Source organism: Halomonas salipaludis, from assembly GCF_002286975.1.
GTDB classification, from domain to species: domain Bacteria; phylum Pseudomonadota; class Gammaproteobacteria; order Pseudomonadales; family Halomonadaceae; genus Franzmannia; species Franzmannia salipaludis.
In genome coordinates this window covers 1-54,207 of the sequence record NZ_NSKB01000014.1, presented here as the reverse complement: position 1 = coordinate 54,207, position 54,207 = coordinate 1, and the positions used below count along the sequence as shown (strand labels likewise).

The 54,207-nt window shown below is 63.1% G+C and carries 63 protein-coding genes, 3 tRNA genes and 1 pseudogene (1 of these 67 only partly in view); 53 read left to right on the top strand and 14 right to left on the bottom strand.

Annotation, left to right across the window (positions count from 1 at the left end; genetic code table 11):
- Positions 1-13, top strand: the final stretch of a protein-coding gene (gene selD / locus CK498_RS24180; protein ID WP_095623404.1) for a selenide, water dikinase SelD. 1,025 nt of this gene lie to the left of the window's left edge; 13 of the gene's 1,038 nt are visible here — the last part of the coding sequence; its start codon lies beyond the left edge, outside the window; it ends in the stop codon at positions 11-13.
- Complete coding sequence (gene mnmH / locus CK498_RS24175; RefSeq protein WP_095623403.1) at positions 10-1,131, top strand: tRNA 2-selenouridine(34) synthase MnmH; 1,122 nt, start codon at positions 10-12, stop codon at positions 1,129-1,131. The genes selD and mnmH overlap by 4 nt, the downstream gene beginning before the upstream one ends.
- Here the strand turns inward: mnmH and CK498_RS24170 are convergent.
- A complete protein-coding gene (locus CK498_RS24170; protein ID WP_095623402.1) occupies positions 1,084-1,776 on the bottom strand; it encodes a type 1 glutamine amidotransferase in 693 nt (230 codons plus the stop codon). The genes mnmH and CK498_RS24170 overlap by 48 nt on opposite strands.
- 65 nt (positions 1,777-1,841) lie before the next feature.
- On the opposite strand from CK498_RS24170, the gene CK498_RS24165 reads away from it, so the two are divergent.
- Positions 1,842-2,138 (top strand): MGMT family protein, encoded by a 297-nt coding sequence (locus CK498_RS24165; protein ID WP_095623401.1) that lies wholly within the window; start codon positions 1,842-1,844, stop codon positions 2,136-2,138.
- Positions 2,139-2,187: 49 nt separating this feature from the next.
- Positions 2,188-2,781: a YjaG family protein gene (locus tag CK498_RS24160; protein ID WP_095623400.1), complete on the top strand. Its 594-nt coding sequence runs from the start codon at positions 2,188-2,190 to the stop codon at positions 2,779-2,781.
- Positions 2,782-2,789: 8 nt separating this feature from the next.
- Here CK498_RS24160 and CK498_RS24155 read toward each other — a convergent pair whose 3' ends face one another.
- The 5 genes from CK498_RS24155 to hisB form a co-directional block, all read right to left on the bottom strand.
- Entirely contained in the window at positions 2,790-3,278 is a 489-nt protein-coding gene (locus CK498_RS24155) for a hypothetical protein (protein WP_229359205.1), read from the bottom strand.
- 46 nt (positions 3,279-3,324) lie between these two features.
- Entirely contained in the window at positions 3,325-4,098 is a 774-nt protein-coding gene (gene hisF / locus CK498_RS24150) for an imidazole glycerol phosphate synthase subunit HisF (protein WP_095623399.1), read from the bottom strand.
- A gap of 3 nt (positions 4,099-4,101) precedes the next feature.
- A complete protein-coding gene (gene hisA, locus CK498_RS24145; protein ID WP_095623398.1) occupies positions 4,102-4,860 on the bottom strand; it encodes a 1-(5-phosphoribosyl)-5-[(5-phosphoribosylamino)methylideneamino]imidazole-4-carboxamide isomerase in 759 nt (252 codons plus the stop codon).
- A gap of 76 nt (positions 4,861-4,936) precedes the next feature.
- Complete coding sequence (gene hisH / locus CK498_RS24140; protein WP_095623397.1) at positions 4,937-5,578, bottom strand: imidazole glycerol phosphate synthase subunit HisH; 642 nt, start codon at positions 5,576-5,578, stop codon at positions 4,937-4,939.
- 49 nt (positions 5,579-5,627) lie between these two features.
- The gene (gene hisB, locus CK498_RS24135; RefSeq protein WP_095623396.1) at positions 5,628-6,221 is read right to left on the bottom strand and encodes an imidazoleglycerol-phosphate dehydratase HisB; all 594 of its coding nucleotides are present in this window, start codon (positions 6,219-6,221) and stop codon (positions 5,628-5,630) included.
- A 167-nt stretch (positions 6,222-6,388) separates the two neighbouring features.
- Here hisB and CK498_RS24130 point away from each other — a divergent pair, with 167 nt between their 5' ends.
- The 43 genes from CK498_RS24130 to CK498_RS23930 all read left to right on the top strand — a co-directional run bounded on the left by CK498_RS24130 (position 6,389) and on the right by CK498_RS23930 (position 44,758).
- The gene (locus tag CK498_RS24130; RefSeq protein ID WP_095623395.1) at positions 6,389-6,844 is read left to right on the top strand and encodes an acetyl-CoA sensor PanZ family protein; all 456 of its coding nucleotides are present in this window, start codon (positions 6,389-6,391) and stop codon (positions 6,842-6,844) included.
- Complete coding sequence (locus CK498_RS24125; protein WP_095623394.1) at positions 6,841-9,177, top strand: AsmA family protein; 2,337 nt, start codon at positions 6,841-6,843, stop codon at positions 9,175-9,177. Before CK498_RS24130 ends, CK498_RS24125 begins: the two co-directional genes overlap by 4 nt.
- 78 nt (positions 9,178-9,255) lie before the next feature.
- Complete coding sequence (gene mutY / locus CK498_RS24120) at positions 9,256-10,338, top strand: A/G-specific adenine glycosylase (RefSeq protein ID WP_095623393.1); 1,083 nt, start codon at positions 9,256-9,258, stop codon at positions 10,336-10,338.
- Between the two features lie 23 nt (positions 10,339-10,361).
- Positions 10,362-10,634 (top strand): oxidative damage protection protein, encoded by a 273-nt coding sequence (locus tag CK498_RS24115; protein WP_095623392.1) that lies wholly within the window; start codon positions 10,362-10,364, stop codon positions 10,632-10,634.
- Between the two features lie 83 nt (positions 10,635-10,717).
- Positions 10,718-10,793: transfer RNA gene (locus CK498_RS24110), tRNA-Phe, on the top strand.
- Positions 10,794-10,799: 6 nt separating this feature from the next.
- Positions 10,800-10,874: transfer RNA gene (locus CK498_RS24105), tRNA-Gln, on the top strand.
- Between the two features lie 57 nt (positions 10,875-10,931).
- Positions 10,932-11,007: transfer RNA gene (locus CK498_RS24100), tRNA-Thr, on the top strand.
- A 140-nt stretch (positions 11,008-11,147) separates the two neighbouring features.
- On the top strand, positions 11,148-12,014 hold the full coding sequence (locus CK498_RS24095; RefSeq protein WP_095623391.1) for a ParA family protein: 867 nt from the start codon (positions 11,148-11,150) through the stop codon (positions 12,012-12,014).
- The gene (gene dnaB, locus CK498_RS24090; protein ID WP_095623390.1) at positions 12,001-13,404 is read left to right on the top strand and encodes a replicative DNA helicase; all 1,404 of its coding nucleotides are present in this window, start codon (positions 12,001-12,003) and stop codon (positions 13,402-13,404) included. Before CK498_RS24095 ends, dnaB begins: the two co-directional genes overlap by 14 nt.
- On the top strand, positions 13,401-13,781 hold the full coding sequence (locus CK498_RS24085; protein ID WP_095623389.1) for a DUF7673 family protein: 381 nt from the start codon (positions 13,401-13,403) through the stop codon (positions 13,779-13,781). Before dnaB ends, CK498_RS24085 begins: the two co-directional genes overlap by 4 nt.
- A complete protein-coding gene (locus CK498_RS24080; RefSeq protein ID WP_095623388.1) occupies positions 13,774-14,010 on the top strand; it encodes a hypothetical protein in 237 nt (78 codons plus the stop codon). The genes CK498_RS24085 and CK498_RS24080 overlap by 8 nt, the downstream gene beginning before the upstream one ends.
- A 48-nt stretch (positions 14,011-14,058) precedes the next feature.
- Positions 14,059-15,948: a ParB family protein gene (locus CK498_RS24075; protein ID WP_095623387.1), complete on the top strand. Its 1,890-nt coding sequence runs from the start codon at positions 14,059-14,061 to the stop codon at positions 15,946-15,948.
- Complete coding sequence (locus CK498_RS24070; protein WP_095623386.1) at positions 15,945-16,547, top strand: DUF2857 domain-containing protein; 603 nt, start codon at positions 15,945-15,947, stop codon at positions 16,545-16,547. Before CK498_RS24075 ends, CK498_RS24070 begins: the two co-directional genes overlap by 4 nt.
- Positions 16,547-17,908, top strand: coding sequence for an STY4528 family pathogenicity island replication protein (locus CK498_RS24065; RefSeq protein ID WP_095623385.1), 1,362 nt, complete (start codon positions 16,547-16,549; stop codon positions 17,906-17,908). Before CK498_RS24070 ends, CK498_RS24065 begins: the two co-directional genes overlap by 1 nt.
- An 82-nt stretch (positions 17,909-17,990) precedes the next feature.
- A complete protein-coding gene (locus tag CK498_RS24060; protein WP_095623384.1) occupies positions 17,991-18,719 on the top strand; it encodes a PFL_4669 family integrating conjugative element protein in 729 nt (242 codons plus the stop codon).
- A 269-nt stretch (positions 18,720-18,988) separates the two neighbouring features.
- The gene (locus CK498_RS24055; RefSeq protein ID WP_095623383.1) at positions 18,989-19,444 is read left to right on the top strand and encodes a DUF3158 family protein; all 456 of its coding nucleotides are present in this window, start codon (positions 18,989-18,991) and stop codon (positions 19,442-19,444) included.
- Between the two features lie 18 nt (positions 19,445-19,462).
- Positions 19,463-19,897, top strand: coding sequence for a single-stranded DNA-binding protein (locus tag CK498_RS24050; RefSeq protein ID WP_095623382.1), 435 nt, complete (start codon positions 19,463-19,465; stop codon positions 19,895-19,897).
- Between the two features lie 37 nt (positions 19,898-19,934).
- Positions 19,935-20,522 (top strand): hypothetical protein, encoded by a 588-nt coding sequence (locus tag CK498_RS24045; protein ID WP_095623381.1) that lies wholly within the window; start codon positions 19,935-19,937, stop codon positions 20,520-20,522.
- Between the two features lie 348 nt (positions 20,523-20,870).
- Positions 20,871-22,766: a DNA topoisomerase III gene (locus CK498_RS24035; RefSeq protein WP_095623379.1), complete on the top strand. Its 1,896-nt coding sequence runs from the start codon at positions 20,871-20,873 to the stop codon at positions 22,764-22,766.
- A gap of 815 nt (positions 22,767-23,581) precedes the next feature.
- Positions 23,582-23,857: a hypothetical protein gene (locus CK498_RS24030; RefSeq protein ID WP_095623378.1), complete on the top strand. Its 276-nt coding sequence runs from the start codon at positions 23,582-23,584 to the stop codon at positions 23,855-23,857.
- A gap of 101 nt (positions 23,858-23,958) precedes the next feature.
- Positions 23,959-24,492, top strand: coding sequence for an STY4534 family ICE replication protein (locus tag CK498_RS24025; RefSeq protein WP_095623377.1), 534 nt, complete (start codon positions 23,959-23,961; stop codon positions 24,490-24,492).
- Positions 24,493-24,700: 208 nt separating this feature from the next.
- The gene (gene pilL2, locus CK498_RS24020; RefSeq protein WP_095623376.1) at positions 24,701-25,345 is read left to right on the top strand and encodes a PFGI-1 class ICE element type IV pilus protein PilL2; all 645 of its coding nucleotides are present in this window, start codon (positions 24,701-24,703) and stop codon (positions 25,343-25,345) included.
- On the top strand, positions 25,338-26,108 hold the full coding sequence (locus CK498_RS26280) for a type II toxin-antitoxin system HicA family toxin (RefSeq protein WP_176475897.1): 771 nt from the start codon (positions 25,338-25,340) through the stop codon (positions 26,106-26,108). Before pilL2 ends, CK498_RS26280 begins: the two co-directional genes overlap by 8 nt.
- A 19-nt stretch (positions 26,109-26,127) precedes the next feature.
- Entirely contained in the window at positions 26,128-26,871 is a 744-nt protein-coding gene (locus tag CK498_RS24015; RefSeq protein ID WP_176475896.1) for a TIGR03759 family integrating conjugative element protein, read from the top strand.
- Positions 26,868-27,467 carry a transglycosylase SLT domain-containing protein gene (locus CK498_RS24010; RefSeq protein ID WP_217987851.1) on the top strand — a complete coding sequence of 200 codons (600 nt, stop codon included), beginning with the start codon at positions 26,868-26,870 and terminating at the stop codon, positions 27,465-27,467. The genes CK498_RS24015 and CK498_RS24010 overlap by 4 nt, the downstream gene beginning before the upstream one ends.
- A gap of 14 nt (positions 27,468-27,481) precedes the next feature.
- Positions 27,482-27,652, top strand: coding sequence for a hypothetical protein (locus CK498_RS26275; protein ID WP_176475895.1), 171 nt, complete (start codon positions 27,482-27,484; stop codon positions 27,650-27,652).
- Positions 27,645-28,214 (top strand): integrating conjugative element protein, encoded by a 570-nt coding sequence (locus CK498_RS24005; RefSeq protein WP_095623374.1) that lies wholly within the window; start codon positions 27,645-27,647, stop codon positions 28,212-28,214. The genes CK498_RS26275 and CK498_RS24005 overlap by 8 nt, the downstream gene beginning before the upstream one ends.
- 9 nt (positions 28,215-28,223) lie before the next feature.
- Positions 28,224-30,515: a type IV conjugative transfer system coupling protein TraD gene (traD, locus tag CK498_RS24000; protein ID WP_095623373.1), complete on the top strand. Its 2,292-nt coding sequence runs from the start codon at positions 28,224-28,226 to the stop codon at positions 30,513-30,515.
- Entirely contained in the window at positions 30,484-30,774 is a 291-nt protein-coding gene (locus tag CK498_RS23995) for a hypothetical protein (RefSeq protein ID WP_141247006.1), read from the top strand. Before traD ends, CK498_RS23995 begins: the two co-directional genes overlap by 32 nt.
- Position 30,775: 1 nt before the next feature.
- Positions 30,776-31,468: a TIGR03747 family integrating conjugative element membrane protein gene (locus tag CK498_RS23990; protein ID WP_095623371.1), complete on the top strand. Its 693-nt coding sequence runs from the start codon at positions 30,776-30,778 to the stop codon at positions 31,466-31,468.
- 194 nt (positions 31,469-31,662) lie between these two features.
- The gene (locus CK498_RS23985; protein ID WP_095623370.1) at positions 31,663-32,025 is read left to right on the top strand and encodes an integrative conjugative element protein, RAQPRD family; all 363 of its coding nucleotides are present in this window, start codon (positions 31,663-31,665) and stop codon (positions 32,023-32,025) included.
- Positions 32,025-32,240, top strand: a complete 216-nt coding sequence (locus CK498_RS23980) for a TIGR03758 family integrating conjugative element protein (protein ID WP_095623369.1) — start codon at positions 32,025-32,027, stop codon at positions 32,238-32,240. Before CK498_RS23985 ends, CK498_RS23980 begins: the two co-directional genes overlap by 1 nt.
- A 59-nt stretch (positions 32,241-32,299) precedes the next feature.
- A complete protein-coding gene (locus CK498_RS23975) occupies positions 32,300-32,662 on the top strand; it encodes a TIGR03745 family integrating conjugative element membrane protein (RefSeq protein WP_095623368.1) in 363 nt (120 codons plus the stop codon).
- Positions 32,662-33,045, top strand: a complete 384-nt coding sequence (locus CK498_RS23970) for a TIGR03750 family conjugal transfer protein (RefSeq protein ID WP_095623367.1) — start codon at positions 32,662-32,664, stop codon at positions 33,043-33,045. The genes CK498_RS23975 and CK498_RS23970 overlap by 1 nt, the downstream gene beginning before the upstream one ends.
- Complete coding sequence (locus tag CK498_RS23965) at positions 33,042-33,689, top strand: PFL_4703 family integrating conjugative element protein (RefSeq protein WP_095623366.1); 648 nt, start codon at positions 33,042-33,044, stop codon at positions 33,687-33,689. Before CK498_RS23970 ends, CK498_RS23965 begins: the two co-directional genes overlap by 4 nt.
- The gene (locus tag CK498_RS23960) at positions 33,686-34,558 is read left to right on the top strand and encodes a TIGR03749 family integrating conjugative element protein (protein WP_095623365.1); all 873 of its coding nucleotides are present in this window, start codon (positions 33,686-33,688) and stop codon (positions 34,556-34,558) included. The genes CK498_RS23965 and CK498_RS23960 overlap by 4 nt, the downstream gene beginning before the upstream one ends.
- Positions 34,555-35,997 carry a TIGR03752 family integrating conjugative element protein gene (locus CK498_RS23955; protein ID WP_095623364.1) on the top strand — a complete coding sequence of 481 codons (1,443 nt, stop codon included), beginning with the start codon at positions 34,555-34,557 and terminating at the stop codon, positions 35,995-35,997. Before CK498_RS23960 ends, CK498_RS23955 begins: the two co-directional genes overlap by 4 nt.
- Complete coding sequence (locus CK498_RS23950; RefSeq protein ID WP_456064532.1) at positions 35,960-36,427, top strand: TIGR03751 family conjugal transfer lipoprotein; 468 nt, start codon at positions 35,960-35,962, stop codon at positions 36,425-36,427. Before CK498_RS23955 ends, CK498_RS23950 begins: the two co-directional genes overlap by 38 nt.
- Positions 36,427-39,354 carry a conjugative transfer ATPase gene (locus CK498_RS23945; protein WP_095623363.1) on the top strand — a complete coding sequence of 976 codons (2,928 nt, stop codon included), beginning with the start codon at positions 36,427-36,429 and terminating at the stop codon, positions 39,352-39,354. The genes CK498_RS23950 and CK498_RS23945 overlap by 1 nt, the downstream gene beginning before the upstream one ends.
- Positions 39,355-39,469: 115 nt before the next feature.
- Complete coding sequence (locus CK498_RS23940) at positions 39,470-40,249, top strand: type IV toxin-antitoxin system AbiEi family antitoxin domain-containing protein (protein WP_095623413.1); 780 nt, start codon at positions 39,470-39,472, stop codon at positions 40,247-40,249.
- Positions 40,239-41,159 carry a nucleotidyl transferase AbiEii/AbiGii toxin family protein gene (locus tag CK498_RS23935; protein ID WP_095623362.1) on the top strand — a complete coding sequence of 307 codons (921 nt, stop codon included), beginning with the start codon at positions 40,239-40,241 and terminating at the stop codon, positions 41,157-41,159. The genes CK498_RS23940 and CK498_RS23935 overlap by 11 nt, the downstream gene beginning before the upstream one ends.
- 143 nt (positions 41,160-41,302) lie before the next feature.
- Positions 41,303-42,034, top strand: a complete 732-nt coding sequence (locus CK498_RS25985) for a DUF2971 domain-containing protein (protein ID WP_141247005.1) — start codon at positions 41,303-41,305, stop codon at positions 42,032-42,034.
- A 138-nt stretch (positions 42,035-42,172) separates the two neighbouring features.
- Positions 42,173-44,758: an AAA family ATPase gene (locus CK498_RS23930; protein WP_095623361.1), complete on the top strand. Its 2,586-nt coding sequence runs from the start codon at positions 42,173-42,175 to the stop codon at positions 44,756-44,758.
- A 142-nt stretch (positions 44,759-44,900) separates the two neighbouring features.
- Here CK498_RS23930 and CK498_RS23925 read toward each other — a convergent pair whose 3' ends face one another.
- Entirely contained in the window at positions 44,901-45,275 is a 375-nt protein-coding gene (locus CK498_RS23925) for a histone-like nucleoid-structuring protein, MvaT/MvaU family (protein ID WP_095623360.1), read from the bottom strand.
- A gap of 234 nt (positions 45,276-45,509) precedes the next feature.
- Between CK498_RS23925 and CK498_RS23920 the strand changes: the two genes are divergently transcribed.
- From CK498_RS23920 to CK498_RS23900, 5 genes are read left to right on the top strand one after another with little or no spacing between them, the layout of a single operon-like run.
- The gene (locus CK498_RS23920; protein WP_095623359.1) at positions 45,510-45,944 is read left to right on the top strand and encodes a TIGR03757 family integrating conjugative element protein; all 435 of its coding nucleotides are present in this window, start codon (positions 45,510-45,512) and stop codon (positions 45,942-45,944) included.
- Entirely contained in the window at positions 45,941-46,891 is a 951-nt protein-coding gene (locus CK498_RS23915; protein WP_425485963.1) for a TIGR03756 family integrating conjugative element protein, read from the top strand. Before CK498_RS23920 ends, CK498_RS23915 begins: the two co-directional genes overlap by 4 nt.
- Positions 46,892-46,904: 13 nt before the next feature.
- Positions 46,905-48,392, top strand: coding sequence for an integrating conjugative element protein (locus tag CK498_RS23910; protein ID WP_095623358.1), 1,488 nt, complete (start codon positions 46,905-46,907; stop codon positions 48,390-48,392).
- Positions 48,389-48,766, top strand: a complete 378-nt coding sequence (locus CK498_RS23905; protein ID WP_141247004.1) for a hypothetical protein — start codon at positions 48,389-48,391, stop codon at positions 48,764-48,766. Before CK498_RS23910 ends, CK498_RS23905 begins: the two co-directional genes overlap by 4 nt.
- Entirely contained in the window at positions 48,766-50,313 is a 1,548-nt protein-coding gene (locus CK498_RS23900; RefSeq protein WP_095623356.1) for a conjugal transfer protein TraG N-terminal domain-containing protein, read from the top strand. The genes CK498_RS23905 and CK498_RS23900 overlap by 1 nt, the downstream gene beginning before the upstream one ends.
- A 17-nt stretch (positions 50,314-50,330) precedes the next feature.
- Here the strand turns inward: CK498_RS23900 and CK498_RS23895 are convergent, their stop codons facing one another.
- The 7 genes from CK498_RS23895 to CK498_RS23880 all read right to left on the bottom strand — a co-directional run bounded on the left by CK498_RS23895 (position 50,331) and on the right by CK498_RS23880 (position 53,892).
- A complete protein-coding gene (locus tag CK498_RS23895) occupies positions 50,331-50,750 on the bottom strand; it encodes a PIN-like domain-containing protein (protein ID WP_089686901.1) in 420 nt (139 codons plus the stop codon).
- Positions 50,734-51,414 carry a hypothetical protein gene (locus CK498_RS23890; protein ID WP_095623355.1) on the bottom strand — a complete coding sequence of 227 codons (681 nt, stop codon included), beginning with the start codon at positions 51,412-51,414 and terminating at the stop codon, positions 50,734-50,736. Before CK498_RS23890 ends, CK498_RS23895 begins: the two co-directional genes overlap by 17 nt.
- A 317-nt stretch (positions 51,415-51,731) precedes the next feature.
- Positions 51,732-51,878 (bottom strand): phage virion morphogenesis protein, encoded by a 147-nt coding sequence (locus CK498_RS26930; RefSeq protein WP_176475894.1) that lies wholly within the window; start codon positions 51,876-51,878, stop codon positions 51,732-51,734.
- 31 nt (positions 51,879-51,909) lie between these two features.
- Positions 51,910-52,074, bottom strand: coding sequence for a phage virion morphogenesis protein (locus CK498_RS26925; protein WP_407645906.1), 165 nt, complete (start codon positions 52,072-52,074; stop codon positions 51,910-51,912).
- 16 nt (positions 52,075-52,090) lie between these two features.
- Entirely contained in the window at positions 52,091-52,849 is a 759-nt protein-coding gene (locus CK498_RS23885; RefSeq protein ID WP_089686904.1) for a hypothetical protein, read from the bottom strand.
- Between the two features lie 242 nt (positions 52,850-53,091).
- The gene (locus tag CK498_RS25975; RefSeq protein WP_141247003.1) at positions 53,092-53,511 is read right to left on the bottom strand and encodes a hypothetical protein; all 420 of its coding nucleotides are present in this window, start codon (positions 53,509-53,511) and stop codon (positions 53,092-53,094) included.
- A 66-nt stretch (positions 53,512-53,577) separates the two neighbouring features.
- Complete coding sequence (locus CK498_RS23880; RefSeq protein ID WP_176475893.1) at positions 53,578-53,892, bottom strand: helix-turn-helix domain-containing protein; 315 nt, start codon at positions 53,890-53,892, stop codon at positions 53,578-53,580.
- Positions 53,893-54,026: 134 nt separating this feature from the next.
- On the opposite strand from CK498_RS23880, the pseudogene CK498_RS23875 reads away from it, so the two are divergent.
- Positions 54,027-54,207, top strand: a pseudogene (locus CK498_RS23875) (hypothetical protein); the annotation flags it as partial.

Sequence of the window (54,207 nt, the reverse complement as noted above, 5' to 3'; positions counted from 1 at the left end):
GGTGAGTGGATGAGCGAGCTACCGCAGGTCGCCCCCGATCTGGCCCTGCTGAGCGAGGGCCGTACGCTGATCGACGTGCGCGCCCCGGTAGAGTTTGCCCAGGGCGCCCTGCCCGGTGCCGTCAACCTGCCGCTGATGGACGACGAGGAGCGCCACCGGGTGGGTATCGCCTACAAGCAGCGGGGGCAGGCAAGCGCCATCGCGCTGGGCCAGCAGCTGGTCAGCGGCAGCCTCAAGACTAGCCGCGTCGAGGCCTGGCAGCGGCTGCTGGCCAGGCACCCGGACGCCATCGTCTACTGCTTCCGCGGTGGGCTGCGTTCCCAGGTCGCCCAGCAGTGGCTGGCCGAGGCCGGCCTGCAGCGGCCGCGTATACGCGGCGGCTGGAAGGCCATGCGCCAGGCGCTGTGCGCACGCATCGATGCCGCCGCCGAGCAGCCGCTGCTGGTCGTGGGTGGCCTGACCGGCTGTGCCAAGACGGCGCTGATTCAGCGCCTGCCCGGCGGCCTGGACCTGGAAGCGTGCGCGCGCCACAAGGGCTCGGCGTTCGGACGCCATCCGCTGCAGTCGCCCTCGCAGATCGACTTCGAACACGACATGGGTCGCCGGCTGCTGTCACTGCCGGGGCCGCTGGTGGTAGAAGACGAGTCGCGCCATATCGGTGCGGTCAATGTGCCGCTGGCGTTCTGGCATGCCATGCAGCAGGCGCCGCGGGTTCGCGTCGAGATGCCGCTGGACTGGCGGCTGGCGCAGATTCGCAAGGATTACATCGATGACCTGTGGGAGGTATATCGCTCGCAGTTCGGCGAGTGGCTGGGCTGGGCGCTGATGCGCAAGCAGCTGACCTCGTCGCTGGCACGACTCGCCAGGCGGCTCGGTAGCGCCCGGCTGGCGCGTCTACAACGCCTGCAGCAGTTGGCCTTCCGCGAACATGCCCGCGGCGACCGCCAGGCCCACGAGGCGTGGCTGGCGCCGCTGCTCACCGAGTACTATGACCCCATGTACCGCCATCAGCTGGAGAAGGGCGAACGGGCGTTTCTCCATGTCGGCGACTGGGACAGCTGCCTGGCCGCGGCCCGCGACTGGTCAGCCAGGCACGCTGCGCAGCCAGTCGAGCAGCACGCGGTCGAGTAGTGAGGCGAGCTGGTCGAAGCGCCGCGGTTCGGCGAGGATCTCGTCGCGGGGCTGGACGAAACGCTGATTGGCGACGGTTGCCATCCCGGACTGTGCGTCGAGATGTGCACGCACGCTGGGCTCGGTGGCTTCGAGGTGGCACTGCAGCGCCACCACCCGGCCGCCGTCCCAGCTGAAGCCTTGCACCGGGCTGGCGGTGCTGGCGCCGAGCGGTAGCGCGCCTTCAGGGAGGCCAAAGATGTCGCGGTGGCACATGAAGGCCTCGAACTGCTCGGGCAGGTCGAACGGGCTGTCCTCGGCCAGGGTGACGCGGTGAAAGCCGAGCTCCGGGTAGGTGCCCGGCGAGACGATGGCCCCCAGGCCCTCGGCGATCAGCCCGGCGCCGAAGCCGACGCCGAGCAGTGGCTTGCCGCTCTTCAGCGCACGCTGGATCAGCTTGCGCTCGCGGCTCAGCCAGTCGGCGTGGGGCGGGGCGAGGTCGAGTGGTGCATCGAGCACGATCAGTGCATCGCAGTCCTCGAGCCGCGGTGGCGCCTCGCCGCGGTGCAGCAGGCAGCCGTTGTAGCTGTGACCCATGCCGGTCAGCCAGTCGGCGAACCGTGCGGGACCCAGGTGGTCGGCGTGGTGCAGAAAGTAGATGTGCATATCGATCCATGATGAACACGCCGACGCGTAGCTGTCCAGCGGCGGCGAGATGATGGAGGTGGCTAGTGGCCAATGCTGCGTTGCTTGAACAGATCTACACCATCGTCGCGCAGATTCCTGCCGGCCGTGTGACCACCTACGGGCGGGTCGCCAAGATGACCGAGGGTGCCACGCCGCGCATGGTCGGCTCGGCGATGCGCCATCTGCCCGATGGCCACGGCCTGCCCTGGCATCGCGTGATCAACGCCACGCGCCGCGTAACCGATCACGGCGGGGCCCAGCGCCAGCGCGACAAGCTGCGCGCCGAAGGCGTGGTGTTCGACGCCAGCGGCCGCGTACCCACCACGCTGCTGTGGCCTTGAGCCCGCTTTTCGTACACGGTGGCCGAGATTGCTACCCCAAGGAGATACCATGAGCGCCCCCGGCTTCAATCAGCGCCTGCGCCAGCTCGGCCCGCGCCAACGTCAGGCCTTCATGGCCGCGCTCTGCGAACGACTGCTGCCCAACTATGCCCTGTATGCCGAGAACAGCGGCCACGGCGACGTGCGCGGCCTGCGGGTGATTCTCGACCTGGTGTGGGAGTCGCTTGCGGTGCGCGAGGCGAAGATCGACTTCGAGCGCCAGGCTGACAAGCTCGCCGAGCTCGAACCGCCGGCCGATGATGACAGCTTCGGTGCGCGGCGGGCGCTGGAAGCGGTGGTGGCGCTGTCGGCGCTGCTCGATACTCTGCGCGGCGATGCCGAGGAAGCGGTGTTCGAGGTCAGCCTCAGCTCGCGCGGCGGCGTACGCGCCTTCATCGAGCTGAGCGAAGGCGAAGAGGACGAGGCGCGGCTGGCCGAGCTGGTGCGCAGCCACCCGCTGATGGAGGATGAGCAGGCCTTCCAGGGCGAAGTGCTGGACAGCGTCGAGCGCCACCCGCTCGACCGCGACACGCTCAAGGCGCTGCGCCAACTGGGGCGCAACGACGGGATCAGCAACCTTGGGCTGTCACTCGACGACGCTTGAGATCACGACTAGAAGCGGATGCCGCCGGTGACCATCATGCCGGCGGTGCCGAATACGATCACGTCGCTCTCGAAACGACCCCACTGCACGCCGAGGCTGGGCAGGACGGCCGGGGCAATGCCGTAGTGGTTGAAGGGAATATTGTCCTGGCGCTCATCCTTGTAGCCGCGCAGCAGGCCTGCGGTGAGCTTGGCGCGCACGGTGAGGTTGTCGCTGGGGCGCCATAGCGGGAATTCGCGTCCGGCATAGAAGTACCAAGTAGGCTGGTCGAAGGAGTTCTTGAACCAGGCGGTGCCCGCCAGCCAGCGGTGTGGGTTGTGCAGCTCGACGCTGATCAGGTTTTGCTGGTTGGTATGGTCCGGCTGAGGGTTGAAGTGGCGGGTATAGAGGCTGGTCTGCACCAGCACGTGGTTGAGCTCGAGCGTCGGTGGCCAGTCGAACCGTGACGACTCGGCGGTTGCTGCTGAACTGATTGACACTGCCACGCCTACCAGCATCGCGAGTATGGCCTTCCGTGGTGTCATGTCCATGTCTGCCCTCAGGTTATAGACGCATCTCGATGCCGCGATCGGCCATATAGCGCTTGGCGTCGGGGATGCTGTACTCACCGAAATGGAAGATGCTGGCGGCGAGCACCGCATCGGCGCCGCCGTCGATGACGCCGGCGACCAGATGGTCGAGAGTGCCGACCCCGCCCGAGGCGATCACCGGCACACTGACCGCGTCGCTGATCGCGCGGGTCACACCGAGATCGAAGCCGGCCTTGGTGCCGTCGCGATCCATGCTGGTCAGCAGCAGCTCGCCGGCGCCGAAATCGACCATCTTGCGTGCCCACTCAACGGCATCCAGGCCGGTGGGCTTGCGCCCGCCATGGGTGAAGATCTCCCAGCGCGGCGGCTCGCCCTCGGCGGAGACTCGCTTGGCGTCGATGGCGACCACGATGCACTGGCTGCCGAAACGCTCGGTGGCCTCGCGCACGAATTCCGGGTTGGTCACCGCCGCAGTATTGATCGAGACCTTGTCGGCACCGGCGTTGAGCATGGTGCGAATATCCTCGCAGCTGCGGATGCCGCCGCCCACCGTCAGCGGGATGAAGACTTCCCCGGCGATGCGCTCGACCATCTCCACGGTGGTGCCGCGATTCTCGTGGCTGGCGGTGATGTCGAGGAAGGTGATTTCGTCGGCGCCCTGCTGGTTGTAGCGCTTGGCGATCTCCACCGGATCACCGGCGTCGCGAATACCGACGAAGTTGACGCCCTTGACCACTCGGCCGGCGTCGACGTCGAGGCAGGGGATGATGCGCTTGGCGAGTCCCATGGATCAGCTCCCGGCCTGGGTGAATTGGTCGCCCAGCTCGTCACACAAACGCTGGGCTTCGGCAACGTCGAGGCTGCCCTCGTAGATGGCGCGCCCGGTGATGGCGCCGAGGATGCCGTCGCCGGCCACCGCGCTCAGCGCGCGAATATCGCCGAGGTTGGTGACGCCGCCCGAGGCGATTACCGGCAGGCCGCCGACCCGGGCCAGCTCGGCGGTGGCCTCGACGTTGACGCCGCCCATCATGCCGTCACGGGCGATATCGGTGTAGACGATGCTGGATACGCCGTCGCCGGCGAAGCGCCTGGCAAGCTCGGTGGCCTTGAGCGAGGAGACCTCGGCCCAACCGTCGGTGGCCACATAGCCGTCGCGGGCATCGAGGCCGACGATCACATGGCCGGGGAAGGCACGGCACATCTCGCTGACGAAGGCCGGCTCCTTGACCGCCTGGGTGCCGATGATCACATAGGTGACACCGGCCGCCAGGTAGTGCTCGATGGTCGCCGGGGTGCGGATACCGCCGCCGATCTGGATCGGCAGGTCGGGATAGGCGCGGGCGATGGCGGTGACCGCGTCACCGTTGACCGGCTTGCCTTCGAAGGCGCCGTTGAGGTCGACCAGATGCAGACGCCGCGCGCCGGCCTCGACCCAGCGAGCGGCCATTGCCACAGGGTCGTCGCCGTAGCTGGTGGCGTCGTCCATGCGGCCCTGTTTGAGGCGGACGCATTGGCCGTCTTTGAGATCGATGGCGGGAATTACCAGCATGTCGTGTCCTCTTCGGCGCCCGGGCAGGCGGCCATATCCAGAATGAGTCGTCGTGGCGGCGGCAGTGGCGCTCGGCTCACGGCGTCCAGTTGACGAAGTTCTCCAGCAGGCGCAGGCCCGCCGCCGAGCTCTTCTCGGGATGGAACTGGGTAGCGAACACCGGGCCGCGGCCGATCGCCACGTGGGCCTGGGTAGTACCGTAGTCGGTGGTGCCGAACAGCGTGGCGTCGTCGCTGACATCGACATAGTAACTGTGCACGAAATAGAACCGCTCGCCGTCGTCGATGCCCTCCCACAGCGCATGGGGCTGGTGCTGGCCCACCTGGTTCCAGCCCATGTGCGGCACCTTGAGGCGGTTACCGTGGGCATCGTGCATATCCACCGGGAAGCGCCGCACGCGCCCAGGCATGAAGCCCAGGCAGGCCACGCCGCCGTTCTCTTCGCTGTCGTCGAGCAGCATCTGCTGGCCGACGCAGATACCCAGCAGTGGCTTCTCGGCCTTGCTCAGCAGCTCGAGTACCAGCCCCTTGACCTCGCTGCGTTCGAGCTCGCCCATGCAGTCGCGAATCGCCCCCTGGCCGGGCAGCACCAGCCGCGTGGCCCCGTGGATGCGGCGCGGGTCGCGGGTGACGACGACGTTCTCGTGGGTGACATGCTCCAGCGCCTTGGCGACAGAGTGCAGGTTGCCCATTCCGTAGTCGATCACGGCGATGGTCATGAGGCGCTCCTTACGAGGGGACGGTGGTGAGGGCTGTGGGCATCGCTGCTCACAGGCAGCCCTTGGTCGACGGCATCTGGCCGGCCATGCGTGGGTCTTCGGCAACCGCCATGCGCAGGGCACGGCCGAAGGCCTTGAAGATGGTCTCGGCCTGGTGGTGGGCGTTGAAGCCCTTTAGGTTGTCGATATGCAGGGTCACCTGGGCATGGTTGACGAAGCCCTGAAAGAACTCCCAGAACAGCTGGGTATCGAGGCGGCCGATAGCGGCGCGGGTGAACTCGACGTCCATGAACAGCCCGGCGCGTCCAGAGAAGTCTACCACCACCCGCGACAGCGCTTCGTCGAGCGGCACATAGGCGTGGCCGTAGCGGTAGATGCCGCGCTTGTCACCGATCGCCTGGGCAAAGGCCTGGCCAAGGGTGATGCCGAGATCCTCGACGGTATGGTGGTCGTCGATGTGCAGGTCGCCCTGGGCCTGGATATCGAGGTCGATCAGGCCGTGGCGTGCCACCTGGTCGAGCATATGGTCGAGGAAGGGCACGCCGCTCTCGCCGCTGAGCTGGCCCTGGCCGTCGAGATTCACGCTCACCGTGATCTGCGTTTCCTTGGTGTCGCGAGAAACCGTGGCGGTACGCTCGGTCATGGGGCTGAGTCTCCTGCGCTGGGCGCATTGGCTGGATTCGGGACGCTTCGCATGGCGACGGCGCGGCGGTCGAGCCATCCATTATAGAGAATCGGTCGCCCCATCCGCTACAATGCGGGTCATTGACGGACGATCCGATGTGCCGTCCCGGCCAGGGGAGATCAAACATGCCGGTTACGCTTCACAGGGTCGATCACCGCGACTGGTCAACGGATGACCAGACCGCCCTCGACCTCTCTCGTATCTATGCCGATGCACCTGCCGAGCGCTTGCCTGCGCCCGCCGACGATTTCATTCGCGATCACCTCGAGGGTGGAGGACTGTTCTGCTGTGCCTGCTTCAATGGCCGCCTGCTGGGCGCGGTAGCGGTGATTATCGATGCCGAGGCCTGGTGGTTAGCCTACACCTGTGTACGCAAGACCACCCGCCGACGCGGCGTCGGTTCACGTCTGCTGGCGCTGGTCGGCGAGGCGGCGGCCGCCGAACGGCGCATGCTGCGGGTGGCCAGCGCAACCCTGCAGATGGGCGACCAGCTACTACTGACTCGGCTTGGCTATCGCGCCTCGCCCGAGGGCGACTATTTCGAACTTAATCCGCGCAGTTCCCGGGGAGGACATCAATGAGAGCGCTACTGCGAACCCTGCTGGCGGTCATCGGGGTACTGGGTCTGGTGGTGGTCGGTGCCGTGGTCTATGTTACCACCTTCTTCGACCCCAACGACCTCAAGCCGCGACTGATCGACGTGGTTCGCGAACAGACCGGCCTCGAGCTGACCCTCGACGGTCCGCTGTCGTGGTCGTTCTACCCGCGGTTGGGGGTTAGCGTGGTCGACGCCGAGGCCTGGCTACCGGATCAGGCCGGCGACGAAGAGGCCTTCGTTGCCCTCGACAAGGCCGAAGTCAGCCTGGCCTTTGCCCCACTGCTCACCGGTGAAATCGCCATCGAGGGCCTGACGCTCGACGGCATGCGCCTCAACCTCGATCGCGACGCCGAGGGCCAGGGCAACTGGGAAGTGCTGCTCGAACGTCTCGACGAGCGCAGCGAAGAGGCCGCCGAAGCGCTGGCACCGGCCTCCGCCGGGCCGGCTGCGGGCGAGGATGCCGGGATGCGTGTGGCGCTCAATGTCGCCAGCGTCACTCTGCGTGGCAGCGAGGTGCGCTATCGCGACTGGCAACGCGACCTGCAGCTGCGCGTCACCGGCCTCGACATCAGTGGCAGCAACGTCAATCCGCAGCGCGCCTTCCCGCTCAAGAGCGCTTTCCGGCTCTCGGCCTACCCCGATGCCGCCTGGCAGGAGAGCGACGAGGTCGAGCCCGAGTGGGTCAGCAGCGTACGCGGCGAAAGCCGGGTGCGGCTGGGCCTGCGCGACGGCCGCTACGAGCTCGAGAACCTCAGCCTCGAAACCAGCACCACCCTGGCAGCGTTGGGGGACCGCAAGCAGCAGGCCAACCTGGAACTACGCCAGCTGGTGGCCAATAGCGAGACTCGGCAGTTGGAGATTGACGGCGGCCGCCTCGACAGTAGCCTGGTGCATCCCGCCGCCGGTGACCGCGCGCTGTCACTGAGCCTGGGCTTCATCGCCGATCTCGACTTCGACGAGCAGCACCTGCACCTGCGCAGCCTGGAACTGAGCGGGCCCGATGACCTCGATCTCAGCGGCAGCGTGACGGTCACCGAGCTATTCGATGCGCCGCGCTATACCGGCCTGGTGAGCCTGGCGCCGCTGTCGCTGCGGCCATGGCTGGCGCGCTTCGACGCCCTGCCTGAGACCACAAGCGACGCGGCGCTCGGCGATGTGGCGCTGACCAGCCCGCTGCAGGGCGACCTGGAGCGGTTCAGTTTCACCAATCTGACCATGGTCGTCGATGACAGCACCTTTACCGGACGCCTGGGGGCAGGGCTCGACGGCCGTTCGCTGACGTTCGACCTGCAGGGCGACCGCCTGGACCTCGACGCCTATCTGCCGCCCACCGAACCGGCCGCCGAAAGCGCCATGCTGCGCCAGCTACTGGGCCGCATGGCCTATGCCGATGACGACGAGGCCGCGTTGCCGGTCGCCTGGCTGGCGCCGCTGAGTCTCGACGGCGAGTTGAGCCTCGAGCGGCTCACGGCGTTGGGGTTGGTGATCCGCAATGCCGAGCTGGCCGTCGAGGGCAGCGAGGGCGTACATCGCTTGTCGCGCTTCGAGGGCCAGCTGTTCGACGGCAGCCTGGCCGCCAGCGGCGAACTCGACCAGCGCGAAGAAACACCGCGTTGGGACTTTGCGCCGCGTCTCGAACGTGTCCAGGTGGTGCCGCTCTACGCCGCGCTGGCCGACCAGGAGTCGCCGCTGCGCGGACGCCTGAGCCTCGACGGCGATCTCACCACCCGCGGCGACAACCGCGGCCTGATGACCCGTAACCTGCACGGCACCCTGGCGCTGCGCATCGACGACGGCGCGCTCTTCGACGTCAATGTCTCCCAGGAACTGTGTGGCGTGGTGGCGGCGCTGGACGGCGAAGAGATGAGCCGCGACTGGAGCAGTGATACCCGCTTCGAGCGTGCCGAGGCGAGCTTCACCGTGCGCGACGGCGTGGCCCACAACGATGACCTGGAGATCAGCATCCCCGGGATCCGCCTCGACGGCGACGGCGAGATCAATTTGGCAACCCAGGTATTTGACTACCGCGCGGCGGCGCGCCTGGTCGACTCGGCGGATGCCGCCTGCCGCGTCAATCCGCGCCTCGAACGCGTGCCGCTACCGGTGCGCTGCGAGGGCCAGTTGAGCGAGGAGAGCAGCGAGTGGTGCCGTTTCGACCGCTCTGCCTTCCAGAGCGCGCTGGGCGAGATTCTGCGCGACGAAGCCTCCTCGCGGGCGGTGGAAGAGATCGAAGAGCGCCTCGGTGGTGCCCTGGAAGGGCTCGATGAGGGCGCCGGGCGGGAACTTCGCGAGGGATTGCGCGGTCTGTTCAACTGAAGCTAGCAAGTCAGTCACCTGCGCCGACATACCCGTCGGCGCTTTTTTTTATTTCACCCGTCGAGGGATGAGTCTCCAATGACCGATATGCCATCCCCGGTGCTCGCTCCGGATGCCTTTCAGCAGCGCCTGCTGGCCTGGTTCGATGAATATGGCCGTAAGTCGTTGCCCTGGCAGCATGACAAGACCCCTTATCGCGTATGGGTCTCGGAGATCATGCTGCAGCAGACTCAGGTCGCCACGGTGATTCCCTACTACGAGCGCTTTATGGCGCGTTTCCCCACCGTCGAGCACCTGGCCGCGGCAGAGCAGGACGAAGTGCTGCACCTGTGGACCGGGCTCGGCTACTACGCGCGGGGCCGTAACCTTCACAAGGCCGCGCGCCGGGTAGTCGAGCAGCATGACGGTGAGTTCCCGGTGCACAGCCTCGAGGCCATGGCCGCGCTGCCCGGCATCGGTCGCTCCACCGCCGGTGCCATCATCAGCATCAGCACCGGGCATCGTGCGGTGATTCTCGACGGCAATGTCAAGCGGGTGCTGACCCGCCTGCATGCCGAGCCCGGCTGGCCCGGGCGCCCGGCGGTAGAGCGCCGGCTGTGGGCATTGGCTGAGCACTACACGCCGGCAGCGCGCCTGCCTGACTACAGCCAGGCAATGATGGACCTCGGCGCCACCCTGTGCCGCCGGGGTACGCCCAGCTGCCTGCTGTGTCCTTTCGAGGACGTCTGCGTGGCGCATGCCCGCGGTGAAGAGAAGCGCTTCCCCGAGTCCAAACCCAGGAAAGCGCTGCCCGAGCGCAGCACCATCATGCTGCTGCTGCACGATGGAGAGGGCCGAGTGCTGCTCGAACAGCGTCCCGGCGCCGGGCTGTGGGGCGGCTTGTGGTGCTTTCCGCAGTTCGACGACCCTGACGCCCTGCAGGCATGGCTCGACGTGCATGCCCCGGAGGCCAGCCGGGAACCGGCCTGGCGGGCGTTTCGCCACACCTTCAGCCATTTCCACCTGCAGATCACGCCGCAGCCGGTCGCCTGCCGTCCAGCGCAGATGGTCAACACCCCGGGGCGGCTGTGGTATCACCTCGCCGAGCCTGTCACCATTGGCCTGGCGGCGCCGGTCAAGACGCTGCTGGGCAGCCTCGCCCAACATCTCGACGACGCCTGAACGCCTATCGCAAGGAGTGACCCATGAGCCAGACCGTGTTCTGTCGCAAGTACCAACAGGAACTCGAGGCGCTGCCGCAGCCGCCGCTCCCCGGCAAGAAGGGCCAGGAGATCCAGGCCAGTGTCTCCAAGCAAGCCTGGGACGAGTGGCAGGCGCTGCAGACCCGTTTGATCAACGAAAAGCACCTCAACCTGCTCGATCCCGAGGCGCGCGAGTACCTGATGGAACAGCTCGAGCGCTTCCTCGACAACCGTGAAACCGACCAGGCCGAGGGCTATGTTCCCCCCAGCCAGTGACCCGGACAGGCGTGGCATCCGGTTGATCTAAAAAGGCTTGACGGGGTGAAGGGATTCTAGTTAAATACGTCCCCGTTGGCAGGGGCCAGATAGCTCAGTTGGTAGAGCAGGGGATTGAAAATCCCCGTGTCGGCGGTTCGATTCCGTCTCTGGCCACCACGCTGCTGGGGTATAGCCAAGTGGTAAGGCACCGGTTTTTGGTATCGGCATTCCCAGGTTCGAATCCTGGTACCCCAGCCATCGCCAACCCAGTTTCCGAAGCATCGAGTGGATGCAAGTAGTTGAAGGGTTGCCCGCGCCGGCATAGCTCAGTTGGTAGAGCAACTGACTTGTAATCAGTAGGTCCCGGGTTCGACTCCTGGTGCCGGCACCACTTCAAACTCTTCAAAATCAGCACCTTGCGAGAGAGAAGTGGAAGCCCTCCTTAATTGTGGTGTGGCTCAAGCCGTCTTCGTGAAATAGCTACAGATCATCAGCCTCACACTTGATTCCATCTGGAACCGAGGTGAGGTTATGCGTGTTGTTTCCGTTGTTTCGACCAAGGGCGGCGTCGGTAAGACCACCGTCACTGCCAATCTGGGTGGCCTGTTGGCCGATGCGGGCCTCAAGGTCCTGTTCATCGACTTGGACAGCCAGCCGACTCTCTCCAGCTACTACCCCCTCCGCACCGAAGCCCCCGGCGGCACCTACGAGCTGATCGCGCTCAGCGATACCGCTCCTGCCCATGTCATATCGCATACCGCCCATCCCAACCTGGATGTGGTGATCTCCAACGATCACGCCGGCCAGCTCCCTCAGCTGCTGCTCAACGCGCCGGATGGCCGCTTCCGTCTCGCCCAGCTGCTCTCCAGGCTGTCGGGCTATGACCTGATCCTGATTGATACCCAGGGCGCACGCTCCATCACCCTGGAGATGGCCGTCCTGGCCTCCGATCATGCCCTCTCACCCATCACCCCCGAGCTGCTCTCCGCCCGCGAGTTCGTGCGAGGCACCGTCGGCCTGCTGCGCGATCTCGAAGCGCTTAGCCAGTTCACCCACCTCTCCGTTCCCCCCGTTTCCGTCCTGGTTAACCGTCTGGATGAGACCGCCGATGCGCGGGGCATCCACCAGACGCTGGCGGAGATGTTCGCCGCCGGCGAGCAGGGCGTCAGCGTGATGCAAAGCACCATCCGTGCCGGTGTGGCCTTCCGACAGGCCGCCAGCGCGGGCCTTCCCGCGCATCAGTTCGAACCGCGACGGCCCGCCGGCCGCAAGTCGCCCGCCGCCGCCGACCAGGTCAAGGCGATGGCCTGTGAGCTCAACCCCGAGTGGCTGCCGTTGATCGACGCCATGGTCTGCACCACCGCCATGCAGGGGGGCTGCCACGATGAGTGCCATTGAGAACCTGGCCGAACTTCGGGTGGCCGAGGAGCGTCCGGAGGCCGGCTACCTGCCGCCGCATAGTCTGGAGGCGGAGCAGTCGGTGCTGGGCGGTCTGCTGCTGGATAACGCCATGTGGGATGAGGTTGCCGACCGCCTGGCACCGGCGATGTTCTACCAGCAGGCCCATCGCCTGGTGTTTCAGGCGATTCAAGGGCTGGCGGAGCGCGACCAGCCAATGGATGTCGTGACGGTGTCCGAGGCGCTGGAAGAAGCGCGTCAGCTTGAACAGGTGGGAGGTCTCGCCTTCCTGGCGGAGCTGGCACGCAATACGCCCAGTGCGGCCAATGTCGAGGCCTATGCTGAGATCGTGCGGGACCGCCATGCCCTGCGGCAGCTGATCCATACCTGCTTCACCCTGAACCAGCAGGCCCTGATGGCTCAGGGCCGTTCGGCCACCGAGCTGATCGAGGAGGCCGAGCAGAAGCTCTTTGCCCTGACGGAAGAGAGGAATGAGCAGCTGAGCTCCATGAAGGAGATGCTCGGTGAGGCCATCAACGTCATCGACCGGGCCTTCAATGCACAGGGTGGGGTGACGGGCATCCCGAGCGGCCTAAGCGAGCTGGACGCCATGACTGCGGGCTGGCAGCCAGGGGATCTGATCATCCTGGCCGGTCGCCCCTCCATGGGCAAGACCGCCATGGGGCTCGGTTTCGCGGAGCATGCCCTGACGGCAGAGGACGTTGCCGGCCCGGTCTTTATTTTCTCCCTGGAGATGCCGGAAGCGCAGCTGATGCTCCGGCTGATCGCTAGCCTCGGCAATGTCTCCCTGCAGAAGCTGCGCACCGGGAAGATGGAAGACGAGGATTGGCCGAAGGTGACCGCCGCGGTCAATCGGCTCACCCAGCTGGAAGGGAAGCTGCTGATCGATGATGTCTCCGGCATCACCGCCTCCAGCCTGAAGGCACGCGCACGCCGCATGACGCGGCGCTTCGGTCGCCCCTCCATGATCCTGGTGGACTACCTGCAGCTGCTTCAGGAGCCGGGCAGCGAGAATCGCACCCTCGAGGTGGGCAAGGTCAGCCGGATTCTCAAGGAGACCGCCAAGGAGCTGCGTGCCCCGGTCATTGCCCTGTCGCAGCTCAATCGCTCCCTGGAGACCCGCCCCAACAAGCGACCCTGCATGGCCGATCTGCGTGACAGCGGTGCCCTGGAGCAGGACGCCGACGTGATCGCCTTCATCTACCGCGATGAGGTCTACCACCCCGACAACGAAGACAGCCACGGCCTGGCTGAGCTGATCCTCGGCAAGCAGCGCAACGGGCCCACCGGCACCGTGCACCTGGCGTTCCAGGGGGAGTCGGCGCGCTTCAAGCCGTTGGCGTGGCAGCGCCAGGAGGTGACCCCATGAGCCAGCACCGCGTACGCACACCGGAGCCCCGTTCCCGGCTCTCCCAAGCCCTGGCCGAGGTGATGCACGAGACTCGCCAGCGGCAGCTCGAGGCTGAACAGCAGGGCCTTGCCGCTCTGGAGCACCTGGTCCGTGTGGCCCAGGGGCATAGCGGTCAGTCCCACCATCTTCGTCGCCTCCTGCTCGGGCTCTACAACGGCTACCGCTGGCCTTTCGAGATGCAGCGGCTGCGAGGGCTCGATGCAGACCTTCAGGCAGACGCCCTCGCGGTTATTCGGATGGCCACCTACAGCGGCCATGAGATCCACACCTTCATCGAAGGCGGTGACACCTTGCTGAAACGCTTCTGGGAGATCGAGGAGGCCGCAGATGAGTAAGTCGCTTTCCGTAGCGCGGGGGTGCAAGGGGATGCAGCGCCTGATTCGCTATGCCGCGACCCAGGGCTGGGAAGTGCAGCGTACCAGCGGTGGTCACCTGCGATTCAGCAAGCCAGGCTGTGCGCCGGTCTTCACCTCCTTCACCACCAAGGACCGCCGCGCCGAGCTCAATGCGCGCTCCCAGTTGCGCCGTGCGGAGTGGGAGAGGCGGTACCGCCATGAAGAGTGATTCCACTGTCATCACCTCCGTCGTGTCTATCGTAGAGGGAGCCCTCCTATGAAGCGTCCTACCGATCAACAGCTGCGGGACCGACTGACGCAGCCGGGACCCAGGCGCCAGGGGCAGCCGGTCGACGCCGTCACGCCGCCAGACCAGGAGATGGCGGTCTGGGTGACCCTGGACATGCTCAAGCCCTATGAGCACAACCCACGGCAGGTCCAGAACTCCAAGTATGAGGATATCAAGGCCTCGATCCGTGCCGCGGGTCTCAAGCACAAGCCCCCGGTGACCCAGCGGCCGGGCGAGAAGCACTACACCATCTGCGACGGCGGCAATACCCGCCTGCAGATCCTACGCGAGCTCTTTGAGGAGACCGGTGAGTCGCGTTTCCATGCCTTCTATGCCCTATACCGACCCTGGCAGTCGGAAGTGAAGATGCTGACGGGTCACCTCAGCGAGAACGACAACCGTGGCCAGCTGCTTTGGATCGAGCGAGCCAAGGGGGTGATGGATGCCAAGGCGATGTACGAGGAGGAGAGCGGTGAATCGCTATCGCAGCGCGAGTTGGTCAAGCGCCTGTCGGAGGACGGCTACCAGGTGGCCCAGAGCCATATCAGCAAGATGCTCTATACCGTCGAGCATCTGCTGCCCACGCTGCCCAACACCCTCTACAGCGGCCTGGGGAGGCCGCAGGTCGAGAAGCTTATCAGCTACCGGGAAGCCTGCCGGCTGATCTGGGAGCGCTGCACCCAGGAGGTCGAGCCCCAGGGCTTTGCCGAAGCCTGGCACCAGACCATGGCCTGGTTCGATGACGAGGGTCAGACCGAGATGAACTGGGGCATCGTGGTGGATCGGCTGTGCGGCATGCTGGCCGACAACACGGGCGTGCACTTCAACGTCTGCGAGCTGACCCTCGATAATATCGTCACCTATCGCAAGCGGCGTTGGGACCTGGAAGAGCATCAGGCCTTCGAGGCCCTGGACGTTGAGCTGCAGCAGATGCGCGATCCCGATGCCCAGCCGCCCTCGCTCTATCCACCGCTGCCTGATAGCTCTTCTGATACGGCAGCAGGTGGTGCCCCGAAGGAAAAAGCGCCCACGCCTGACCCTGAACTGCAAACCGAGCAGCTGCCATCGCCGCGCACCCTTAGCGGAAGAAACGTGAACCCCGACGAGGGGCGGACGGAGAGCGCTGAGCTGCTCCGGCTCCGCCAGCAGGTCGCCGCGCTGGAGCGTGAAAAGGAGCAGCTGAGCGAGTCGCAGTCTCCCGTGGTGTCTGGGCTCGGAGAACCGACGTCGGTACCTGGCCCTGCGCCCATGGCCGCGCTCTCTGAGGAGGAAATCGACTGGCCCGAGGGCGCCGCTCGGACGGAGGCCGAACAGGCCGCCCGCCTCGAAGGGCTGACCCAGTCAAGCTGGGAAGAGAGCCCGGGAAAGCGCGGCTATCGCCACCACCTGGCCAGTGAGCTCGGCGTGCCCAGCTTCGACTTCGAGCAGCTGGCTCCACTGGCGGCACCGGTGCTCTCCGGCGAGATCACCCCGCCCATTGCCGACGTCTGGTTCATCGAAGGGGTAGAGGATGAGCCCCGCTCGCTGCGCATCCGCATACGTGAGCTGGTCCAGGTCATTGCCCGCTGGGGCGGCTTCGGCGGCAGCGATGTGGTCATCGCCGATGACGACGGCATCGGCTTCGACCTCAACCCGCTGCCGGACGCCGCCGACCGCCGAGCGCTTTTCGCCTGGCAAGCGCTGTCCAGCCTGCGCGGCGAGCTCAATCCCGAGTACCCCTCTGACGCCACCCTGTGGGGAGCACTGTTCGGCACTCACTATGAAGAGGGGAAAGAGAGCGCCTGGGACGATGCGGTGCTGCTTCGCTTCTTCCGTCTGGTGCGGCTGATCCGCCGCCTTCGTGAACACCTGCAGGTACAACAGGAGGCCCAGTCATGAGCTCTTCATCCGCCAACCTGAATCAGGCGCTGCTCAGCCAGGTCATGGGATTTCTTCGGGAGGGCAACATGCGCCGAGCGCTGGCCCTCGGCTTCAGCGAGGAGGAGCTGCGCACCCTTCGCCGCCTGAGAGCGAGTGACATCGACTCGCTGGCCTGCGCGGGACCTGTGGTGGCGCGCTTTTCAGTGGATCATGCCGCGCTACGTGGGGTTCTGGCGCGCATCGATCGCGACCAGGATCGTGAAACCCTGATCGACCGCTGCCTGAGACTGGGGGCCAGCGTCAGCATGATGGGGGCCTTCTTCGGCCTGACCGGTAACGACTGCTCGACGCGGCGTCAGCTGCTGGGTATTGCGCCGCGGCAGGGGCGTTTGGCGATGCCATCGGAGCAGGCCGAGCACGATGCTTGGGAGCGCTGGCAGCATATTGCGCTGAACCCCAGGTCGACCGATGACCTACAGGGCATGGTCACCCTCGCCGATGAGACCGACATTCCGCTGGCGGTGGTGTGGCACCTCATCAAGCAGTGGGGTGATCCCGGCCAGCCGCGCACGGCACCTCCAACCGAAGAGTGGATGGCACCTGAAGGAGAGCGGTGATGGTGCAGCTGCACGATGCCACTCGACAAGGGCTGGATCGCCTGATCGGCCAAGCGGCTTCTGAGATGACCCAGCGCCGGGGAGAGCCCCCGGCGTCTGCCGTTCCGGACGGCGAGACGGACCGTCCAGGGGAGGCTGCTTCAGGCCTCGATGGGCTGCTGTTTTTCGGAAATCCCCATGAGACCGTGCCGCGAGCGCTGCTGCTCGATCCGCGTCTTGGGCACGTCGACAAGCTCGGCTGGCAGATGATGCGGATGCTGGTGAATCCGGACCGAACCACCGCGGTGCCGACCTACGACGAGCTGCAGCCCTTGCTGCGGGGGGCTCCGGGGCAGAAGGCCTCGCGCGCCACGGTCGCCCGCGTCATCGCCGTTCTCCGGCTGACCCGCTGGGTGAGCCTCGGGCATCGGGCGCGTAACGCGCAGAATGGCCGCATCATCGGCAACGTCTACATCCTGCACGATGAGCCGCTCTCTCCCGCCGAGGCCTCGGTGCTGGATGCCGATTACGTCGAGTATGTGTGCCGCTGTCTGAATCACCAGAACAAGGTGGTCAAGGCGGTGGCCGCCATCGTCTTCGAGGAGCTCCAGGAGGCCGGGGCACTCCATGAGCTACCGACGCGTCTCGATACTCTGGCGTCTCGCTCCAGCAAGGTTCGGCCTCCCTCGCCGGCTAAGCGTCAGGCCACTCAGTTCTCCACCACGACTCAGCAGAAGAACCAGGGGGAAGCGCCGAGTTCTCAGCGAGAACCCGGCAGGGTGAGCCACAAGAACTCCCCCGGTTTTCATCGAGAACCAAGTCTGGAATCAAGAGCTTATGAGGCTATCGATGCCGTTCTCCATGAAAACTCGGGCAGTTCTCCACGTACAGTACGTACTTCACACTGTGTAAAACCTACAGGTACGTCAGCCGTGAACCTGCACTGGCCGGCGTGTCTCTCGCTGGATGATAGCGAGCGTCAGGCGACTCAGCTGCTGATGTCGGGGCTATCAGGCGACACCCAGCAAGCCATTCTCGATGAGGCGGCGGGCCGCGTGAGCAGCGGTTCGGTGAGAAACCCCAAAGGCTTCCTGCGGGGGCTGATCAAGCGCGCTATCGGCGGCGAGTTCGTCGCGACCGGCTACGCCAAGACCCAGGCCGAACGCCGAACGGGCAGTGTGAGTCAGAGCACTCCACCCGCCATGCAGCGGTCTGCACCTCGTGCCGCGACTCAGCCACTCAGGCAGCCTGCGGCACCCACGGCATCGAGCACTCCGTCCAGCACCACGTCTCCCGAGGAGGCCCAGGCGGCCCGAGAGCAGTGCCTGCGCAAGCTGGGGCTATGGCCGGCTGGCGGGAAAAACTCACTCAGCAGCCATTAACGATTCCGCTGTCTCCCACTTACCAACTGATTGACAGTGCCTGCCATACCGCGGACACACATCAGCATGAGGACGACGCGACATGGCCGTTGATCGCCTGGGAGCACTGCGCAGCAAGATCGAGCTGACGCTCCATACCCACCACGCCGCACGGATCTGGAAGGGCCGTGGGGTCGAGACGGGGCGCCCACAGATAATCGGCATGCGGCAGTTCCTGCTGATCTGCGGTGCGATCAAGCAGAATGCAGCCAAGGATGACCCCTATGCGGACTACTGGCTCCTGCAGCTGGATGCCAAGCTTGCCGAGACTCGCGCTCAGCTGGACCAGCGCCTCCAGGAGCTGGATAGCCTGATGGCACAGCTGCCGCCAGAGCTGGATGTCGAGGAAAACCTCAACCAGCAGCCGCTCAAGATCCCCGTCTATACCGGCGGCCAGCATGGATGGCTCGCCCTGCGCCTGCTGATCGACTTCGACCGCTTCGTCAGGCGCGTCATGCTTGCCCACCACATTGCCCTGATCGGTCGGCGCCAGATGGAGGAGTACGTCCGGGTTGGCGGACACCTCCTGCGCAGCCTGTGTGCGAGTACCCAGAAGTACCCGGGCTTCAGCGGTGCCACCCGCGACGACTTCGCTGCCAACAACGCCAAGGCCCGAAATGCCATCGAGAAGTTCGGTGAGCTGCCCGACGATGTGCTCTCCGGGAAGCACCGCAGCGAGTTTGCGCCGCCGATTACCAGGCCGGCGGAGGCCAAGGCGGCCAGTGGCGCAGGCGCGGTGGAAAGTGACCCACCGCCCTCGGCGGAGGAGTAGTGGCCGGAGTGCCGGGAGCGTGATTCCACTGTCATCAAGTTTACTTAGGTCTTGGGCGTGGCCAGAGGGTCGGCAGGGTGATTCCACTGGAATCACCTAGGCGGTGGTGCCGGAGGAGGTCTCTGGGGTGATTCCACTGGAATCACCTGGGCGACGGCGCCGGAGGGCAGGTCTTGGGGTGATTCCAGTGGAATCACTTCGCCGGTGGAGCCGGAGGGCGGGTCTTGGGTGATTCCAGTGGAATCACTGAGAGTGAGTGAGGGGGCAGCTTGAATACCGCATCGAACAGCTATGGCAATGACGCATTCAACAGCTACGCAAAGGGTTTTTTAAAACCCTTTAAGGGTAAGGGAGAGCTGATTCGTCTACGTGATGAGCTGGAAGATTCGGCAAGAGTGGCTCGTCAGGAGGCGATCGATATGGCGTCTCAGGCGAATGGCGGTCTGCTGAAATCGACCGATCTCTGGCTGACCCCTTGGGGTAAATCAGGCATTCCGGCCAGAACGCTTCAGTGGCGTGATAATAAGCAGAGAAGCATGGGGCTTTGGCTGCTGGAGACGTTCTTGTCACGTGCTGACATATCCGAGGCGATGCGGCAATCCGTCATCGACCTAGAAGTCCAGCGCTGCGTGTTCAATGCCAAGGCGGCCACGATCAACTGGTCGATCAAGCGAATTGGTAAGGCGCTAGCGGATATCGAACATGCGGTCTCTTTTCAGCGATAACGACCAAGGAGGATACCCATGGGCACACGCTTCTACGGTGAGGGAAATATCGGCAGTGACCCCGAGGTCAGGACCTTCCCCGTGCGTGACAATCAGCCGCCCCGCACGCTGCTCAGGCTCAACGTGCGGTTCGATAACCTGGTCCCCAAGGATGGGGAAGTGGTGGATCGCGGTGGTTTCTGGGCAGACGTGGAGTGGTGGCACCGGGAAGCAGAGCGGTGGTCGCGGTTGTATCAGCGAGGGATGCGGGTCGTGGTGGTGGGCAAGATGGTTCAGGACAGCTGGGAGCAGAACGGCGAGACGCGCACGGCCTTCAAGGTACAGGCAGACCGGGTGGCCATCTTGCCTCATCGGGTGGCTCAGGTAATCATGGATACCCCCCATAGCCACCAGCAGCCGGCGGAGCAATATGCCAGCGGCCCGGGAGCGAGCCAGGAAGGCTACGGGGAATAACCGCTGCGTGATCATGGATGAATCAAGGAGGAGAGCGATGAAGGGGGCGAAGAGAGTCCTGTGTTGGGTTGGGCTTGGCGCTATTGTGACTGTGGCAGCGGGCTGTACCACTCAGGACCACCTCTACTCTCAAGGGCGCTGCCTGACCTGCATCAATAACCCGGTGACGGGGCAGCCTATCAATTACGATCCCGAGCAGCAGCCTGCTATCGAAGAAGACGCTGTGGCAGCTGGCCGGGACCAGGGAACAGCTGCAGGCAATCGGCATGGGCGGTTCAGCATGGCGTCGCCGTTGGACGTGGATACGGCCTATGCGAGGGTGCGCTCCGAGTTCGGATTCCGCTCGGAGGTGGACTTCAACCCGAACAGTAACTCTGACCAGTGGGCGATGATGGATAATGCATGGCACTTTGATGCCACGCCCGGCGCCTTTTATCAGATGAGCGACTACGCCAGACAGACCGTCAACGGCACCGAGCACTCTCTCGTGCTGAAGGCTCAGATTCAGCGCGACGGTAGCAGCTCTCGCATCAACGTGGAGTACCTGCCGACTGCCAATGCCAGGTACGATGGAGATGCCATGGGCGAGGTGCTCGAGCAGCGCTTCCGCACGGCGCTTCGTTAACGCAGGGAGGAGGGCACTTGGTGACATCACGGGAGCTGAGAAACGAGCGGATCGGCATTGGCCATGCGGCTCAGCTGCTCGGCGTCCGTGTCACCGAGCTCAAGCATGCCCTTCGGCATGGCCGCGACCTTCGCGGCCATGCGCCACCCCGGCCTATCGTTAGGGGCGCCGGCTCGTCTGGCACCCAGATGCTGTTTCTCCTGGGTGACGTCATGGACGCTGCTGAGCTGATGGCGAAAGCCTGATGCCTGGTGGTACAAAGCCGCGTCGCTGACGTTTCCTTTCTTGCTTCGCTCGCCTCTATGGACTTGCCATGCTGCCCTCGACGTTCATGAGGGAGATGAGCCAATGCGTGTATTCCTGTGCGAGAAGCCCTCGCAGGCCCGTGATATTGCCCGTGTGATAGGTGCTGGCCAGCGTAGCGAGGGCTACCTGCACGGCGGCGGGAACGTGGTGACCTGGGGGTTCGGTCACCTACTCGAGCAGGCGCCGCCAGAGGAGTACGACCCGGCGCTCAAGCGCTGGTCCCTGGAGGCGCTGCCGATTCTCCCCTCGACCTGGAAGATGGAGGTCAAGAAGAGTGGCCGCAAGCAGTTCGGTGTCGTGAAGAAGCTGCTGGGCCAGGCGACCGAAGTGGTAGTGGCCACCGACGCCGACCGGGAAGGGGAGACCATCGCCCGCGAGCTACTGGATTACTGTGGCTACCGGGGGAGGGTGACCCGCCTGTGGCTTTCGGCCCTGGACGATGCCTCGATCCGGAAGGCGTTGGCCAGCATCAGGTCTGGGGAGGCGACCTATCCGCTCTATCTGGCCGGGCTGGGGCGTAGTCGGGCCGACTGGCTGGTCGGGATGAACCTGACCCGGGCCTATACGGTGCTGGCCCAGCGGCAGGGGCACCAGAGCGTGCTTTCGGTGGGGCGCGTGCAGACGCCCGCGCTGCGGCTGGTGGTGGATCGCGACCGGGAGATTACGAACTTCGTGCCCCAACCCTTCTGGGAAGTCGTGGCTCAGTTCCAGACGGCGGGCGGTACCTTCCAGGCGAAGTGGCAGCCACGCGACGCCTCGATCCTGGATGCCGCCGGGCGCTGCGTCAGCGAGGTTGCGGCCCAGTCACTGGTCCAGCGAGTCGCCGGGCAGCAGGGACACATCAGCCACCTCGAGACGACCCACAAGAAAGAGTCGCCCCCGCTGCTGATGGACCTGTCATCGCTTCAGCAGGAGGCCTCTCGCCGCTTTGGCTACGGTGCCCAGCAGGTGCTGGACACCGCCCAGGCACTCTACGAAACCCACAAGGCCACGACCTACCCCCGGACCGACTGCCGGTATCTGCCGGAGTCGCAGCTCGGGGATGCCGAGCGCATCGTGACGATGCTGCTGCACTCGGATGAGACGCTGTCGCGGCTTCGCCAGCGCCTGGACACGAGCCGCACGAGCCGTGTCTGGAACGACAGCAAGGTCACCGCGCACCACGGCATCATCCCAACGGCGGTGCCGTGTGACTTGGCCAAGCTGAGTGACGCCGAGCGCAACGTCTATGACCTGATTCGTCGCCACTACCTGGCTCAGTTCCTGCCGGCTCACGAGTATGATCAGACCGAGGTGCGGGTGGACCTGGAGGGTGAGGTATTCCTGGCCTCGGGACGGCAGGTGAAGGTGGAGGGATGGCGCCTGCTCTTCCCTCGAGCGGCGTCGGACGAGGGCAGCGGGGAAGACCGGGAGACGCCCCCACTGCCGGCCCTGAGCGAGGGAGAGTCCTGCAAGGCGCAGCACCTCGAGATGTTGGCCAAGCAGACGACGCCGCCCAAGCCGTTTACCGAGGGCACCCTGATCGCCGCCATGAAGCATGCCGCCCGGTTCGTGACAGACGAGCGCCTGAAGGCCCGCCTCAAGGAGACCGCCGGGATCGGCACCGAGGCAACGCGGGCCGGCATCATCGAGACGTTGCTGAAGCGGGGCTTCATCAAGCGGCAGAAGCGCGCACTGGTCTCCACCCCGACCGGCCAGCAGCTCATTGATGCACTGCCCTCTGCCATCACCAACCCCGGCATGACGGCGCTCTGGGAGCAGGCGCTGGATGACGTCGCGGCAGGACGCCTGGCGCTGCAGGAGTTCATGGGCCGTCAGGCCGGCATGGTGGAGAAGTTGGTGCAGCATGCGCGAGCGTCCACGGTGACGATGCCTCAGCCGAAGAGAAAGACGCCCGGAAAAGACGTCGATAGCCGGCGCAAGGCGTCATCATCTTGACCCTAAGAGGGGTAGGCTCAATAATGAGAGCTGTACCCCGTTGGTTGCTGACGGTCATCACGCAACGCCCTTTGAGCGCCAACGCTCAATCCCCCAAAGTATTCGCACCTCGCGAGACGAGTACGCCCCATCCCGCCTATACGGCTCACACTGCATCATCAACAGTCGGGGTTCGAGGTTCATTAGTCCCAGGCCAGCTTGGTTGGTTGGCCACCTATCTCATACGACGACCGGCCTGCCGGCTACCTTGATCCAGGGTAGTGGGCAGGCCGGTTGACGTTTCCATGCTGGAAACGCCTGCCCTTCTGCGGAGCCCGCCGCATCACCAACGGGAGCCCTTTGTACAGGGATCTGTGCTTGATCGACCGAATGCGTCCGCGAAGAGATTCGGGTGCCACCGTGAGCGAAGCATGGCAACGAGGGACATGCCTTGGCTCCAGTTGCATGGCGGACATCCTGATACTTGTCGATACGGCGACGACCCTGTTGATGCCCTCTATGGTCTTCAATCCCAAGACGTGGCGTGCCGCGTCTTGCGAGTGAGGATATCGAGGAGATGCTGCCGAGCTGACGGGCAGCCTCCCAGTGGGCAAGTGCCGCCGCTGGCGGCCCGGTGGTCTCGACCGGCTCCAACCGAGATACCCAGGCACCCAGGCGTTTCAAGGGTGCGCCGCATGGCGGTACGCCGCCTCCCAAGGCTTCGCGCATCCCGAGACGAGGCCGCCCATCAGGGTTGGATGCCACTGCGATTACCACCCATTCGGGGAGATGCCTCCCCAGGGGGGCGGACCCCCTGGAAACTGGAGGAATGCCCCATGGCCACGATTGTTGACGACCACTTCATGGTCTGTACCGACTGCCTGATGATCATCGCTAATGACGATGCCACCGGGCTGGATCACTTCCTGGATGAAGAGAGTGCAGCCGCCCGCGAGCGGGAGGTGCGTCTCTCCATTGCGGCAGCGCAGCGCGACGAGAGTTACATAGTCTTCGGCGATAGCGAGCGAGACGAAGAGTTCTCAACGGCGTCCTGCGACTGCTGCAAAACTACTCTGGCCGGCTCTCGGCACCACTGCGTGCTGATGACCTGAGCCAACGCCTGAATCTATCGCCCACCGGGGAAGCCATTCGACTTCCCTGAGGGGGCGAAGTGTTTCCCTGGGGCTCATTTGTATCCACCGAGGAGACACACATGAAGACCACTACTCACCAGAGTGCCACCACTGGCTTCTTCGACCTGCATATCACCGGCCTTGGCTACCTCAACCGAATCCGGCAAGTGAAGCCGAAGCGCGGGGAAGCGTTCTGGGCATGCGATATCGCGGCCCTGAATGGCCCCGCAGACGATGTGGGCTACACTCGCTTCGACTGCCGAATCAGCGGCCGCGATGCCGAAGTGCTCGTCAAACGCTGCCGTCAGGCGGTGTACCAGGGCCGCAAGGTGCTGGTGGGCTTCAAGCTGGGCGACCTCTGGACGGACACCTTCGTCTACGCGAAGGGCGACAAGGCCGGCCAGACCGGCGTTAGTCTCAAGGCTCGCCTGCTGTTCATCAGCTGGATCAAGGTGAACGGCGAGATGGTTTACCAGGCACCTCGCCGCGATGAGCAGGGAGCCGGTAACGACAGCTCCGCTGGCTCAGCGGAGCAGCCTGAAGCAGGCAACGGCTATTCCGCTGCCCACTCGGGAGAAGCGGCCGGCTCCTTCGATTCGCCGGCCATGCACTGATCCATAGCACTTCTATCAACCTCACCCTGGCTGGGAATGACCCCGCCGCGTCATGCCCCTGCATTGACGATCGCCAACCCGCGAAGAACGCCCCGCTCCGGGGCGTTTTTCCTTTCCCCGCCTGATTACGCTTTTCAATCGACCCGCCCCCGCAAACCCGAGAACCTCCTGCCTCAACGCCATTGAATGGACTCCCTTGAGGCAACGCATGCTCAACATTCCCACCCTCTCGATCGCTGCGCTGATCACCACCACGCTGCTGGCGGGCTGTGCCCATCAGACGCCACAGGCTCCCGAACCCTCGAGTGCCGATTCTCTGGTGCTCTCGCTGCCGCACTTCGACGTCGATGGCGAGCGGCATCGGGCCGTGGTCACCGGCCCCAACCCGCCGACGACCGAGGCCGTGACGCCGGACATCTATAGTGACGAACTGCCTTCCGTCGAGGTGATTCGCACCGGGCGCTACCAGCTGGTGGCGACTCAAGCCTCGCTGGGCCAGCGCCACCTCATGGAGCAGACCATTGACGTGCGTATTCCCGCTTCCATGACCACCACCGTGGAGGACGCGCTGCATCACACCCTACGCTATACCGGCTACTCGCTATGTCCGGCACCCGGTCCCGCTCAGCGCACCCTCTATCGCAAGCCGCTGCCGGCGGCCCACTACCGGCTGGGCCCCATGCCGCTGCGCGAGGCCCTGCAGGTGCTGGGCGGCGATGCCTGGGAGCTGGAGGTCGACCCGGTGGCAAGAGAGGTCTGCTATCAGGTGCGGGATATCCGCTATGTGCCTGGCCATGACGACGACAGCCGTGACGAGAGCATCGTGACGGTGGCGGAGGTGAGCGATGAGTGAGCCCACTGAGCTATCGCCCGACCACAAGCCGATTGGTCCTGCCTCCTCTGCGAAGCACCGCGGTAAGCGAGGGGCAGGGAAGGTCAGCAGGAAGGCCCTCTATGGCCTGCTGGCGGTCAGCCTGGTCGGCGCTGTGGTGTCAGGGGCCCTGCTGGTGAGACCGGCTCCCGACGAGGTTCCGGTGGAATCCTTGGTGCAGTACAAGGTGCAGCAGGCGGTGGTGCCTCTGGAGGAGGTGCTGGCACGGGTGGAGGAACATCAGGTCGCTCTGGAACAGCACCTGACGCGTCTGGATCAGCGCCTCGAACAGGCCGAACAGCAAGTTCAGGAAACTGCTTCTGCCATCACTGCCAGGCAAGCTCAGCTGGAGCAGCTCGAGCCCCGCCTCGCTAGTCTGGCCGAGGAGCTGAGCCGCCTGGATAGCGAGCTCAACCTGCGCATCACCGCCCAGAACGAGCAGATCCAGACGCTGAGCGAGCGCCTCGAGCAGGGCCAGCGTCAGCAGGCCGCGCCACGCCCTGCACCTGCAAGCCAGGCGTCGCGGTCAGCGGCCCCGCCGTCTCCTCCGTTCCAGGTCACCGGCGTCGAGTCCCGCGGTGGCCACCCCTATGTGGGCGTGTCACCCAATGGACTGTCGAGCCTGCGCGACATCCGGCTGCTGGGCGTGGGCGATCGCCAGGATGGCTGGGAGCTGTCGGCGATTCGCGGCTCCCATGCGGTCTTCCGCCACAACGGCCACTCGGTCGACGTACAGATTCCCTGATGCCACCGGAGATCCTGCGATGACATTCATGCAACGCGCTGCCCTGCCTTTGGCGACCATGGCTATGACGCTGCTGGGGAGCCAGGCCTATGCCCAGTCCATCCCGGAGAGCCGCCCCGATGCCTCCGGCGTGATTCAGGAGGCGCAGCGGATGCTCGAGAGCGAGCGCACTCGCACGCGCACGGAGCAGGCCGAGATCTGGGGTCTGACTGAGCGCGACTGGGAGCGCTACGAGGCGTTGATGGAAGGTCCCCGGGGGATCTGGTCGCCCAACTTGGATCCCATCACCGCACTCGGCGTCGAGGCACGCAGCGCCGAGGAGCGCCGCCGCTATGCGGAGCTGCTGGTACAGGTGGAACGCGCCCGCACCGAGCGCGAGCTGGCGTTCCAGCGGGCCTATGACGCGGCTTGGCAGCGCCTCTACCCCAACGAGATGCCGGTGGATGAGTTCACGCTTAGGCCACGCAATGCCTTTCACTTCACCGATGAAGGTGCACTTCAGGCGCGCTTGACGGTGCATGTGGCAGTGAATGACTGCGAGCGTTGTGACAGCACCGTCCGCGAGCTGTTGGCCCAGGGCACGCAGATGGACATCTTCGTGCTCGACAGCGACGGCGACGATTCGGTGATACGTGATTGGGCGCGACGTGTGGGTGTGCCGGCCGACCGCGTGCGCGCACGCGACATTACCCTGAATCACGGACAGTCGGACCCCGAGCGTGGCATTGCTGTGGGGTCGCTGCCTCAGGTCTACCCGAGATGAGGGCGACGATATGGGGGCTGAAAGCGTATCGGCGCATGGTGATGGGCTGTGCCGTCGGCTGCAGCCTGGCGGTGTTGTCATCGCTGGCGAATGCCACCGTAGTACCGCCGGCGTACTTCGACGCCGCAAGCCTGCATCAGGTCCCGCCAGAAGTGCTCTATGCAGTGGCCACGGCGGAATCGGTAGTCAGCTTGAAGGTGGGGCGCCGGCCCTGGCCCTGGACCCTGAACGTGGCGGGGGAGGGCTTCCAGTTCGCGACCCGCGAGGCCGCCTGCGACGCCTTGCTGCTGGCTCTCGAGGAGACCCGCCTCGTAGACGTGGGGATCACCCAGCTTAACGTGCGCTGGCAGCCGCAGCTGTTCGGCGCCGGCAAGCGCTTTTCCCATCCCTGTGACGCCTTGAATCCCTACGCCAACCTGGAGGAGGCGGCCCGCCTGCTGCGCGGCCACTTCGATGCCACTGGCGACTGGGTGCAGGCGGCCGGGCGCTATCACCGTCCCGCCGGGGGAGAGCCGGCAGCCCGCTACCGCCGCATCGTTGCCACCGAGCTCGAGCGGCTTAGAACGTCTCGCCAGCGGCAGCTGGCGGCTAACTAAGGGAGGTTCCACCGATGATTCACTCTGCCCCCTATCGTTGTCCTTACTGCGGGGCACCGGCCTGGCGCGAGCCCCACGAGATCGAGCCGCCAATCGACTACTGCCATGAAGAGGCCCATGGCTCCTGGGAGGAGTACCTGGGGGAGTACGGTGAAGATACGTCGGGGGAGGTGCCTGATGCGTGACGGTCGCTGCCGAGCTTTACCCGCCTTGGTCAGTGGGCTCTTCGCGTTGCTTGCCGCCGGCGCCCAGGCGGAGAAGATGCCGAGCATGTCCCCGGCCGAGTGGCCTGCCCTGGAGGTGCTCGCCGATCATGGCGGCGAGCCGGCCCGCCCCTACTTCGTGGCCATCGGCATGGCCGACGTGCCGGAGGAGGAGGGCTATACCCCGGATACGCGTGCGCCGGTGCCGTTCAGCGAGGCGGATATGCTGCCGGTGACCAGCGAGCGACTATCGCCCGGCGAGGTGCGCTTTCGTCCACTGGAGCTGCCGAGCCGCATGACGCCCTTCTTCCTGGTCGGTGACGATGCGCTGTCGCTGCGCTGGTTGGAGGCCCGCGGGGAGACCCTGCGCGAGCTCAACGCGGTGGGGCTGATCGTCGAGGTGGCCACGCCCGAGGGGCTTGAGCGCCTGCGCGAGGCGGCGCCGGGGCTTGAGCTGCGCCCCACGCCGGGGGACGACCTGGCCGGTCGGCTGGGCCTGGCCCACTACCCGGTGCTGGTGACGTCTCAGGGGCTGGAGCAGTAGGAGCGCGCAATGAACCAGACACACCCCCTGGAGGCGCTGCTGCGCCCGGCGGTAGAGCTCAACACTGCCCTGGTCTGCCTGGCCTGTGCGGTACTCTGCATCATGGCGCCCTGGTCGCTGGCCCTGTCGCCCAGCGTGGGCTACGGCATGGCCGCAGGCTTTGCTGCCTTCGGGCTGTGGCGGGCTCGGCAGGCCTGGGTGGTGCTGCGCTACCGTCGCAACATGAAGCGCCTGCCGCGCTTTGCGCTGCGCAGCCGGCAGATTCCGGTTAGCCAGCGGCTGCTGTGGATGGGCAAGGGCTTCAAGTGGGAGGCGCGCCACACCCAGCGGCTGCATGAGAGCCAGCAGCCCCACGTGCAGCGCTATCTGCGCCCGGGGCCGGCCTACCGCCTGGCCCGTGAGATGGAAAACCGGCTGGAGCGCCATGCTGCCGGTCGGCCGCTGGTGAAGCTGTTCGGGTCGGATGTGCCCTGGAATCCGGTGCGCCCGCTGCCGCCGGTGGGCGGCATGGCAGCACTGCATGCCGTGGAGTGGAAGGAGCGCGATGTCTACTTGCCCCTCGGGGAGCGGGTGGGTCACACCCTGGTGGAGGGCACCACCCGGGTTGGCAAGACCCGGCTCGCCGAGATCCTGATCACCCAGGACATCCATCGCGGTGACGTGGTGATTGCCTTCGACCCCAAGGGCGATGCAGACCTGATGATCCGCATGTATGCCGAGGCACAGCGGGCGGGCCGCGGCGACGCCTTCTACGTCTTTCATCTGGGCTGGCCGGATATCTCGGCGCGCTACAACGCCGTGGGCCGCTTCGGGCGCATCTCGGAAGTGGCCACCCGGCTTGCCGGCCAGCTCTCCGGCGAGGGCAACAGCGCCGCCTTCCGCGAGTTCGCCTGGCGCTTCGTCAATATCGTGGCACGGGCCCGTCATGCCCTGGGGCAGCGCCCCACCTACGATCAGATCCTCTCGGATGTGGTGAACATCGATGGCCTGATGATCGAGTACGCCCAGCAGACCCTGACGCGCCATGACCAGCACGCCTGGGAGCGCATCACCTCCATCGAGGGCAAGCTCAACGACAAGAACATCCCCCGCCAGTTTCAGGGGCGCGACAAGCGGGTGGTGGCCATCGAGCAGTATCTGCAGCAGGTCAAGGTGGTGGACGCCGTGCTCGAGGGGCTGCGCAGCGCCGTGCGCTACGACAAAACCTACTTCGACAAGATCGTGGCGAGCCTTCTGCCGCTGCTGGAGAAGCTGACCACCGGGCGTATCGCCGAGTTGCTCTCGCCGGACTACGACGATATCGAAGACCCCCGGCCGATCATCGACTGGCAGCAGATCATCCGCAAACGGGGCATCGTCTACGTAGGCCTGGATGCCATGTCTGATTTCGAGGTAGCCCAGGCGGTGGGTAATTCGATGTTCGCCGACCTGGTCTCGGTGGCCGGCCATATCTACAAGCACGGCATCGATGACGGTCTGCCGGCGGTGAACGGCAAGCGCATGGGCAAGGTGCCGATCAACCTGCACTGCGACGAGTTCAACGAGCTGATGGGCGACGAGTTCATCCCGCTCATCAACAAGGGGGGCGGCGCCGGCATTCAGGTCACTGCCTATACCCAGACCCTCTCCGACATCGAGGCGCGCATCGGCAATGCCGCCAAGGCCGGTCAGGTGGTCGGCAACTTCAACAACCTGGTGATGCTGCGGGTACGCGAGGAGAAGACCGCCGAGCTGCTGACCCGACAGCTGCGCCAGGTCAACGTGGCCACCCGCATGCTGGTCAGCATGGCCTCCGACTCCAGCGACATTGCCAACGACATCGACTTCACCAGCTCCGGCGGCGACCGCATCAGCACCGTGCAGGTGCCGATGATCGAGCCGGCGGACGTGGTCTCGCTGCCCAAAGGGCAGGCCTTCGCTCTGCTCGAGGGCGGCCAGCTCTGGAAGGTGCGCATGCCCTTGCCGCTGCCCGATAGGCACGAGGACATCCCCGGCAGCATCGCCGAGCTCGCCGAGCGCATGAAGCGCGACTACACCACCGGCGAGCAGTGGTGGACCGCGGTCATGCCGCCGCCGGTGAACCTGGATCTGGGCGAGCTAGGGGCTGAACTCCCGATGCGGGCCCGCGATGCCCAGGAGCCGCCGCCTGCGCGGGCAGAAGCTCGAGCGGAGGCGCAGGACAAAGACGAGGCCAAGGCGCGCCGGCAGGTGGAGAAGGCTGAGCAGCTGCTCAACGAGTGGCCGCTGGCCCAAGAGATGGAGAACCGTGATGAACATCGAGACAACTCCCATGATGCCTGATAACGCGGCAACCGCCATCGTCTCCAGTGTTGCCCTGGAGAGCGGCTCCCTGAGTGAGCTGCCTCAGGCCCTGTTCGGGCTACTCGACTACGTGGTCATCGGGATCGACCGCGTCGAGCTGACCCAGCACGCCTATCGCAAGGGGCTTTCGCCGGTATGGGAGCAGGGCGAGCACCCTCATGAGGGGCGGTTGATCCTGCACTACCACGATCGCCGCTGGTCGCTGCTCTGCTCGCTGACGCCAGTCAGGGTGCACTGAGATGGCCACGGCGGAACGTGCCCAGGAAACCCGACGCGGTTGGTTCTCCACGCTGTTCGGGCTTCCATTTCAGATTATGGCGGTGCTGGTCGTGTCGCTGCTGATGTCGGTGCTGGTCGAGTGGGCGGGAATCCACTGGCAGTGGTGGAGCCAGCCCGGGGCCCAGCATGCGCTGGAGACCCTGGAAACCGAAGTGGCCCGACTGGATACCCACTTCACGCGCTCGCTGCTGGTCTCGGACCCAGTGGCACTGGCCACGGGTGCCGTTACCAACGCCTACGATTGGCTGTTCATCAGAAGCGGCATCTCGGGATGGCTGGAGAGTAACGCCACTCAGGGTGGATGGCTGGGTACCTTGCATACCTACCTGCAGGCGGCCCTCTACGTCACGCTGATGACCCTGACCCGCGTGGTCATCCTGCTGCTCACCTCGCCGCTCTTCGCCCTGGCGGCCCTGGTCGGCTTCGTCGACGGCCTGGTGCGCCGCGACCTGCGCCGATTCGGCGCGGGACGCGAGTCCGCGTTTATCTACCACCATGCCAAGCGGGCCATCACGCCGGTCTTCGTGGTGGGCTGGCTGTTCTACCTGAGCGTGCCCTTCGCCATTCATCCCAACGCCTTCCTGCTGCCCTGCGCGGCCCTATTTGGCTTGCTGGTCAGCATCGCCACGGGAAGCTTCAAGAAGTACCTCTGAAACTCCACATCGCAGGCCTTCCGCGGCCTCGCCGCTATCGTCCGGAGCCGGTGCGGGCTCCGGTGCTTGCGTGTCTAGGGTATTGAGCAGGCGAAGATAAACGTCGTGTGCGGCGCTTATGGTTTCCTGCTGCGCTGCACCCTGGCGGGCGACAGGATGAGGACAATGCCAGCCAACGGATGGACTGTCTTGTCATGACGTTTCGCCGCTTGCCACGGGCCCTGTCGCCCCTGCTTCTGACGCTGCTGACCGCTCAGTTCGGCGCTACCCATTCCGCCTATGCCAACGACCGCGACGTCGTGCGCGATGAGATCGCCCGCCAGGACCTGGCCCTGATCCAGGGTCAGCTGGCCCAGATCCAGCGCATTGTGGATCGGCTCGAGAGCCGCGTTGGGGAGTTCGACCCTGAGACCACTCGTGTCTTCCTGGATGTGCCGCGCCTGCGCCGGGATATCCAAGCCGTGGACAAGGGCATCGATGACGTACTCGAACCGCCTCGGTTGCCGCCCCGCCAGCCGGTGCCCCTCGCCGGGGACTACCTGCGGGAGTTGCGCTAATGGAGGCCTTTGCCGCCGGTGCCGGCTTCGAGGCGCCACCCCTGGGAGTCCTTATTGCCGGGGTGGGCTGCACCGTGGTGCTGCTCTGGGCGTGTTGGAGCGCCATCTCCTCCTATCGAGGCTACGCCAAGGGGCGCGTCAGCGGCGATGACTTCGGCTTTGCCGCGCTGCGCGCCGTCTTCCTGGTCGTGGTGATGTTCTGGGTTTTCCTCTGAGGTCGCCGGCCTCGCACTCTGCGTCATTCAACAATTCGTTACTCAAGAAGGAGCTCGTTATGACTACCGTGCGTTCACTCTGCTCCCGTGTTCGTACCCGAGGCCTCGCCATGATGGCCGCGGCAGGACTTGTGCCGGCTCAGGCCATGGCGCAGGGACTGCCCACCATGGAGGCGCCGTCACGGGGGGAGGGCGATGGCCTTCTCACCACGCTACAGAATTATCTCTATGACTTCGGCGCCCTGGGCGGCCTGATACTGGCCACGGTGGCGTTCCTGATCGTCGCGATTGCCGCCATTGCCACCTTCAACGAGGCACGGGTTCGCGGCGAGTGGTCGAAGTTCGGCGTAGTGGTCGTCGTGGGGGTAGTGCTGATCATAGCCATTATCTGGCTGGCGACCAAGGCCGCGGAGATCCTCTGATGGTTAACCGTCTCGACTTTCTGCCGACTCGCCTGAATGCCGCACCGGTGGTGTTTCGGGGCATGACCGGGCACGAGGTTGGGATGATGGCTCTGGGCGGAGTAGCCGCGGGATTGCTTCCGGGCGCGATCGGCGCCTGGCTGCTGGGAGCCATCGCCATGGTGCCGACCGTGGCGTTTGCCTGTGCCGGCATGGCGCTCTACGTCGGTGGCGCCGTGATGCGGCGGCTACGTCGCGGCCGTCCCGCCTCCTGGCTCTACCGCAGCCTACAGTTTCGTCTCGCTCGGCAGGGCATCCGTCTCAGGGGAGCCGACGCCTTGATCACCCGTTCCGGTCCCTTCTCACGGCGGCGGATGCGCTACCAACCGGGAGGACGCCCATGAGCCGCTTTCGTCACGCCCTTAGCGCACGGGATGCCCATATCACCACCCTGCGCCTGGTCATCTTGGTGTTGGCCTTGTTATGCGCTGGTCTGTGGTGGGGCTGGAAGTCGGCTCCCGAGAACTTGACCATCCACAACCCGCCCGACCTGCGCTCAGGCAGCACCCGCGCCTGGTGGGAGGTCGACCCGTCGAGCGTCTATGCCTTCGGGTTTTACGTCTGGCAGCAGATCAATCGCTGGCCCGCGGATGGTCAAGCCGATTACCGCCGCAACCTGAGGGCCTATTCACCCTTTCTTACCCCCTCCTGTCAGCGCTACTTGGCCAAGGACTACGAGGACCGCGATCGCCGCCAGGAGCTTTCCGGCCGGGTACGCGGCATCTACGAAATTCCCGGGCGAGGTTATCGCGCCGATTCCGTGGAGATCCTTAGTCGTGATGCTTGGGTGGTTACCCTGGATATGGCCATCGACGAACAGTACGCCGGCACGCCGGTTCGCGATCTGTTCATTCGCTACCCGCTGCGGGTGGTGAGGGCCGACGTAGACCCTCAGCGCAACCCCTGGGGCCTGCAGGTGGACTGCTTCGATGGCATTCCACAGCGGCTGTCGGTACCAGATGCAGAGAAGCAAGGAGGCTCCTCATGAAGCGTGTGATGCTGGCCTGGTTGGTCACCGCCGTGTTCGCCGGTGAGGCGCTGGCGGTGGAGGTCATGCACTGGGAACGTCGACCGCTGGAGATACCGCTGCCGGTGGATGAGGAGCGGATTGTCACCCTGGACCGCAACGTTCGCGTGGGCCTGCCACCGGCATTGGCCAATCCCGAGGTACTGCGCGTACAGAGCGCCGGGGGCGTACTCTACCTGAAGGCCTTCGAGACCTTCGAGACCCAGCGTGTTCGCGTGCAAGACGTGGAGAGCGGGGATGTGCTGCTGCTGGACCTGTCGGCCGGGGAGGGCGTTAGTAGCGAGGAGATCCTGGTGGTGGATAGCCGAGAGTCATCCCCGGCTAGCTCTTCCTCGGGCAGCGGCGGGGCGAAGACAGTATCGACCCCGCCATCGTCGGCTCAAGCGTCAGGCACTGCTGCACAGCGCGCGTCCACCACGCCTGTACCGGTGCTACTGACCCGGCATGCCGCCCAGTCCCTCTATGCGCCGCAGCGCACCATCGAGCCCCTGCGCGGCGTCTCTCGCGTGCCCATGCGGCTGCCCGAGTCGCTGAGCACTCTGCTGCCGTCGCTGCCGGTGACCGCCACGCCCCTGAGCGCCTGGCGGCTCGATGGCTGGACGGTCACCGCGGTGAAGCTCGAGAACAACGATCGGCAGCGCGCCTTCGAGATGGATCCGCGCTGGCTGCAGGGGGAGTTCTATTCCGCGACCTTCATGCACCCCTATCTGGCGCCGCGAGGCTCCATGGAGGACACCACCACGGTCTTTCTGGTCACTCAGCGCGGCGGCCTGGACAGGGCCCTGATCCCGCTGGAGGAGAAGGATAAGGTCGAGGAGGGCACCTCATGACACTGCGTAGCAATACCCTGCTGAAGATTCTGGTGCCTGGGCTGTTGGTGATCGTGTTGCTGATCCTGGTGCGCAGCCTGAGCGGAGGCGAAGCCGACTCTGAGGCAGAAATCGCCGAGACTGACCCGACGCTAAGCCTGACCGATGACGAGCTGCAGGCGCTGGGCATCGAGGGGGATACCCCGCGGGATACCGTGGCCACCTTGGTCGGCCACGTGCAGGCCATGCGTCGCGACTTGGAGCAAGCTCAGGCGGAAACACAGGCGCTGCGCGACCAGAACGAGCAGCTGATGAGCCGCCACCAGGATGTGGACGGTGCCATCGATGAAGCACTGCGCCGTGAGCGCGAACGGCTACGTCAGGAGATCGCGCGGTCCAAGCCGGACAGCTCCATGCTGGGCACCTTGCAGCGTCAGCTGGATCAGCTGCGCCGCCAGGTGGATGGGCAACGTGATGATGACCTGCCCATCGGCCTGGGTCTTGAGGGAGGTGGTGGCCCTGATGGGACATCCTACTCGGGCCCTGGCTCGGAGCATGCGCTGACCTGGGTCGAGCCCCTGGACGCCCAGGAGGATGAGCGTGGGCGTGGCGAGACTACCTTCCCGACCGGCTTCCGTGAGGCCGCCGAGGAACTGGGCGAAGCGGCCCAGCATGCTTCCAGCGCGGCAGAAAGCCGGGTGACCGGACGTCCCGATGAATCCAGCGTGGAGCCCGCCTATACGCTGCCGGAGAATTCCACCCTGATGGGCTCGGTGGCCATGACGGCGCTGCTGGGCCGGGTGCCGATCGATGGCACCGTCAACGACCCCTATCCGTTCAAGGTAGTGATCGGCCGCGAGAACCTTACCGCCAACGGTGTCACCTTGCCTGAGGTGGAGAGTGCCATTGTCAGCGGCACCGCCACCGGTGATTGGACGCTCTCCTGCGTGCGTGGCCAGGTCAACTCGATGACCTTCGTCTTCGAGGATGGAACCGTGCGCACCCTGCCGGCCCCGGAGGACGTGAATTCCGGTGACGGCTCGAACCGCACCATCCTCGGCTGGCTCTCCGACCCGCGGGGCCTGCCCTGCATCCCCGGGGATCGCAAGACCAATGCTCAGCAGTTCCTGCTCACCAGCTTCATCCTGGGCGCCGCCGAGGCCGGTGCCGATGCCATGGCGATGAACGAAGTCACCACCAGTGTGGACAGCGGTGGCGTGGTCAGCGGCCTGACTGGTGACTCGGGTCGCTATGCCGCCAGCCAGGCCCTGGCTGGCGGCGTGTCCGACGTGCGCCAGTGGGTGCAGGAGCGCTTCGGCCAGACCTTCGATGCTGTCTATGTTCCCCCGGGTCAGCCGGTCGCCATCCATATCGAGCGTGAGCTGCCTATCGACTATGAAACCCAAGGAAGGAGGGTGCGATATGACCGCTCGAGTGCGGCCAATCTCGATCTGCCGTAGCGCCACCATGTCGATGGCTGTCTTGTTCACGAGCCTGACGATGACCGGGTGTGCGACCTCTCAGGAAGAGCTGATGCCGGTGGGTGATACCACCATGATGGAGATCTGGCAGCACCAGGCCGGCCACAGCACCGGTGAGCGCCGCCTGCTGGATGTACGCAGCGAGCTGCGCCGGCCGCTGAAGAGTGACGACATGGTAACGGAGCACCTGCGCTACAGTCGCGATGTGGGCAACGAGATCTACAGCCAGTTCCGTCGCCTGCCCAACCCGGACCTGGTGATGTACGTCTTTCCCCACCTGGCAGGTACGGAGCAAGTGCCGGTACCCGGCTACTCGACGGTGTTTCCCCTCTATCAACGCGTTCAGTACGCCATGCCCGGTGAGAGTGCGCGAGCCACTGCGGACTGGGTCGATGGGAGGGCTCTCTGATGTCTCAGTTCGATGCGCTGATGAATCGACTCTTCGGTAGTGCCAATGCCGATGATGACGACCAAGGACAGGGGCTGGATGAGCTGCTATCGGCGCCGCCTTATGCGCGAGACCCTGAAGCCCAGTCGATCGAGCCAGATGCCCTCGCTGCCCTGAGACATGATATCCAGGGGCGACCTTTGGCTCTGCCCCGGGGCAAGGCGCCCTCCGTGGCCGAGTTGCGCGCGCACTTCCGCCGGGCACCCTCGTTCAGCAACTACCTGCCCTGGGTGGAGTACCTGCCCGAGTCGGGCTGCTTTCTGCTGGAAGACGGCGTCTCGGTGGGGGTAGTGGCCGAGGTCTTCCCCATCGCCACCGAGGGCCGCGCCCCGGAGTCTCTGGAGGCGATTCGCGACCAGATTGAGGCCGCCATTCAGGACAGCCTGCCGGAGTATGAGCAGCACCCCTGGGTGGTGCAGCTCTTCGTCAAGGACGAGGTCGACGCCCGCCCCGACCTGGAGCGCATGCGGGACTATGTGCGGCCGCGGGCCCGGGAGACCGAGTTCACCCAGGACTGGTTGGCGAGCATGGGCGCTCACCTCAAGGCGATCTCCAAACCCGGTGGGCTGTTCCAGGATGACGGCGTGACCCAGACCCGCTGGCGGGGCCAGACCCGTCGCACGCGCCTGGTGCTCTACCGCTGGCTCGGCAAGAAGCGCAAGGCCGGGGAACGTCAGCGAGGACTCTCTCCCGAGCAGACGGTCAACCAGGTGTACGATAGGTTGGCCGCCGCGTTGCACGGCGCGGGCCTGCGTCTGGAGCGCTACGACGGGCGCGCCTTTCACCGCTGGCTGCTGCCGCGGTTCAACCCGCGGCCGCGGCTGGCCCCCGATGAGCCGGCGCGCTTCTACTCCCTGTGCGACTACCCCGAGGACGCCGATGACGTGGCCTGGAACTATGACTTGGCCGAGGGAATGCTCTTCAACTCGCCCCGCGGCGACGTCGAGACGGGGCTGTGGTGGTTCGATGGGCTGCCTCAGTGCTGCGTGGTGGTGGAGGAGATGCGCCGAGCGCCGGTGGTGGGGCATCTCACCGGCGAGGTGCGCCGCTCCGACGGGCAGGCAAGCAATGCCTTGATGGACAAGCTGCCTGAAGGCACCGAGGCGGTGCTGACCATCGTGGCGACGCCCCAGGAGCCCCTGGAGGACCATATCAACCGCCTGCACAGCAAGGCGGTGGGCGACAGCGTGCTAGCCCGACAGGTCCGCGAGGACTGCGAGACCGCCCGCCGCTACCTGGGCCAGAACCACAAGCTCTACCAGAGCACCCTGGCTTTCTTCCTGATGGGTGAGAACGAGCAGGACCTCCAGCAGCGCAGCATGGCGCTGGCCACTCAGCTGCTGCAGGTCAACCTCTCGCCGGTGGATCCTGAAGATGAAGTCGCCGGCCTGAACACCTACCTGCGCTGGCTGCCGATGAACTTCGACCCGGAGCAGGATCGCAAGAACCGCTGGTACACCCAGTTCAACTACGTCCACCACTTGGCCAATCTGGCGCCGGTGTTCGGGCGCGGCCGCGGTACCGGCCGGCCGGGGATGACCTTTTTCAACCGTGGCGGCGAGACCTTCAGCTTCGACCCGCTGAACCTAGAGGATCGCTCGGCCAACGCCCACATGCTGGTGTTCGGCCCCACCGGGGCCGGCAAGTCGGCCACTCTCAACGGCGTGCTGAGCCAGGTCATGGCCATGCACCGCCCGCGGCTGTTCATTATCGAGGTGGGCAACAGCTTCGGGCTGCTGGGCCAGTATTTCGAGCGCAAGGGGATGAGCGTTAACCAGGTCAAGCTGTCGCCGGGCTGTGGGGCCAGACTGCCGCCGTTCGCAGCGGCCACGCGGCTACTGGAGAACGAGGTGGAGGAGCGCCGCCTGGCCCGAGACGCCGAGGACGCCAACCCCTTCGAGGAGGCACCCCTGGAGGAGGACGAGGAGCAGCCCGACGAGGAACGCGACCTGCTAGGCGAGATGGAGATCACCGCCCGGCTGATGATCACCGGCGGCGACCCCAAGGAGGAGCGGGAGTTTCGCCGCGCCGACCGGCGTATGGTGCGCGACGCTATCTACCGTGCAGCGGAGCGCTGTCGGGAAGAGGGCCGCGACTGCATGACTCAGGACGTGCGCGAGGCGCTCTATGCGATCTCACGCGATACGGAGATCCCCGAGGAGCGGCAGCGCCGCGCCTATGACATGGGCGAGGCCATGGGGCTGTTCTGCGACGGCTTCGACGGCGAGGTCTTCAACCGCCCCGGCACCTCCTGGCCCGAGTGCGACGTGACCATCATCGACTTGGCCCATTTCGCCCGAGAGGGTTACGAGGCCCAGCTCGCCCTGGCGGTGATCAGCTTGACCAACATGATCACCAACCTGGCCGAGCGCGACCAGTACAGCGGGCGGCCCATCGTCCAGGTCATTGACGAGTGCCACCTGCTCACCGTCAACCCGCTGCTCAGCCCCTATCTGGTCAAGGTGGGCAAGATGGGCCGCAAGCTCTCCCACTGGATTTGGATGGCTACCCAGAACCTCGAGGACTTCCCGGACGCAGCCCGCAAGCTACTCAACATGATCGAGTTCTGGCTGTGTCTCTACATGCCGCCGGACGAGATCGAGCAGGTCAGCCGCTTCAAGGAACTCACCGCCACCCAGCGCAAGCTGATGGCCTCCGCCACCAAGGTCTCCAAGAAATATACCGAGGGGGTGGTGCTGTCCGGGCGTCTGGAAGCGCTGTTCCGGGTAGTGCCCCCCAGCCTTTACCTGGCCCTGGCCGGCACGGAAGGCGAGGAGAAGGCCGAGCGGATGCGGGTGATGCGCGAGCAGGGCTGCTCGGAACTCGAGGCTGTGTTGCATATCGCCCAGCGGCTGGATGAGGCCCGGGGGATCGGACCCACGACGTAGACACGGGTTTAGAAAAGTCGATGGAGTTGGCCTAATCTTCCATTTCAGGCGCTATAGTTAAACCACTATGGTTTAAGATGAGCACCATAGTTGGCTGATTAGGCAACCTATGACGATGAAAATAAACCAGCTGTGGCAGAAGATCCCTCATGGCGCCGTGGTGACCACTGCGTGGCTGGAGGCCCACGGCATTAGCGCCAACCATGCAGCTAAGCTCACAGAGGCTGGCTGGCTAAGGCGCCTCGGGCGAGGTGCCTACTGTCGGGCAGGTGACCCGCTGACCTGGGAGAGCGGGATTTTTGCGTTGCAGGCGCTCAGCGACCCCGCTGCACCGCCGTTCTGGCCGGGCGGCCAGACCGCCCTCTCCCTGCAGGGATTCGTCCACTATCTGCCCATCGGGCATGACACCACTCACCTGTATGGGGCGGAGCCCCGCTCCCAGCTGCCGCTATGGCTGAGTCAGGCCAACTGGGCCGGAGCTATCGCTCTGCACAGAGATAAGGGGCTGCCAATGGGTCTGCCTGGCAGCTTCACGGACTACAACCCGCCTAGGGTGGGATTTTCCCTTCGGGTCTCGACTCCGGAGCGCGCTATCCTCGAGTGGATCGCCATCACGCCCAACGAGCTGCTGTTCAGCAGCGAGCTGGTGGATACCTTCACCGGGCTCAATACGCTGCGCCCGCGCCGGCTACAGGCGCTGCTGGCAGGGTGCCGCTCAGTGAAGACCAAGCGTGCTTTTCTGGTACTGGCTCGCCATGCCGGCCACGCCTGGTACCATCGACTTGAAACCCACAGCCTCGACCTGGGGAAGGGCAAGCGGCAGCTCTGCAAGGGAGGGCGGTTGGACAAGGAATACCAGGTCACGGTCCCGGAGGCGTTCACGGATGAGCATTGAGCCCCGCTATCACGAACAGGTGCGCCTGCTGGTCGCGCTACTGCCGTTTCTCAACGACGAGCCGTGCTTTGCGCTCAAAGGCGGTACGGCCATCAACCTCTTCGTCCAACCCTTCCCGCGTCTGTCGGTCGATATCGACCTCGCCTACCTGCCGCTGGAGCCTCGGGATGTAACACTGCTCCGTTGTCGCCAGGCTTTACAACGACTGGCACAGGCCATCGGTGTTCAACTCCCTGGGGTGAACGCCGAGCTCAAGGGTAACCGCCATGATGAACTCAGAGTCTTGGTGCGCCGAGGTCACAGCCAGGTGACACTCGAGGTTTCGCCAGTGCTTCGCGGCACCGTGCATCCGCCTCAGCGGCTCGATGTGGTCGAGACGGTGGAAGACGAATACGGCTTTGCCTCGGTGCAGGTTGTGTCGATGCCGGATCTCTACGGTGGCAAGCTCTGCGCCGCTCTGGACCGCCAGCACCCTCGTGATCTTTTCGATGTGAAGCTGTTGCTGGACCAAGGTGGCCTGGATCGCAGTATCTTTGAAGGCTTCTTGGTCTACCTGCTTGGTCACCCCAGGCCGATGAACGAAATCATTAACCCGCGAATGAAGCCGCTGGAAGCAGTCTACCGCAAGGAATTTGTCGGTATGGCCAGAACTGATATTCCTCTGCAGCAGCTGGAAGAAGTGCGCCATAGGTTGTTGGAACGCCTGGGCCAGCTCATCACCGACAATGATGTTCGCTTTTTACTTTCGTTCAAGAAAGGTATGCCTGATTGGTCGTTATTCCCTGTTCAGGGTGTTGGCCAGCTGCCCGCTGTGATGTGGAAGCTTGCGAATATAAGTAAGATGGGGGAAAAGAAAAATAATCAAGCACTGAGGGCGCTTAACGAGGCTCTGAGCAGTCTGAGGCCATAGAAGAGCCATCTGTTCTGGACAAACCATTATCTGAACAACTAGGGTTGATTAGATGTTTCTCAAAGGCTGCTGTCGACCCAAAGCGGCCATGGTGGAAAAGGCAGCCTGTTCGTTCATCCTTGTTAGAATTCTGAGGAAATAATTTGCGCAACCTACCGCTCAAAGTTGAAGATTCTTTGTCTAGTGACACGAAATTATGGCGCTATATGGATCTCGCAAAATTCGTGTCATTGCTAGACTCGTGTAGTCTTTGGCTTGCTAGGTCTGACACGTTCAAAGACCAAAGCGAGGGGCGCTTTCCCGACGAGATGAGAAATGCTATTCAAAGCGCTTACGAAAGGTTTGAAGAGAAAGAAGGTTCGCCAATAAAAAATGCGGATGACTTCCAGTTATATCTGTGCCGAAACGCCTACGTAAGTTGCTGGCACAAAAATGTCGAAGAAAATATGGTGATGTGGGAGCTCTATGGGCGTGGAGGCAATACAGTCGCCATTCAAACAACAGTGGAAAAGCTGAAGACTAACATATCCACAATAGATAGGGGGTGCAGAGAGTTTTATCTGAGAAATGTTCAGTATTCTCGACCTGAAGATGTGAAAGGTCAGCTTTCTTATAGCGCTCCGTTCTTCATAAAGCGTCCACATTTCAGTTTCGAGCAAGAAGCTAGAATTTTATTAAGTACATACTCAGCCTACAGGCCAGAGAAAGAGACGCCCCTCGGTGTGACAGTCAACTTGGACTTAGCAGCAGCCATAGAGAAAGTCCTAGTACATCCAGATAGTCAAGAATGGTTCGTCTTGGCCGTTAAATCTGTTGCAGCTAAGTTTGGGCTGAGTGCTCCTGTTGAGAGAGGTGCGTATGGCAACAAATTCTAACAAGTGGCAGCACAGTGACAGCTTCTCCGCCGCTACTCGTCTACAAATAGGCACGTGTGCCGGGCGTTAAACCCGGAAAATTAGAACCTTCAAAAATGATAAAAGCCTCGTGAGGACTAGGTTAGGGATAAAGTGCCAATGTTACCAATAGAGAAAATCGTAGGATGGATAAAGGATAAACCCGCATGGTGGCAACATTCAGTAAAATTGTCCCTGAGCGAAGGTGCATTATCCAATAAACACTTAGATGAAATTTACAATCTAGCCTTGGTTGAGCACAAGATTATTTCGGACGAAGAAATATCGAAACTTTTCGAAGGTCCAATTGACACGACGGGGTTAAGCGACGAGATAAATGAAGTAACACTGGATAAAATTGATAGCGTAGCCAATGTTGGGGCCTTAGCTGGCGATCAAACTCTGTCGTTTTTAAAAAATGGAATGACGGTTGTTTACGGCGATAATGGGGCGGGAAAGTCCTCATACGCGAGAATAATAAAACACGCCTGCCTTTCAAGAGGGGGTGTTCCTGAAATACTTGGAAATGTGTTTGAAAAATCAGATCAGCCAAGCTCCGCCAATATATCTATAAATGTTGATGGAGATGTAGAGTCAAATGAATGGAATTTGAGATTTAAAAGTAACTCAAATCTAAAGTCAATAAGAGTTTTCGATAGCCAGGCTGCCGAGCATTTTGTAACAAAAGAGGACGAACTTGGCTATAAACCTTCGGGGCTACATGTATTGGAGGACTTGGCTGAAGCAGTTGATTACGTTAGTCGGCGCGTTACTGAGGAAACCATGCCTGGAAATGGCTTTGTTAGCCTGCCTTCTTTTCAAGATACAAAAACAGGACGATTTGTTAGTCACATGTCCAGAAACACAGTTCTATCAGAAGTCGAATTATACTCCGCGACTGATGAGGAAATTGAAAGGATCGAACTGTTAACAAAAGAGATAGATTCCTATAGATCAAAATCGCCAGAGCAGATAAGAAAAGAATTGTCAAACCAGCTACGGCAGCTTACCCCTCTGAAGGAGTTTGTTGCTAAATCTATTTCAGTCGTAAGTGTTAAAGTTTTTAGTGATTTAAAAGAAAATGAGCAAGATTGCCTGCAAAAGAAGGAAATAGCTGATGATTTAAAAGAAAAAACGTTTTCGGGTTTACCAGTTAGAGATATTGGAGGCGATGAGTGGCGGCTGATGTGGGATTCCGCAGAGCGCTATATTATATCTCTGGATCAAGGTGGTTCTTTTCCACTCCAAGAGAATGAGTTATGCCCACTATGTTTACAAGAGATTGGTAAATTTTCGTCTGAGAAAATGGCAGGCTTTGTAGAGTTTCTTGCGAGCGACGCTGTAAAAATTGCGTCTGCTAGTAAGAATCATCTGGATTCAAAAAAGAAAAATATTAGAGATTATCGATTTGATTTAACTCCATACGCCGCTGCTATCACATTGGCGGATGAGATTTTTGATGATTTCCGAATAAAAATTTTAAAGTTATTCGAAGATCTTGAGTCGAGAAAGGGCCTTTTTTGTGGTGAGATTTTGCCAGAAAAAGTAACTCCCGAAGAGACGGAAATTTTAGAGAAAATCAACAAGCTCGTAAGTAATATTGAGGCTTCTCTCGCATCTATATCTGAAGATGACGATTCCGATAAAATCATAAAAAGAAAGGAATCTGATCTACAGGAGTTAGTCGACAAGAAGCTGTTTCGGGATAACATAACCTCAATAATTTCTAATATAGAACGTTATAAGCTAGTGGCTAAATATGAAAACCTTCAGGAGCAATGCAAGTCGCGGCCAATTACTGACAAGAATTCAGAGATTTGCAAGCAAGAAGTGGTTGTGCCTCTAGTTAAAGCTTTTAATTCTGAACTTGATAAATTTGGCTTCAGTAGATTCAAGGTTTCTCCTAGAACTAGAGGGAAGTCCGGCGCTCAACTCATGAAGCTGGAGATATTGGATGGGCGAGAACCCTTGGTCTCTAAAGTGGCAAGTGAAGGTGAACAGAGATGTATTAGCATTGCCTGTTTTCTGGCTGAAATGAAAGCCGACAGAAGGAAATCTGCTGTCATATTTGATGACCCGGTGAACTCTCTAAGTCACCAATGGAGTCACAGAGTTGCCAAAAGACTTGTTGAAGAATCTAAAGACAGGCAAGTTGTGGTGCTAACACATGATATTGTTTTCTATAAGCTTTTACTGGAAGAAATTGAAAGAGTAGATGGCCCTAGTTTGAATGAGATATGCCTTGAGCGAAGTAGAAAACGAGCCGGCATAGTCCGCTCAACGCCTCCTTGGGATGCTTTGACAACAAGTAAAAGAGTTAAACAACTTCAAGAAAAAGTTCGTGAGCTTAGAAAGATTGGCGAAGACGGCACAGAAAGAGAGTTCCGTGAAGCTTCATATGCTTTTTATGGGTATCTGAGAGAAGCTTGGGAACGACTGGTTGAAGAAAAGCTATTGAATCAAGTAGTTACTAGGTTCGGTAGGGCCGTTCAAACAAATAGATTGCGGCGGTTAATTGATGATATAAGTCAATCTGATTTTGATCGAGTAGAACAAGGAATGAGTAGATGTAGCACGTACTTCCGTGGCCATGATAGTGCTCCTGCCGTCGGAGACCCATTTCCTACAATTCAAGAGATCGAAGACGATTTGGCCTGTCTTTCCGATTTCAATGAGGAACTGCAAAATAAAAGAAAACGCAGTTAGTTGGGGTGAATGCATTTAACAAATTGCTCGCTGCGCTCCCAATTTTTCGGTGAGCAAGGCGTTATATCAGCGTGATCGCAACGTCTGCTTCTGGCCGAAAGCAGCCGGCCTGCCAACTACTGGCAGGCCGGCTACGAGAGTATTAGTCCTCAGTCCTGACGAGCCAGCTTTCTACGGTCTCGGCACCGTACTCCTCCTTCCACGCCTTCAGCGTCTTCTGGTTGCCGCCGCGGGTCTCGACGACTTCGCCAGTGTTCGGGTTCTTGTAGATCTTCAGCTTGCGCTTGGCGCGGCCGGTGCTCTTGGCGCTGCTGGAGCTCTTGTCAGCGGTATGCGTTGGATCCAGAAGCTTGATGACGTCAGCGGCTGACTTGTCGAACTCGCGCATCAGGTCTTCGAGGTGATTCTTGAAATCTAGCTCGGTCTTCAGGCGGTCGTCGTTCTTCAGCCTGTCGAGCTCTTCCTGGAGCTGCTTGAGCTGCTGTTCCTTCTGCATGTAGGTGTTGAGAATGGACATGAACTTCCTCGTGGTGGGTGAGTGTTGGGGAATATTATGGTGGTGGTTAGGGAATGATTCAATGTTTCTTGTCATTTAAAATGATGAGTTGGGTTGCGATATTGATAACCCGATGGGGTGGCCTTTGGTGACGACCCCAGAAAACACCTCTCAACGGAATTAACATTTCTTGCTGTCTCTCTGGATGTACCTGGCAATGCTATGCCAGTTCCTTGATCTATTGGAGTGGCACGCATGGAGAGACACCACCCACGCCGCTGGCTGGCTGCCTTTAGCCTATCTGCCTGCCTGGTAGGCCCCGTACTCGCTGAGCCAGCCATCGAAGTCTTTACCACCGCCGGAGAGCCGGTGATCAATGTGCCGTCTGGTGCAGCGGTCATCGAACTCGATGTGCCTGGACGACTGGATGCCCTGCTGTCTCAGCAGTTGCCCGCAGATCCTGACGTTGCTGCAGCCTTGATGCGCGAGCGCATGACCACGCCCGCGTGGCAGGAAACTGCTGACCGCTATGCCGATAGCTATCTCGGGCTGGCCAGGGCCTGGCAGCTGGGTGTCGAGAAAGTGCCCGCCGTGGTGATCGATGGTCGCCATGTGATTTACGGCCAGCCGGACGTCGCGCAGGCATTGAACGAAGCCGATCGCCTGCTGAGTCAGGAGAGCCGCCCATGATGCGCTACAGGACCTTGGGCGCTCTGTTGATTGGCGCTGTGCTGAGCCTGGGCGTAATTGAGAGGCCCGCCCAGGCGCTAACAACACCAGAGATTGTGGCGTCGTCGATTTCTACTCAATGCCTGGACTATCAGGTCATCGGTATCTGCGTCTGGCTCAACTGTTCCTGGTCGGGCTGCTCGATACGCACCTCGGTGCAGGTGCGCCATTACATCCCCGAGTTGGTGGTCTCCAGTTACGAGAACACTGGCGACAACCCCTGGTGGGAAGTGGCCACCCTCTCGCCACCCTTGGGTAAGGCCTTGGCCGGCGGGCAGAGCACCTCGGATGCCAACCGGGCTCGGCACGAGCACCTGCGCTTCAAGAACGTGGACGCCATCGGACACCCGGCCGGCGGTGCCTTCAGCAGCTTCGCCAGCGCCTTCGGCATGTCGTGCGCTGGGGCAGCGACACCCTTCCAGCCCTACCACCTCTCGACCCTGGACGCCCTGGCGTGGCGCAGCGGGATTCCCGAGTCGCTCTACCCGGAGGCGCTCACGCCCGGCATGCGTGAGCTGGGCCAGCCCGGCGACCTGTGGGGCAACGTCTATCCGCGCAGCGGCTTCCTGACCCAGGTGCATGATTACAAGACCGCGGCGACCACTGCCCAGCGCTCTGCCGACATCGTCACCCGCACGGGTCAGCCTCACGTCTACACGCCGCTGGTGGCGGAAAGCCGCGACGGCTACTGGCCGCCCGGGCCGGTCAAGGAGGGTGACCCCTCTACTCATCGCTGGCAGCGCCTGACGCCCGGCATGAGCAAATCCTGTCGGGTGTGGCCGGACCGTGGAGTCACCGACACTTACGGTGACCGCCTGGATACCGGCGGTGACTACGCCTGGTCGTTGTGGCTCCCCTATCGTTGCTGCAAGCGTCGCGGCCAGACCCTGCTGTATGCAGTCCCCTGAAGGAGAGAAGCCGATGAAAGGAACTCGTATACGACGCTTCGCCCTTGCGCCGTTGGCCAGTGCCCTGGTGGTGGGGCTGCTGTCTACCCATGCTGCCCAGGCTCAGGCGCAATCCGCCGATGCGCTCTATTACCAGATCGGCGGCGCTTCCCCCTTCAGCGTCTCCGCCGGACGGGGCTACAACCCCAACAGCCGTGGAATCGGCATCAGCTGGAACATGAATGCCACCTGCGGCAACTTCGATATCGGCGCCACGGTCTCTAACCAGCTCAACGGCGTCACCAACGGCTTCCAGAATCTGATGGGCACAGTGGTCCAGAACGCTCAGGGTGCCGTGGCTTCGCTGCCCGCCATGGTCATCCAGCGGGCCAACCCGGGCCTCTATGACCTCCTGAGCAACGGCGTGCTGCAGGGGCGGGTCGACTTCGACCGCGCCTCCATGTCCTGCCGCCAGATGTCCGAGCGGATGGCCGACATGGTCAGCGGGCAGGGGTGGCAGCAGATGGCTGCGGCCGAGAGCTGGCAGAGCGCGGCCCAGTCCAACGCCGACGTCGTCGCGGCTCAGGAGCAGGTCGACCAGTCAGGCGGAAACCAGGGCGTGACCTGGGTAGGGGGCCAGCGCCGCGGCGGGCAGGATCAGCCGCCGATTCGCGTGGTGCAGGACACCGCTCGCGCTGGTTACAACCTGCTGCACGGCCGTGACGACACCACCAGCACGGCCCCCATTGTCGGAGGCGGTGGCGGCTGGGGATCGGTGGCCACCAACGAGGGCACCTGGATCGGCGGTGGTGGGCTGGCCGGGGCTTCCGGTGGGAGCGGTAGCGGCTCAGGGTCAGGCAGTGGGACAGGGAGCTGCCTGGGCGGCATGTGCACGGTCTGGCAGAGCCCGGAAGTGGCCGCCGAGTGGACCCAGACGGTGATCGGCGAGCAGTCGATTCGCACCTGCGACGGCTGCGAGCGCAGCGAGACTCAGGCTGGTAGTGGCCTGGTGCGCGAGCTGGAGCGTGAGCAGCAGGAGGTCTACGGCAAGCTCCTGAGGCTGGTCGACGGCAGTGAGCCGCTGACGCCGGAGAACCTGCGCCAGGTCTCCGCCGGTGACGGCCTGACCGTCTCCCGTGGGGTGATCGAGTCGCTGCGCACCGACCCCGAGGCCTCACTGCTGATTCACCGCTTGAGCGGTGAGATGGCCCTGGCCAGGACGCTGACCAAGGCGCTGTGGGCGCGTCGGCTGCTGCTGGCCGGTAGCAGTGACCCGGGGGTCGCTGACAATGAGCAGGGCATGTCGGCGCTGGATCGCAAGCTGGTGGCCCTGGATCGCGATATCGAGTCGCTGCGCTCCGAGATGGAGATCCGCCAGGCGCTGAGTAACAGCGCCGCCGGCATCGCGTTGGAGCGAGCCTCCCGTCGCGGACAAGGAGCCTCTCAGGGCGAGACTTTCCGGCCGGATGCAGTGCTGGACGGCCGCGGCCGCCCAGCCGACGGGGAGGGCGGCGATTCATGACACGGCGCTTTTCCTGGATGAAGCCAACCCGCTGGCCGTCACTACTGTTGGCCCTGGCGGTGCTGATCGCCATGTTCCTGCTCAGCGGGATCATTCTGGTGATCAGCGTGCGGTTGCTGGGTGGGCTCGAGGCCCACCATAGCGTCTGGCAGGCCGCCTGGCCGTGGCTGCTGGCCTGGCGGCTGAATCTCTACGCCGCACTGGCTCTGGTCTGGTGGCGCAAGGTGCGCCCCCGGGCGGTGGCATGGTTGCGCCGAGATTATGACGACGGGCGGCAGGCGCTCGCCAAGCTCCGGCGGCTCGAGGCGATGGCCCTGGGCATCCTGGTCCTTATCGAGGTCACCAACCTGATCAATCGGCTGGGAGGTGCCTGATGGGAGGCCTGCTGACCGCGCCGCTGGTGGTGTTCGACTACTTCGCCAACGCCATGACGCTGCTGGGCTGGATCATCAACAACGCCATCTGGAACGTCATGGTCGGCACCGGCATCGCCGCGGTGCCGTTCATCACCCTGGTGCTCTCCGAGTGGTTCAAGGCCCGGCAGGAGGGCGACGAGGCGGGGACCAAGGGCATCCTCACGGTCAACCGCATCGAGACCCGGCTCTACGCCATGATCCTGGCCTACGCCTTCACCTGCCTGCCGCTGCTGCAGGTCCAGCTGGCCACCGCCGACATCGACGAGAGCCGGTCGCTGGAGTGCGGCACCCGCCAGTTCGCCTCCGGCGGCTGGTCCGAGGGGGCGTTTGGAGCCACCGAGAATTCCATCGGAGGCCAGCAGGCCAGGATGCCGCTGTGGTGGGCGGGCGTGCATGCCGTCTCACATGGGGTGACTGCGGCGGCCGTCCACGCCATTCCCTGTTCGACCGATTTCGAGTCGATCCGTATGGAGCTGGATCTGCACAGCATCGAAGACCCGGGGCTGCAACAGGAGGTGGGCGAGTTTCAGCGTCAGTGCTTCGGTCCGGCGCGCAATCGGCTGCTGCAAGAGGGCGGGACCATTGAGACGACACGTGCCATGGACGTGGACTGGATCGGCTCCAACTACTTCCAGGCCACGCCCGGCTACTACGACAGCTTCTACGCGGGACGGCCCATCGCCGGCTTTCCCTACGATGCCAGTCGGGATGTCTCCCGGCCCAACACCGGCCCCGGTATGCCGGGTTATCCCTCGTGCCAGGAGTGGTGGTCAGCCGAGAGCGTTGGCCTCTGGGCCCGTCTGCACCAAGAGGTAGACCCCGGGTTCTGGGACAGCTTCCGCAGCATCTTCACCAGCAGTAACGCTGAGGACTATGTGATCCGTCGTCTGGTCAGCCCCCGCTCAGGCGCGGCCAGCGGCAACCTGGATCAGGCCGTGGTGGGCTTTCGTGGGTTGGATGGTGGCAGCAGCTTCTGGGACGCCACCGTCACCGCCGGCTCGGCCATTGGTGGCACCCTGTCGATCCTGCCGTTCCAGGCCGGCATGGACATGCTCAAGCAGGCGCTCCCCATGGTGCAGGGTATCCTGGTGATGGCCATCATCATCTGCCTGCCGTTCGTGATGGTCATCTCCAGCTACAGCTTCAAGGTCGCCGGCATGGCCACCTTCGGGCTCTTCGCCATGTGGTTCCTGACCTTCTGGTGGGAGCTCGCCCGCTGGATCAATGCCAACCTGGTGGATCTGCTCTACCGCAGCGACGCCGCCAAGCTGAGCTGGCTCTCCGCCGCCAATAACCTCTACGACCGCATGGTGCTGCAGTTCGTGGAGGGAATGATGTTTCTGGTGCTGCCGACGCTGTGGGTGGCGGTGCTGGGGTGGTCAGGGATGAAAGTTGGTGACTCCTTGGGGCGGAGCGTGACCCAGTCCACATCTCCATCTCAAAGTGCCGGGCAGAAGGGTGGCAGCCAAACCCAAGCGAGCGGCTCTGGTGGGAAACTGGGGTAGGAATGGTCGGGGCTTTACTAAGGTTTTGGTAGCTTGCGGCCTTTGAGCTTGCCGGACATCCCCCAGGGGAGCTCGTAGAGCATGGGGCCTTTCGTCTGGGTGACTTCCTTGGAAATAGTCGGCCACCATCGGATCAACTGGATAGCCGTATCCCACACCTTGCGCCGGCTCCAGTCCTTTCCCAGGTTGATGATGGTCAGTCCGGCGTTCTCAAAAGCCAGCCGCTCTGGGTCGCCTTTCTTGAACCGATCCTTTGAGAGAATCACCCAGTTGCCTTCCTGCTGAAGGCGCTCCAGCCACTCCTGATCAGGAACACCAGGACGGGCATTGAACTCGCGGGCATGAACAACGCTGTGCTTTTCAGTGCGCAGCTGAGCGAGGTGATGAAGGGCGTTGGCGATGCGGTGGCTTAGGTTTTCGTCAATGAAGAAGTGCACCTGCCGCTATCCTTTTTTCAAAGTTAACGGCGCGATTCACCTCATCCAGTGAGATCTCGAAGTTCCTTGCCACGGCCTCGGCATCGCCATCTTCCGCCTGGAAGGCGCTGTAGATGGCATGGGTCGACATGTGGCAAGGGAGGACGATCGGCTTGCCGAAGGCGAGCTTCGGGTCGATCACGATGCTAGGGTCTTGGGGGTCGGGATGCCAGCGGACAGGATTCTCGCTGGCATCGAATTCGATACCTTTCAGCAGAGAGGGGAAAATGACGTCGGGGAAGACGGCCTGGCGTTTGCCGAGGTCGGTCAGGGCTTCTATACCGTTCTCCTCAAGGTGCCGCAGGAATACCGCCTTGCCATCGGTGAGAAGCCGAGGATGGGTCAGCGGATAATCGCGTTCGAGGTAGTCACGTAGGCTAGCGAGCGCTTCGCGAATCGCGGACATGGTGACGTACTCGCGGAACTGCGCCACCGCTCGGACTTCCAGAAGGTCCCGGAAGCTGAGGGTGTCCTCGGCACCCAGGGCTTCGGGCTCAGGGTGCCAGAGCGGGCCGAGGGGTGAGGTATCGCGCAGCAGCCAGCGGCGGATCTTGTCCGCTTCGACTCCGATGAGCCTCTCTGCCTGCTTGGGGCTGTACAGCCCAATACCAACGAGTGCCGTCATGGCTCCCTCCCCGAGTTCCTCTCGCCCTGTGACCGGTGCATCGCCGGTTCGTTCTACTGTCTTATGCTGTCTTTAAGTGTGGTGGACTATAGGCCCACTGCATAGGTAGATCAACCTTGGAGATCAGCTATTTTGGCCGCAGTTTCTTGATTAAACCTTGCGTTTCATGAGGTTGCCGCCTCCTTTCATCCCATCACAACTTCAAACCGCAGCGAGTTAGTATGGCGGTGTCGGCCAGATCTTGGGTGACCTCGGTGATCAGCCAGGAAGTGGCGTCGATTTCGGGCTTCCAGCCGGAGAGGGGGGCGGGGGCCACTTCAGTTGGGCATGGGGCCGCCGGGCTCGACGCGATTGCGCAGGTCGAGCTGATGGCCGCATGCGATGCGCGTCACGCGGCCGACCGCAGTGGCATTGGGGCCGGCCTTCATTTTCAGGGAGCATGCGGTGGGGCGCTTGGCGAACATGGCGCGCTGGCGGATGCTGCGGGCCTGGTCGCTAAGGGCGGTTTGAGGCAGGTAGGGAGGTGTTACCGTCGGGATTTTGCAGGGCCTTGATGCGCTCCAGCTGACTGATACGCAGGTCGTGGGCCTCCAGGCGGGCGAGATGGCGGGGCTCGGTGGGGCTGAGCTTCTCAATCAGCGGCTCGACCCATCGCTCCAGGGCCTCCAGCTGTCACTCATGAGGGCAGGCGCTCGCAATATTGGACGGCTTCTGGACAGGTCACGATAAATGGCTCGCTGACGTCGTAAGGCATCCCCCAGGTAAAGCGAAACTCTCGCTGGTGAGCGAATCGATCTGGTTTGATGAAGTGTCGCGCGGAGCTGATCATCTCGATGGTGCGGTGATCGATGCGGTCGATGCTGAAGCCTGGCTGTACTTTCCCACGCAGCGCTTTGTGAGGGCTATACACGCAGCTGGCATATTCATGGCCATGTGCACCTAGAGCTCGCTGTATCGCAGTGGCGAAGCCCGCTGGGTCTCGGATGATAAAGCCGCTGTCATACTCGAATTTCGCCAGCGTTTCGGGATCCGGATCTCCTCGGTACGTGCACAGTAGGTAGTGGTCGAAGCCTCCGGCGAACCGCCCAGCAGTGGTGAAGTTTTCCCTTTCGGCGAGCAGGACGACGTCCCCTTCCAGCTTGTCGCCGACTTCACCGTGGTCATGGCGGCTGTAGTATTCGAATGAGCCGAGTTGAAGTTTGCCTTCCTCGAAAAAGCTGTTGACGTGATCCTGTCGTGCCATCTTCACGATAGGCAAGCTAGGCACTTCCATACGGGAGATGGCTGACTCATAGACTGGCGTGACTTCCATGCTGTACTGGTAGGCATCGAGGTGTCGGAGGCCGAGAGTAAGAAAGCCGCATAACTTCCTGACCTCGACCTCGGTGAGGTTGCGGGCAATCCACATGTGCCCGAAAAGTTTCACCTTGCTCATCCTGAACGCTCCTAGATCAATTCGTCTTCACGCCAGTATGGCCGCTACGGGATAATCTCGTCCGGGCTTCCCCACTCGATGGCCAGCTGATAGCCGTTATCGCCTGAGCAGTTGATGTGCAACTTATAGAAGAGCCGGGCAGGCTTCGATGGGATAGGCGAGCATGTAGTGCGCGCCGCACTGATGGTATCGGCGCCGCAGTCCATCAAGGTGATCACCTGCTCGGTTAGGAGAGGTGGTATCTAGTCTTCGTACAAAGGGTTGCCGAGACAATCAATGGGAGCGCCAGTATGGTCGTAATACAGCCCTACTATGCGGTCAGTGCGGGGATCATTGGTATTGGCATTCCATGGGTCGCTGACATGAGAGCACTCGCTCCCAGCAGAGGCGCTCATAACTCCCTGAGCCACGCCACCGGCCATCATGGCGGCACCACCGGCTACTTTCCCGGCACCACGAGCAATCCGCCGCCATCCTTCTTGGGTGGTGGCGGTATGGGCGGTAGACTTGGCCGCATCGGCGGTGGAGTCACGCAGCACGCGCAACGACTCCGCTGTGCTCGCCCGGGTGTGCCATCCATCGGACCAGCCGTCCTGCTGGCTCTGTTGATGTGCCTTATTGCCAGCTGCGACAGCTCGGGCCAGAAGTGATTTCAGGGCCATGGGCTTCCCTCCCTGGATACATCAGATCTCTAGCATAGACCCAGTATGGGGGAAGCTCCACTGGGGTCAGCTGAGGGATGCGAGATGCTCGATGGTCTCGGGGTATTTCTGAACCAGACGAATTAGGGTCTTCGCCTGGGCGTTGGGCTTGGCGCGGCCCTGCTCCCAGTTCTCCAGCGTCCTGGGGTTGGTGCGCAGGTACATAGCGAATACCGGGCGAGACATATGCAGCCGCTCTCGTAGCTCGATGAGCTCGCTGGCTGTGACGTCGGGAACCTCCTCCAGCTCTACGGAGTGGGAGCGCAGCGTGCGCTTGCCTTGGCGCTCATCTGCCAGTGCATCGAAGCCCTCGACGAGCTCGTCAAAGATGTTACGGCCCATGGTCATGTCCTCGCGTTGAGCTCCGCATCCAGCAGCTGTTTCAGGGTCTTGCGCTGGGCTGGCGTCAGCCTGGCTTATTCATGAGGCCGACCTGAAAACGAAGATGGCAAGTGGTTTTCTCTTGTAGAATCAGGATGTTCCTGCCAGAACACGATTCAAGAGGACCACTCGCCATGGGTGAAACCCTAACGACCTGGTCGCCCTCGTGCAACGGCTCTGTCCGTGTTGAGCTGAGCGGCCAGCGCACCACCAGCGACAGCGGCGCTTTGCTGCTGCGTGAAGCCCTCGACAACAGCGGCGTGGTCGAGGCGCTGG

Bases quoted from the DNA above. Each gene is read 5' to 3' on its own strand.
- mnmH (WP_095623403.1), top strand. From the start codon at position 10: ATGAGCGAGCTACCGCAGGTCGCCCCCGATCTGGCCCTGCTGAGCGAG.
- CK498_RS24170 (WP_095623402.1), bottom strand. From the start codon at position 1,776: ATGCACATCTACTTTCTGCACCACGCCGACCACCTGGGTCCCGCACGG.
- CK498_RS24160 (WP_095623400.1), top strand. From the start codon at position 2,188: ATGAGCGCCCCCGGCTTCAATCAGCGCCTGCGCCAGCTCGGCCCGCGC.
- CK498_RS24155 (WP_229359205.1), bottom strand. From the start codon at position 3,278: ATGCTGGTAGGCGTGGCAGTGTCAATCAGTTCAGCAGCAACCGCCGAG.
- hisF (WP_095623399.1), bottom strand. From the start codon at position 4,098: ATGGGACTCGCCAAGCGCATCATCCCCTGCCTCGACGTCGACGCCGGC.
- hisA (WP_095623398.1), bottom strand. From the start codon at position 4,860: ATGCTGGTAATTCCCGCCATCGATCTCAAAGACGGCCAATGCGTCCGC.
- hisH (WP_095623397.1), bottom strand. From the start codon at position 5,578: ATGACCATCGCCGTGATCGACTACGGAATGGGCAACCTGCACTCTGTC.
- hisB (WP_095623396.1), bottom strand. From the start codon at position 6,221: ATGACCGAGCGTACCGCCACGGTTTCTCGCGACACCAAGGAAACGCAG.
- CK498_RS24130 (WP_095623395.1), top strand. From the start codon at position 6,389: ATGCCGGTTACGCTTCACAGGGTCGATCACCGCGACTGGTCAACGGAT.
- CK498_RS24125 (WP_095623394.1), top strand. From the start codon at position 6,841: ATGAGAGCGCTACTGCGAACCCTGCTGGCGGTCATCGGGGTACTGGGT.
- mutY (WP_095623393.1), top strand. From the start codon at position 9,256: ATGACCGATATGCCATCCCCGGTGCTCGCTCCGGATGCCTTTCAGCAG.
- CK498_RS24115 (WP_095623392.1), top strand. From the start codon at position 10,362: ATGAGCCAGACCGTGTTCTGTCGCAAGTACCAACAGGAACTCGAGGCG.
- CK498_RS24095 (WP_095623391.1), top strand. From the start codon at position 11,148: ATGCGTGTTGTTTCCGTTGTTTCGACCAAGGGCGGCGTCGGTAAGACC.
- dnaB (WP_095623390.1), top strand. From the start codon at position 12,001: ATGAGTGCCATTGAGAACCTGGCCGAACTTCGGGTGGCCGAGGAGCGT.
- CK498_RS24085 (WP_095623389.1), top strand. From the start codon at position 13,401: ATGAGCCAGCACCGCGTACGCACACCGGAGCCCCGTTCCCGGCTCTCC.
- CK498_RS24080 (WP_095623388.1), top strand. From the start codon at position 13,774: ATGAGTAAGTCGCTTTCCGTAGCGCGGGGGTGCAAGGGGATGCAGCGC.
- CK498_RS24075 (WP_095623387.1), top strand. From the start codon at position 14,059: ATGAAGCGTCCTACCGATCAACAGCTGCGGGACCGACTGACGCAGCCG.
- CK498_RS24070 (WP_095623386.1), top strand. From the start codon at position 15,945: ATGAGCTCTTCATCCGCCAACCTGAATCAGGCGCTGCTCAGCCAGGTC.
- CK498_RS24065 (WP_095623385.1), top strand. From the start codon at position 16,547: ATGGTGCAGCTGCACGATGCCACTCGACAAGGGCTGGATCGCCTGATC.
- CK498_RS24060 (WP_095623384.1), top strand. From the start codon at position 17,991: ATGGCCGTTGATCGCCTGGGAGCACTGCGCAGCAAGATCGAGCTGACG.
- CK498_RS24050 (WP_095623382.1), top strand. From the start codon at position 19,463: ATGGGCACACGCTTCTACGGTGAGGGAAATATCGGCAGTGACCCCGAG.
- CK498_RS24045 (WP_095623381.1), top strand. From the start codon at position 19,935: ATGAAGGGGGCGAAGAGAGTCCTGTGTTGGGTTGGGCTTGGCGCTATT.
- CK498_RS24035 (WP_095623379.1), top strand. From the start codon at position 20,871: ATGCGTGTATTCCTGTGCGAGAAGCCCTCGCAGGCCCGTGATATTGCC.
- CK498_RS24030 (WP_095623378.1), top strand. From the start codon at position 23,582: ATGGCCACGATTGTTGACGACCACTTCATGGTCTGTACCGACTGCCTG.
- CK498_RS24025 (WP_095623377.1), top strand. From the start codon at position 23,959: ATGAAGACCACTACTCACCAGAGTGCCACCACTGGCTTCTTCGACCTG.
- pilL2 (WP_095623376.1), top strand. From the start codon at position 24,701: ATGCTCAACATTCCCACCCTCTCGATCGCTGCGCTGATCACCACCACG.
- CK498_RS26280 (WP_176475897.1), top strand. From the start codon at position 25,338: ATGAGTGAGCCCACTGAGCTATCGCCCGACCACAAGCCGATTGGTCCT.
- CK498_RS24015 (WP_176475896.1), top strand. From the start codon at position 26,128: ATGACATTCATGCAACGCGCTGCCCTGCCTTTGGCGACCATGGCTATG.
- CK498_RS24010 (WP_217987851.1), top strand. From the start codon at position 26,868: ATGAGGGCGACGATATGGGGGCTGAAAGCGTATCGGCGCATGGTGATG.
- CK498_RS26275 (WP_176475895.1), top strand. From the start codon at position 27,482: ATGATTCACTCTGCCCCCTATCGTTGTCCTTACTGCGGGGCACCGGCC.
- CK498_RS24005 (WP_095623374.1), top strand. From the start codon at position 27,645: ATGCGTGACGGTCGCTGCCGAGCTTTACCCGCCTTGGTCAGTGGGCTC.
- traD (WP_095623373.1), top strand. From the start codon at position 28,224: ATGAACCAGACACACCCCCTGGAGGCGCTGCTGCGCCCGGCGGTAGAG.
- CK498_RS23995 (WP_141247006.1), top strand. From the start codon at position 30,484: ATGAACATCGAGACAACTCCCATGATGCCTGATAACGCGGCAACCGCC.
- CK498_RS23990 (WP_095623371.1), top strand. From the start codon at position 30,776: ATGGCCACGGCGGAACGTGCCCAGGAAACCCGACGCGGTTGGTTCTCC.
- CK498_RS23985 (WP_095623370.1), top strand. From the start codon at position 31,663: ATGACGTTTCGCCGCTTGCCACGGGCCCTGTCGCCCCTGCTTCTGACG.
- CK498_RS23980 (WP_095623369.1), top strand. From the start codon at position 32,025: ATGGAGGCCTTTGCCGCCGGTGCCGGCTTCGAGGCGCCACCCCTGGGA.
- CK498_RS23975 (WP_095623368.1), top strand. From the start codon at position 32,300: ATGACTACCGTGCGTTCACTCTGCTCCCGTGTTCGTACCCGAGGCCTC.
- CK498_RS23970 (WP_095623367.1), top strand. From the start codon at position 32,662: ATGGTTAACCGTCTCGACTTTCTGCCGACTCGCCTGAATGCCGCACCG.
- CK498_RS23965 (WP_095623366.1), top strand. From the start codon at position 33,042: ATGAGCCGCTTTCGTCACGCCCTTAGCGCACGGGATGCCCATATCACC.
- CK498_RS23960 (WP_095623365.1), top strand. From the start codon at position 33,686: ATGAAGCGTGTGATGCTGGCCTGGTTGGTCACCGCCGTGTTCGCCGGT.
- CK498_RS23955 (WP_095623364.1), top strand. From the start codon at position 34,555: ATGACACTGCGTAGCAATACCCTGCTGAAGATTCTGGTGCCTGGGCTG.
- CK498_RS23950 (WP_456064532.1), top strand. From the start codon at position 35,960: ATGACCGCTCGAGTGCGGCCAATCTCGATCTGCCGTAGCGCCACCATG.
- CK498_RS23945 (WP_095623363.1), top strand. From the start codon at position 36,427: ATGTCTCAGTTCGATGCGCTGATGAATCGACTCTTCGGTAGTGCCAAT.
- CK498_RS23940 (WP_095623413.1), top strand. From the start codon at position 39,470: ATGAAAATAAACCAGCTGTGGCAGAAGATCCCTCATGGCGCCGTGGTG.
- CK498_RS23935 (WP_095623362.1), top strand. From the start codon at position 40,239: ATGAGCATTGAGCCCCGCTATCACGAACAGGTGCGCCTGCTGGTCGCG.
- CK498_RS23930 (WP_095623361.1), top strand. From the start codon at position 42,173: ATGTTACCAATAGAGAAAATCGTAGGATGGATAAAGGATAAACCCGCA.
- CK498_RS23925 (WP_095623360.1), bottom strand. From the start codon at position 45,275: ATGTCCATTCTCAACACCTACATGCAGAAGGAACAGCAGCTCAAGCAG.
- CK498_RS23920 (WP_095623359.1), top strand. From the start codon at position 45,510: ATGGAGAGACACCACCCACGCCGCTGGCTGGCTGCCTTTAGCCTATCT.
- CK498_RS23915 (WP_425485963.1), top strand. From the start codon at position 45,941: ATGATGCGCTACAGGACCTTGGGCGCTCTGTTGATTGGCGCTGTGCTG.
- CK498_RS23910 (WP_095623358.1), top strand. From the start codon at position 46,905: ATGAAAGGAACTCGTATACGACGCTTCGCCCTTGCGCCGTTGGCCAGT.
- CK498_RS23905 (WP_141247004.1), top strand. From the start codon at position 48,389: ATGACACGGCGCTTTTCCTGGATGAAGCCAACCCGCTGGCCGTCACTA.
- CK498_RS23900 (WP_095623356.1), top strand. From the start codon at position 48,766: ATGGGAGGCCTGCTGACCGCGCCGCTGGTGGTGTTCGACTACTTCGCC.
- CK498_RS23890 (WP_095623355.1), bottom strand. From the start codon at position 51,414: ATGACGGCACTCGTTGGTATTGGGCTGTACAGCCCCAAGCAGGCAGAG.
- CK498_RS26930 (WP_176475894.1), bottom strand. From the start codon at position 51,878: ATGTTCGCCAAGCGCCCCACCGCATGCTCCCTGAAAATGAAGGCCGGC.
- CK498_RS23885 (WP_089686904.1), bottom strand. From the start codon at position 52,849: ATGAGCAAGGTGAAACTTTTCGGGCACATGTGGATTGCCCGCAACCTC.
- CK498_RS25975 (WP_141247003.1), bottom strand. From the start codon at position 53,511: ATGGCCCTGAAATCACTTCTGGCCCGAGCTGTCGCAGCTGGCAATAAG.
- CK498_RS23880 (WP_176475893.1), bottom strand. From the start codon at position 53,892: ATGGGCCGTAACATCTTTGACGAGCTCGTCGAGGGCTTCGATGCACTG.